Genomic DNA, 57671 nt, shown 5'->3' with positions numbered 1-57671 from the left:
GCCGGAGGCTCCGCCGGTTGAGCGGAGTAAAGCCGCGTAGTTGTTCGTCTGCGGGCGCGTTGTGGCTGGGCGCGCAGTTCCCCGCGCCCCTGAAAAGCAGGGGGTTGCCTGGCCCCCGGTTGAGCTGCTCAGCGGATCACGACGATGCTCTGCCCGATCGTCGCGAACTCCCACATGGCCGCGCCGTCGGCGATCGATTCGCGGATGCCGCCTGACTTCGTCGTCGGGTCGGGGGCGTCCGTCGCGCCGCTGACCGCCGCGCTGAAGCCGATGGCGACGTTGTCCGCGTTGGTGAAGCGGACGACGTGCTGGATGGGGGTGCCGTCGGTGCCGGTGATGGCGTTCGAGCGGGAGGTGACCGGATAGGTGCCTGTGGGTGGGTCCACCGTGCCGGGGGTGACCTTGAACGTGCGGTTGACCTTGTTGTTCTTGGCGACCAGCCACACCCGGTCGTCGTCCACCGAGTACACGACCCGTTCGCCCGTGCCGGAGCCGGCGGGCAGCGCGGTGGGGTTCTTCTTGTCGCGTGGGGCCTTCTTGGCGGCCACCGCCGCGGGGGAGGTGCTGGCGTGGGCCGTGCTCCCCAGTCCGGCCGGGACCGTCGCCGACGCCTGGTAGGCGAGGAATCCGACCGTGGCGACCGCCGCCACGGTGAGCCCGGCCACGATTCCCGAGCTGCTGCCGGCCATCAGCGCCCACCTCCGCGTCTCATACGTCTACGTCCTGTGACGGTGCCCCGTACGGTCCCGTACGTCCCGTAAGTCCGGTGACCCTAGGTGACCGTAGCAGCCGGGGCCGGGCCGACCGGGGCGGCCGTGCTCGCGGCGCCGGAGCCGTAGGCTGTTTGCGTGCTCTTGCTCGCTCTCGATACCGCCACCCCCGCCGTCACCGTCGCCCTGCACGACGGCGAGGCCGTCATCGCCTCGTCGAGTCAGGTGGACGCGCGCCGCCACGGTGAGCTGCTGCTCCCGGCCGTCGACCACGTGCTCGCCGGCGCGGGGCTCACGCTCGACGCCGTCACGGGAATCGTCGTCGGCATCGGCCCCGGCCCCTACACCGGGCTGCGCGTCGGCCTGATGACCGCCGACACCTTCGGGCTCGCGCTCGGCGTGCCCGTGCACGGTGTGTGCACGCTGGACGGCCTCGCCTACGCCGCCGACCTCGACGGCCCCTTCGTCGTCGCCACGGACGCGCGGCGCAAGGAGGTCTACTGGGCGCGTTACGCCGACTCCCGGACCCGCGTCACCGACCCGGCCGTGGACCGGCCCGCCGACATCGCCGAGCAGGTCGCCGGACTGCCCGCCGTCGGCGCCGGTGCGCTGCTCTACCCGGACACCTTCCCGTCCGCCCACGAGCCGGAGCACGTGTCCGCCGCCGCGCTCGCCTCGCTGGCCGCCGAGAGACTCGCGGCGGGCGTCGAACTCCCCGCGCCCCGGCCGCTGTACCTGCGCCGTCCCGACGCCCAGGTGCCCAAGAACTACAAGGTGGTCACCCCCAAGTGACCGAATCCCCGAACCCTCGGCTGCGCGAGATGCGCTGGTGGGACATCGACCCCGTGCTGGAGCTGGAGAAGGACCTCTTCCCCGAGGACGCCTGGTCCCGGGGCATGTTCTGGTCCGAACTGGCACACGCGCGGGGCGCCGAGGCGACCCGCCGATACCTGGTCGCCGAGGTGACCGGTGCCGAGTACGAGGGCGGTGTCCGGCTCATCGGCTACGCGGGCCTCGCCACCACCGGAGACCAGGCCGACATCCAGACCATCGCCGTCGCCCGCGACCACTGGGGCACCGGCCTCGGCTCCACCCTGCTGACCGAACTCCTCACCGCGGCAAGCGAGTTCGAGTGTGCCGAGGTCATGCTCGAATGCCGCGTCGACAACGTCCGCGCGCAGAAGCTGTACGAGCGCTTCGGCTTCGCCCCGATCGGATTCCGGCGCGGCTACTACCAGCCGGGCAACGTCGACGCCCTGGTGATGCGCCTGACCACAGATCCCGACAGCAGCTCCGCTGCGGGGTCGCCTTCCGTACAAGGAACCGAGATCCATGACTGACTCACGCGACGAGCCTCTCGTCCTGGGCATCGAGACCTCCTGCGACGAGACCGGCGTCGGCATCGTCCGCGGCACCACCCTGCTGGCGGACGCGGTCGCGTCCAGCGTCGACGAGCACGCCCGCTTCGGCGGGGTCGTACCGGAGGTGGCGTCCCGCGCCCACCTGGAGGCGATGGTCCCGACGATCCAGCGCGCGCTGAAGGACGCGGGCGTGAGCGCCCGTGACCTCGACGGCATCGCGGTCACGGCGGGGCCGGGACTCGCGGGTGCCCTGCTCGTCGGCGTCTCCGCCGCCAAGGCCTACGCCTACGCCCTCGGCAAGCCCCTCTACGGCGTGAACCACCTCGCCTCGCACATCTGCGTGGACCAGCTGGAACACGGCCCGCTGCCGGAACCGACCATGGCGCTGCTGGTGTCCGGCGGTCACTCCTCGCTGTTGCTGTCCTCGGACATCACCTCGGACGTACGGCCGCTGGGCGCGACCATCGACGACGCGGCGGGCGAGGCCTTCGACAAGATCGCGCGGGTCCTGAACCTCGGCTTCCCGGGCGGCCCGGTCATCGACCGGTACGCGAAGGAGGGCGACCCCACGGCGATCACGTTCCCGCGCGGACTGACCGGGCCGCGCGACCCGGCGTACGACTTCTCCTTCTCCGGGCTGAAGACGTCCGTGGCCCGCTGGATCGAGGCGAAGCGGGCGGCGGGCGAGGACGTGCCGGTGCGCGATGTGTCGGCGTCCTTCCAGGAGGCCGTCGTCGACGTCCTGACCCGCAAGGCCGTACGCGCCTGCAAGGACGAGGGCGTCGACCACCTGATGATCGGCGGCGGGGTGGCGGCCAACTCCCGCCTGCGCGCACTGGCGGCGGAACGCTGCGAGGCCGCCGGCATCCGTCTTCGCGTCCCGCGCCCCAAGCTGTGCACGGACAACGGCGCGATGGTCGCCGCGCTGGGTGCGGAGATGGTCGCCCGGAACCGGGTCCCCTCGGACTGGGACCTGTCCGCTGACTCGTCCCTCCCGGTGACCGACCCGCACGTCCCGGGGCATCACCACCACGACCACGTGCACGAGGTCAGCAAGGAGAACCTGTACTCGTGACGACGGTCGCGTTGATGTGGGAGGCCCGGGCGGTCCCGGGGCGGGGCGCTGAACTGCTCGCCTGGGCACGGGAGCAGCGGCTCCCGGCCGAGCCCCTGCGCCGGGAGTTCCTGCGCGGACCCCAGGACCGGGTTCTCGTCATCACGTGGTGGGACGCGGAGTACGATACCGAGTTGCCCGAACTCCCCGAGCCGGACGGGGAGTTGGCCATGCGGGCGGTGCATCGGTGGCGGTTCGAGTCGGTGGGCGAGTAACAAGGGTTCTGCCCCCGGCGCCGCCCTCGCACATCACCCAACAGACCGTCGGGAGGCTCTTCTTGAAGCGTGTGGTCCTGTCCTTCGGTTTCATGGCCGTGGCCATGACGATCACATCCCTCATCACCGAGCACACGCTGCCGCCGCTGCTGGAGGTCGTGACGTTCCTGGTCGTGGCGTTCGCGCTGCTCGGCGTGACGGCACTGATACAGGCGGCCCGGGGCAAGGCCAGAGGGTAGCGCCCGAGGACGGCCGGCGGCGTCACTCGCCGAGGCCGACCTCGCACCGCAACCGCCGCTCCGCCCCGACCACCCGCACGGGACCCGTCAGCGTCAGCCGTGTCGTGTGGCGTACCTCCGCGCTGGAAACCCCCAACCTCAGCTCCAGTACGCCCGGCTCGACCACCCGGCGCCCCGAGCGGTCCGTGAACGCCGACAGGTCCGAATGGAAGTGGAAGGTCATCCGCGTCGCCTCGCCGGGTCCCAACTCCAGGCGCTGGTAACCGATCAGGCGGACGTCCGGCCGGGTCACCGAGGCGACCGGGTCGTGGAGGTAGAGCTGGACGATCTCCGTGCCGGTGCGGTCGCCGGTGTTGCGGACGGTGAGGGGCAGGTCGTAGGAGCCGTCCGTGCCGATCTCCAACTCCCTTGATTCGGCGGGCTCCCACGCGAACGTCGTGTACGAGCGGCCGTGGCCGAAGGCGTAGAGCGGGGTCGGGTCCAGGCTGCTGACCTCGTCGGCCAGGCCCAGCGGGGGTTGCAGGTACGTCCATGGCTGGCCGCCGGGCATGTGCGGGACGCTCACCGGGAGGCGGCCGGACGGGTTGACGCGGCCCGACAGCACTCCCGCCACCGCCGGGCCGCCTTCCTCCCCCGGGAAGAACGCCTGGACCACCGCGCCCAGTCGGCCGTGCCAGCGGCCCAGCGCGTAGGGGCGGCCGGTCAGCAGGACCAGGACCACCGGGACGCCCGTCGACACCAGGGCGTCCAGCAAGTCGGCTTGCACACCAGGCAGTTGGAGGTCCGCCACGTCGCAGCCCTCGCCCGACGTGCCGCGTCCGAACAGGCCCGCGCGGTCGCCGAGCACCGCCACGCACACGTCCGCCTCCGCCGTCCGCGCCACCGCCTCCTCGAAACCGGAGGTGTCCGGGCCGGAGACGTCACACCCCTCCGCGAACGTCACCTTGGCGTCCGGGAGTTCGGCCCGCAGCGACTCCAGCACCGTGGGGATCTCGATGCCCATCGGTACCTCGGGGTGGTGCGTACCCACGTGGGACGGGAAGGAGTAGCACCCGAGCATGGCCAGAGCGTCCGCCGCCCGCGGGCCGACCACGGCGATGCGCGCGTCCGGTGTCAGCGGCAGCAGGCCGTCCGGGTTGTCCAGCAACACCACTGACTCCTCCGCCAGTTGGCGGGCCAGGGCGCGGTTCGCCGTCGAGTCGAGGTCGATCCGCCCGGTCGGCTCCGGGGACCAGTCCTCGTCTAGGAGCCCCAACTCGGCCTTCTGCAACAGCACTCGGCGCACCGCCCGGTCGACCAGCGACTCCGCAATCTCCCCCGCCCGCACCGCCTCCACCAGCGGTTTCCCGTAGCACTTCAGGGTCGGGAGCTCTACGTCGATGCCCGCCTCCAGCGCCGCACGGGCCGCCTGTGCCGGGCTGGCCGCCACCCGGTGGAGCGTTTCCAGGAAGCCGATGCCGAAGTAGTCGGCGACCACGGTGCCGGTGAACTGCCAGTCGTCACGCAGGAGTTCGGTCAGCAGGCGGGGGTCTGCCGACGCCGGTACGCCGTCCGTCTCGTTGTACGCCGCCATCACCGAGCGCGCCCCGCCCTCCCGCAGCGCCATCTCGAACGGCGGCAGGGTCACGTCCGCGAACTCCCGTACCCCGGCCCGCACCGGAGCCAGGTTCCGCGCGCCCACCGAGGACGCGTACCCGGCGAAGTGCTTCAGCGTCGCGACGACCCCGGCCGACTCCAGGCCTCGCACATAAGCCGTACCGATGGTCCCCACCAGATACGGGTCCTCGCCGATCGTCTCCTCCACCCGGCCCCAGCGCGGATCCCGTACGACGTCCAGGACCGGGGCGAGACCCTGATGGACGCCGGCCGCGCGCAGGTCCGCGCCGATGTGCCGGGCCATCTCCTCGACCAGCCCCGGGTCGAAGCTCGCGCCCCACGCCAACGGCACCGGATACGCCGTCGCACCCCACGCGGTGAACCCCGCCAGGCACTCCTCGTGGGCCACCGCCGGGATGCCGAAACGCCCCGCCGCCGCGATCCGGCGCTGCGCCCGGGCCAGCGCCTGCGCGCCCAACTCCGGGTCCACCGGCGCCGTACCGAAGGAACGGGTGAGCTGGCCGAGACCCAGGGTGATCAGCTCGTCCCAGTCGTACTCCGAGGTCATCTCCCGCTGGAGCGGAGCGACTCCGTCGCCGTCCGTGGCGGCGCCCACCCACACGCCGTAGAGCTGGGCGGTCTTCTCCTCCAGGGTCATCCGGGCGAGCAGGTCGTCGACGCGGGCGGCGGCGGGCAGGGCGGGGTCGCGCCAGGGGGCGGTGGTCATGAAACTCCTGTCAGAGAACGGGGGTTCGGCTGCCGGGGGTCAGCCGAGATCATTTGCCGCCTACGCCCATCAGGCCGCCGACCAGGGCGCGCCGGGCCACCAGGTAGACGGCGAAGATCGGGATGCCGGAGAGGACGACCGAGGCGAGCAGCGCCGGGATGTTCACGCCGAACTGGCTGACGTAGTTGAAGAGTCCGAGCGTGAGGACCCTCGGCCCGTCGGACTGGGTGAAGATCAGCGGGAAGAGGAAACCGTTCCAGGCCTGCAGCGCCGCGTAGATGACGACCGTGCTGATACCGCCCTTGGTCATCGGGATGACCAGCTGGAACAGCATCCGCGTCGCCGACGCGCCGTCGAGCGCCATCGCCTCGTACAGGTCCTCCGAGATGTCCCGCAGGGTGCCGGTCAGGATCAGCACGGAGACCGGCATCGCGAACGCCGCCGTCGGGAGGATGACCGCCAACAGGCTGTCGTACAGGTCGAGTTTGGCGATCATCAGGTACAGGGGGACTACGACGGCCTGCGCCGGGATCGCCACTCCCATCAGGAACAGGCGGAAGGCGCCGCTCGACCAGACCGTGCGCGTGCGTACGGCCACGTAGGCGAGCGGCACACACAGCACGAGCACGATCCCTACGACCGCCGCCGCGACCAGTGCCGTGTTCGCGAGGAAGTGACCGAAGCCGTTGTGCAGGACGGTGTTGTAGTTGGCGAAGGTCGGATCGGTGGGCGGCTTCAGGGCGTTGTTGCCCAGGGCCTTGTCCTGGCGGGTGAGGGACGCCGAGATCATCGCGTAGATCGGCACGATGACGACGGCGAGCCAGAGGAGCGAGCCGAGCCCGGCGACGGGGTTGGGGCGTTTGGTCCAGTGCCGGCGCCGACGGGTGTGCGGAGGCTCCACCGGTTCCCCCGCCGTCTTCACCGGACGCGGCAACGTGTCATGTGACACTCCGTCACATCCCTTCGCGGGTACTGCGCATGGCGCCGAAACCGGTGAGCCTGACAAGGACGAGGGAGAGCGCGGTGGCGATGACGACCAGGAAGGTCGCGATCGCGCTCGCGTAGCCGAAGTCGTAGCTCTTGAAGCCGGCTTCGTACATCAGGTACGGCAGGATCGCCGTGTCCGTGCCGGGGCCGCCCTGGGTGAGGATCAGCACGGTCTCGAAGTAGGTGAGCGAGCCGACGATCATCAGCACGCTGGATGTCGTCGCCGTGTTGCGGAGTTGGGGCAACGTGATCGAGAAGAACTGCCGGTAGCGCCCGGCGCCGTCAATTGCCGCCGCCTGGTAGAGCACTTCGGGGATCTGGCGTGCCCCGCCCTGATAGATCAGCGTGTGGAAGGGAATGAACTGCCACCCCCCGACAAACACGATCGCGAGAAACGCCCCACTCGTCGACCCGAGCGTGTCCTGATGAATGACACCGAAGTTCGGGTCGAGCAGCGCGTAGAAGAGCAGGGCGATCGCCGTCGAGGAGAGCAGAAACGGCACGAAGAAGATCGCGGAGAGGATCGCCCGGTTGCGCTGCCGCCCGGCCGCCCAAACGCCGAGGAGGAGAGACACGACGGTTTGGAAGGCCCAGCTGGTTACCGTCAACAGGACGGTAACGGTGAGGGATTGGGTCAGCCGATCGTCGTGCAGCAACTTCTCCCAGTTGGCAAGCCCGACGGGCTTCGGATCCCCGAGCCCGTTCCACTTGGTGAAGGAGAGGTACACGGCGAGCACCATGGGGGCGATGGCGAAGAAGGCAAAAAACAAAACCCCGGGCACAGCCCACACGCCGTGAGGTGAAGCGCCCCGATAGGGGCGCGGGGAACTGCGCGACCTCACTTCAACCCCTTCAGCGCCGAAACGAACTCAGCCGGCGAACTCTTCCCCACAAACAGCTTGTTGATCTCGGTCAGCATCGGCGTAGACACATCCGGATCCACCGCCTGATCCCAGCTCAACGTGAACGCCGGCGCCTGCTGCACCATTTGGTACTGGAACTTCGCGAACTCCGGGTTGGGCGAGGAGTCCAGCAACTTCTCCGCGTTGGACGTGGTCGGAATATCCCCGTTGGCGACCAGGTCCTTCGCATACGCCTCCGACGCACAGTCACGAAGGAACGCGATCGCCGCATCCTTGTTACCCGTACGGGCGTTCACCGACCAGTAGTTGGTGGGGTTCCCGACCACGTTCCGGATATCACCAGCCCCGCCCTCGTACTTGGGGAAGGCGAACCACCCCAGGTTCGTCTTGGCGAAGTCGGGAAACTTCCCGAGCTGCGTCGAGTACTCCCACGACCCCATCAGATGCATCGCCGCCTTGCCCTTGGCGAACACCGCAGGCGCGCCCCCATTGACGTACGACACAGAGCTGAACCCCTTCCCGAACGCCCCGTCGTCGATGAGCTGCTTGACGGTCTCGGCGGCCTTGAGAACGGCAGGGTCCCCCCAACCGGACGCGTCCCCGTTCTTGATCTTGTCGAAGACCTCGGGCCCGCCGATCCGGTCGACCAGGTACTCCAGCCACATCAACTCGGGCCAGATATCGGCACCCCCGAGCGCGAACGGGGTGATGCCCGCGGCCTTGAGCTTCTTGTTGATGTCGAGCAACCCGGCCCAGGTGGTGGGCGGTTGGAGCTTGTGCGCGGCGAAGACGGTCTTGTTGTAGAAGAGGATCACCGGCTGCATACCGCGCATCGGTATGCCGTAGTTCTTGCCCTTGAGCGCGCCCGCCGCGAGCACCGACGGCAGGAAGCCGTCCTTGAGGACCGGGTCGGACTTGATGGTGTCGGTGAGGTCGACCAGCTGGTTGGCCTCCTGGTACGCCTTGATCGAGCCGCCGCCCCAGTTGAAGAAGACGTCCGGCGCGTTCGGTGAGCCCATCGCGGTGCGCAGCTTGGCCGGGTAGTCGGTGCCGGGCACCTTCTCCAGCTTGATCTTGCCCTTGGCCTTCTTCGCCGCCGCCGACGCGTTGAACCGGGTGACGGCCTTGACCTGCACCTTCGCCGCGTCGTCGCCGTAGGTGAAGGCGGTCACCGTGCCGCTGCCGCCGGTGCTGCCGCTGGAGCCGCAGGCCGTGAGCCCGGTGGTGAGCAGGGTGGTGGCACCGGCGCCGAGCACCCAGCGCCTGCTGAACGTACGCCCGCCGTTGGACGTGTTGGGCTCCATGGACAGCACCTCTCGTGCGAATGTTTCGAGCCGTTATACGAATGTTCCGGGAACGTAAGGCGCGCCGGGGGGTTCGTCAAGAGGTCGCGCAGGGATACGATCGCCGCCATGACAGCCCCGGATTCCGCCGAAACCCAGACAGCGGGTCGGCCGACCCAGACCGCCACGCTCGCCGAGATCGCCCGCGAGGCCGGAGTGTCGGCTCCGACTGTTTCGAAGGTCCTCAACGGCCGCGCCGACGTCGCCCCCGCGACCCGCACCCGCGTCGAGGACCTGCTCCGCGTCTACGGCTACCGGCGCCGCCGCGCCGAGGCGACCCGCTCCCCGCTGATCGACCTGGTCTTCCACGAGCTGGAGAGCGCCTGGGCGATGGAGGTCATCCGGGGCGTGGAGAACGTGGCGCGGGACTCCGGGCTGAGCGTGGTCCTGAGTGAGAGCGCGGGACGGCTCACCCCCGGCCGGACCTGGGCCGACCAGGTCGCCGCGCGTCGCCCGCACGGCGTGATCCTCGTCCTCTCCGGGCTCGACGAGTCGCAGCGCGCGCTGCTCACCAGCCGTTCCATCCCGTTCGTGGTGATGGACCCGGCCGGCGACCCGGGTGCGGACGTGCCGTCGATCGGTGCGACGAACTGGCAGGGCGGGCTCGCCGCCACCCGGCACCTGGTCGAACTCGGCCACACCCGGATCGGCGCGATCAGCGGACCGTCCCGGATGATGTGCAGCCGCGCCCGGGTCGACGGATACCGGGCCGCGCTGGAGACTGCCGGGCTGCCGGTCGACCCCTCGCTGATCACCACCGGCGACTTCCACCACGAGGCCGGCTACCGGCTGGGGCTTGAGCTGCTGCGCCGGCCCGACCGGCCCACCGCCGTCTTCGCCGGCAACGACCTCCAGGCGCTCGGCCTGTACGAGGCCGCGCGCGAACTCGGGCTGCGCATCCCGGAGGACCTGAGCGTGGTCGGCTTCGACGATCTGCCGGTCGCCCGTTGGGTCGGCCCACCGCTGACGACCGTACGACAGCCTCTCACCGAGATGGCCGAGGCGGCGGCCAAGCTGGTGCTCGACCTCGGGCGCGAGCAGGAGACCTCGGCGGCGCGGCGGGTGGAGCTGGCGACGAGCCTGGTGGTGCGGAGCAGTACGGCACCGCCCGCCGGGTGACCCCGGTGGCCGGAAGGTGACGTATTGACGAGTGGGGTGCGTCGCCCCACACTCCTCCGAAGCCAATCGGTTGCACAACCGAAACTTTCGGAGGCACCCGCAATGAGATCTCTGAGAACCGGCTTGTCCCTGGCGGCCCTGTTCACCGGCGCCGTCATGCTCTTCGCGGCACCCGCCGCGCACGCCGCCGACACCCCGCTGCGCGACCTCGCCGCCGCGAAGGGCAAAGTCGTCGGCACCGCGGTCACCGGCTCCAAGCTCACCGGCACGTACGGCGCCATCGCAGGCGGCCAGTTCAGCTCGCTCACCCCCGGCAACGCCATGAAGTGGGAGACGGTCGAGCCGACGCAGGGCAGCTTCAACTGGTCGGAGGCGGACCAGATCGTCGCCTTCGCGCAGGCCCACAACCAGCAGGTGCGCGGCCACACCCTGGTCTGGCACAGCCAGAACCCGAGCTGGCTGACCAACGGCACCTGGACGTCGGCCCAGTTGAGCAGCCTGCTGCAGAACCACATCAGTACCGAAGTCGGCCGCTACAAGGGCGAGATCACCGCCTGGGACGTGGTGAACGAACCCTTCAACGAGGACGGCACGTACCGCTCGACGCTCTGGTACAACGGCCTCGGCGCCAACTACATAGCGCAGGCGCTGACTTGGGCGCACGCGGCGGACCCGGCCGCCAAGCTGTACATCAACGACTACAACGTCGAGGGCGTCAACGCGAAGTCCACAGCCCTCTACAACCTGGTCAAGTCCCTGAAGGCGGCGGGCGTCCCGATCGACGGGGTCGGCCTCCAGGCCCACCTCATCCTCGGCCAGGTCCCGGCCACCCTCCAGCAGAACATCCAGCGCTTCGCCGACCTGGGCGTGGACGTGGCGATCACCGAGCTGGACGTACGGATGGCACTCCCGGCGGACAGCGCCAAACTCGCCCAGCAGAAGGCCGACTTCAAGAGCGTCATGGCCGCCTGCGTCGCCGTGACGCGCTGTGTGAACGTCACCGTGTGGGGCTTCACCGACTCCGACTCCTGGGTCGACAGCACGTTCCCGGGCTACGGTGCGGCGACCCCGTACGACGCCGACTACGCACCGAAACCGGCGTACTACGGCCTCTCGGAGGCGCTCGGCGGCACGACCACCACCCCGCCGCCGACCGGGGCGTGCTCGGCGACGTACGGCGTGACGAGCCAGTGGAACACCGGGTTCACGGGGCAGGTGACGATCGCCTGCTCCGGGGCCTCGCTGTCGTCCTGGAAGGCGAGCTGGACGTACGGAGCCGGCCAGCAGATCACGCAGGCCTGGAACGCGACCTGCACCCAGTCGGGCACGGCGGTGAGTTGTGCGAACGCGAGCTACAACGGGACTGTCCCGGACGGTGGTTCGGTGACGTTCGGCTTCAACGCGTCGTGGAGCGGGAGCAATCCGATGCCGGTGGTGACCCTGGGATGAGGGAGGCGGGGGGAGTGAAGCGGGGCTGAGAACCGTGAGATTTTCCGCAGAAAACCGTACCGGGACGCTTCCCCTAACTTTCTCCTAATAATTCGGACTTACGTTCCTCTCCGTGACGGACACAGAGAACGTTGACGAGGACAGACGCGTGGGCCGGCGGTCGAGAGTGCTGAAGATCGCCGGCCTCACTCTGGCCGGTGCCCTCGTCCTGGGTGTCGCCACGGCCGGCTGGGCCTACTGGCACCTCAACAGCAACATCAAGAGCGTCGACATCGACAGCGCGCTCGGCACCGACCGCCCCGCGAAGGCGGTCACCACACCGTCGGCCGCCGTGTCCGCGTCCGCCACCCCGGTGCCGACCGGCTCCCTGAACATCCTGGTCCTCGGCTCCGACTCGCGCAGCGGCAAGGAGAACCAGGCGCTCGGCGGCGGCAGCAGCTCCGGCGCCCGCTCCGACACCGCGATGGTCGTCCACATCGACGCGGGCCGTAAGAAGGCCACGATCGTCAGCATCCCGCGCGACACCCTCGTCACCCGCCCGTCCTGCCCGCTGTCGTCGGGGGGTTCCACGTCGGTGGCGTACAACGCGATGTTCAACACCGCGTACTCGGTGGGCGGCCCGGTGTGCGCGGTCAAAACGGTCGAGTCGATCACGGACGTCCGTATGGACCACTACATAGAGATCGACTTCGCGGGCTTCGCGAAGCTGGTCAACGCGCTGGGCGGCGTCACGGTGACGACCACGCAGGACATCGACGACGACGACAGCCACCTGCACCTGAAGAAGGGCACGCACCACCTCAACGGCAAGCAGGCCCTGGCCCTCGCTCGCACCAGGCACGGCATAGGCGACGGCAGCGACCTCGGCCGAATAGGCCTCCAACAGATGCTGGTGAAGGCCCTGTTGACCCAGATCTCCACCCACGACCTCCTCACCGACCCCACCAAGCTCTACGAGGTCACCGACGCGGTCACCGACAGCCTCACCACCGACACCGGCCTCGACTCCCTGAGCGAACTGATCAGCCTCGGCCAGAGTCTGAAGGGCCTGTCGGCGGACGCGGTGACGACGGTGACGATGCCGAACGTCACGGCGCCGTCCGATCCGAACCGGGTGGTGGCGAAGGAGCCGGCGGCGAGCGATCTGTGGGAGTCGCTGCGCTGAGGGATCGGATGAGAGGTACCTGACCTGCGAAAACAGGTGGGCGGAAAAAATCTTCGAGGTTTTCCGGCGAGTGTGTCGATCCGCCCGCCCCTCGTTCGACGCATGGTTGAAAGGCCGGGAAGAGCCCGGCCGGAGAACGCCAGAGAACGAACCGAGGAGTCACCATGCCCCGCTACCTCTCCCTCGTGCAGATCGACGAGAAGACCGCCCCCGCCGAGGGCCCCAGCGCCGAGCTGATGCAGCGCATGGGCGAGCTGATCGAGGAGATCACCAAGGCCGGCGTCATGCTCGACACCGCCGGCCTCACCCCGACCGCGCAGGGCGCCCGCGTGCACTGGGAGGGCGGCAAGATCTCCGTGACCGACGGGCCGTTCACCGAGTCCAAGGAGGTCGTCGGCGGCTACGCGCTCATGCAGTGCAAGGACATGGCCGAGGCGATCGAGTGGACGAAGCGGTTCCTGAAGGTGCACGAGGAGTTCTGGACGGTCACGTGCGAGGTGCGGGAGATCGCTGAGGGCTGAGCCCCTCCCGCCCTGCGGGCCTTCCTTGGCTTGAGAGCACCAGAGGTGTTCGATGGTGGGTTGTGGAACCGGAAGCACAACCCACCTCGCCCGTGACCGCTCCGGAAACCGCTCTGGAGACCGTCTTCCGCATCGAGTCCCCGCGCATCATCGCCGCCGTCGCCCGCCTGGTCCGCGACGTCGGCATCGCCGAGGAACTCGCGCAGGACGCGCTGGTCGCAGCGCTGGAGCAGTGGCCGCGGGACGGTGTGCCCGACAACCCGGGCGCCTGGCTCATGGCGACGGCCAGGCACCGCGCCGTCGACCTGATCCGGCGCCGGGAGAACTACGCCCGCAAGCTCCAGGAGATCGGCCGCACCCTGGAGACGACGGCCCCGCCCGAGGAACCCCCGGCCCCCGACGACATCGACGACGACCTCCTGCGCCTGGTCTTCACGACCTGCCACCCGGTGCTGTCCCCGGAGGCCCGCACCGCCCTGACCCTCCGCCTCCTCGGCGGCCTGACCACCCCCGAGATCGCCCGCGCCTTCCTCGTCCCCGAGCCGACGATCGCCCAGCGCATCGTCCGCGCCAAACGCACCCTCGCCACCAAGAACGTCGCCTTCGAGGTCCCCTACGGCCCCGACCGCGAGGCCCGCCTGGGCTCGGTCCTGGACGTCATCTACCTCATCTTCAACGAGGGTTACGCGGCGACGGCGGGCGACGACTGGCTCCGCCCGAGCCTCTGCGAGGACGCGCTCCGCCTGGCCCGTCTCCTGGCCGGCCTGATGCCGAAGGAGCCCGAAGTGCACGCCCTGGCCTCCCTGTTGGAGTTCCAGGCCTCCCGCTCAGCCGCCCGCACCGCCCCGAACGGCGACCCCGTCCTCCTCAAGGACCAGAACCGCCGCCGCTGGAACCGCCTCCTCATCGCCCGCGGCATCACCGCCCTCGGCCGTGCCGACGCCGTCTCCACCGGCGCCCCCGGCCCCTACGCCCTCCAGGCCGCCATCGCCGCCTGCCACGCCCACGCGTACACCTACGACGAGACGGACTGGCCGACGATCGCGACCCTGTACGGCCTCCTCGCCGCCCGATCCCCGTCCCCGGTGGTCGAGTTGAACCGCGCGGTCGCCGTCTCGATGGCACAGGGCCCGGCCCCGGCACTGGAGATCGTCGACACCCTCGCCTCCGAACCGGCCCTGCGCGACTACCACTTGCTCCCGAGCGTCCGCGGCGACCTGCTCCTCCGCCTGGGCCGTACGACGGAGGCGAAGACGGAGTTCACCCGGGCGGCTTCGTTGGCCCGCAACGAACGCGAACGCCAACTCCTGCTGCGCCGGGCGGCGGAGGCATCGTAGGACGACGTTGTGGAGGCGCGGTGTCGGAATCCGACGGGCCGTCACATGCGCGGCGGGCGCGGAGGTTTGAGCCGACCGCACACTGTCGGCGGACAGGGCCTCGCGCTGGCAGGGATCCTCGACGCGTCCCGTGCCTCCCGCCGAGTCCTCCCCGGCAGCACGCTCCGCAGCGCCGTCAGACAGGCCGTCCGATCAACATCGCCGGCGCCCCCGCCACCCGAGTAAGAAACACCGTCGCCGAGTTGGGCCCCTGAGGCTTCACCTTCCGCCGCAGTTCCTCCGGCTCGACAGCCGACCCCCGCTTCTTCACGGTGAGGACGCCCACCTCGCGCTCCCGCAGCAACGCCTTCAACTTCTTGACGCCGAAGGGGAGTTGATCGGTGATCTCGTAAGCGGAGGCGTACGCGGTCGGCCGTAGCTCATCCGCCGTCACATACGCGATGGTCTCGTCGACGAGCCCACCACCCACCTCCTCCGCGACCTCGGCGACGAGGTGGGCGCGGATGACCGCGCCGTCGGGTTCGTACAAGTACCGCCCCACGGAACGCACTTCAGGGTCGGGCAACCCGCGCCCGTGCAGAACTCGCGGTCCAGGCAGCAGAGTTGCCCGTACCGCCCCCGGCCGCACTCCCGTCCCGAACCACAGCACCGCCTCCTTCACGTCACCCCCGTCCGAGACCCACTCCGCCTCGGCCTCCGCCGGGATCGCCTCGTGCGGTACCCCGGGTGCGATCTTCAGCGCGGCGAGCGGGGCCGTCGTAGCGGCGCCGATGGCCCAGGACAACGGCGGGGAGTAGGCCTCGGGGTCGAAGATGCGGCCGCGTCCGCCGCGCCGCGCGGGGTCGACGAACACGGCGTCGTACGCGGACGTGTCGACGTCCGTCACGTCCGCTTCCCGTACCTCGATCAGCTCGGCCAGGCCCAGTGCCTCCGCGTTGGCCCGCGCCACGGCCACGGTCAGCGGGTCGCGGTCCACGGCCAGGACCCGTACCCCCGCCCGTGCCAGCGCGATCGCGTCGCCGCCGATGCCGCAGCAGAGATCGGCGACGGAGGTCACGCCCAGGTCCAGGAGGCGGGCGGCGCGGTACGTGGCGACGCTTGCCCGGGTGGACTGTTCGAAGCCGTTCGGGGTGAAGAACATCCGGTCGGCGTCCTCGGGCGTGAACTTCGCCGCTGCCGCGCGTTGGCGCAGCCGGGCCTGGCCGAGGGCCGCCGAGACGAGGTCGGCGGGGTGGTCGCGGCGCAGGCGGGTGGCGACGGCGAGTTCCTTGGCCGGGTCGGTGCCGCGGACCTCGTCGAGGAGGGCGCGGCCCTCGGGGGTGAGCAGGGCGGCGAAGGCGCGTACGGGGTCGTTCACCGGGTCATTGTGGGCCAGTCGGTGGACGGTGTGCCTCCGGTGGCGGTGTGTTGGCGGTGTCGGCGCGGGATCGGGGCCGGGGGCTGAAAAGATCCGACCCCATGCGAGTAGTCGTACAAAATGACATCAATCGGGCGTGTGGGGACCGAGAAGATCAGGGAACCCGGAGTGGTCGGGGAACCCGGGGCGATCGGGGTCGGAAGGCGGGAGTCGCCCGTGGCGCGCTCGCCGCCCTCGCGCTCGCCGCTCTTGTCTCCGGTTGCGGCCAGCCCGGCTCGGGTGGGGCCGTCCACCCGGCGCAGGGCGCGCAGCCGCTGCACGCGCCCCCGGCCCGCGCGCTGGACTCCTACGCGAGCAAGTTGCGTGCCGCGTACGCCGCGCGGGTTGCCGCGGCCAAGCGCTGGGGGCTGGCGAAGGTGCCGCTCCAGGCGCCGCCGGCACCCGCGCATAAGCCGGAGATCACCGCGCGCAAGGGCTTCGAGGTGGACGACCAGGAGGAGTTGAACCTCCCGCCGGTCTTCACCACCATCCCCACGAAGCAGAAGATCGTCTTCCTCACCATCGACGACGGCGAGAACAAGGACCCCGCGTTCCTGCGGATGATGAGCGACCTGAAGATCCCGTACACGGCCTTCCTCAGCAACTACCTGGTGAAGGACGACTACGGCTACTTCCGGAAGATGCAGGCCCAGGGCCACACGGTCAACAACCACACCCTCACGCACCCGTACCTGCCGGGCCTGTCCTACGCCGAGCAGAAGCGCGAGATCTGCGGCATGCAGGACATCATGAAGAAGCAGTTCGGCAAGGCCCCGACCGTGTTCCGGCCGCCGTACGGGAACTACAACCACGACACCCTCGTCGCCGCGAAGTCCTGTGGCATCAAGTACGCCCCGATCTGGGACGAGGAGGTGTTCGTCGACCACTGGGAGTACCGCGAGGACGACCGGTCCCTGCACCCCGGCGACATCGTCCTGACGCACTTCCGGGGCCGTGAGGACTGGAACGGCACGATGGTCGACGACATGCGCCGCTTCCTGGGCAAGGTCACGGCCGAGGGGTACGCGGTGGCCCGCCTGGAGGACTACCTGTGAGGCGGGCGGGCCGTCTGCGGGTACCGGTGGCCGTCGCGTCGGCGGCCGCTCTGCTGTTCCTCACCGGTTGCGCCCAGTCCGTCGACCCCATCGAACGGCTCGGCAAGAAGGCCGCCCAACGCGTCCACCCGCACGGCCCGTCCCACGAACAGCCGTACCGCCACTGGGGTCTGACGGCCCCACTGGCCCCCGCCCCGAAACCGTCCCCCCACCCCGCCGCGCGCTCGGCGGGCCCGGGCCTCCCACCGGTCGTGGACCACGTCCGCACCCGTGACCGGGTCGTCTTCCTGACCTACGACCATGACGCGAGCGCCCGCCGGGACCCGAGGTTCACCGACCTGATCCGCGAACTGCGCCTCCCGGTCACGGAGTTCCGCACACCCCCGAAGCCCGCCCGCTTCACCGGCCTGCCCTACGCCACCCAGCGCGCCCAGATCTGCGGCCACCGCCCCCGCCCCCGCTCCCGCCTGCTCCGGCCCCCCGAGGGCACGTACGACACGACGACCCGCCGTGCCGCGGCCGACTGCGGCATCTCCGCCCTGGTCCTCTGGCGGGCCTCCACCACGACCGGCACCCTGACCTACGCCCGCGGCGACCACCGGCTCACCCCCGGAGACATCGTCCAGGTCGGCCCGGCCGACAGCACGGCCCGCCTGCTGCGCGGAATCCAGGAGTCGGGGCTGACGGTGGGGAGCTTGGAGGACTACCTCTGAGTGCCACTTGAGCGCCGGTCGGCAAAATCAGCCCGTCCGGCGTTTGAGGACGAGGCCGTTCAGGCCGAAGCGGGGTCTGGGGGCGCAGCCCCCAGGGACAGCGGCGGCAAGCACAGGCCCGCCAGGCAGCTCAGGGCGACGGCAAAATTCCGGTGCGGCGCCGCGGGCATTGGCACTCCGCTTGACCGAGTGCTAATCGCAGTCATAGTCTCAGACCTGGCACTCCCCCCTGGAGAGTGCCAATAGCGACGGGCAGGTCCGGCACCCGCGACGACGGATCGACCTGGTCGCCACCTCAGACAGTTAACCCCGTGAGATCTCCGAAGGGGGAGGTCGGATCGTGACGACCGCCAGCTCCAAGGTTGCCATCAAGCCGCTCGAGGACCGCATTGTGGTCCAGGCGCTCGAAGCCGAGCAGACCACGGCTTCTGGCCTGGTCATTCCGGACACCGCGAAGGAGAAGCCCCAGGAGGGCGTCGTCCTCGCCGTGGGCCCGGGTCGCTTCGAGAACGGCGAGCGCCTGCCGCTCGACGTCCAGACCGGCGACATCGTGCTGTACAGCAAGTACGGCGGCACCGAAGTGAAGTACCAGGGCGAGGAGTACCTCGTCCTCTCGGCCCGCGACGTGCTCGCGGTCATCGAGAAGTAGTTCACCCGGTACCACCCGGATGTACTGAGCTTCACCGATACACCCAGTTTTGCAGTGAGCTGCGCCCCTGGCCCCCGCGACCTTATGAAGCCGGGCGTCAGGGGCGTAGTTCGTTTCACCCACGTTTTCCGAGAGGGCTGAACCGCTCCCATGGCGAAGATCCTGAAGTTCGACGAGGACGCCCGTCGCGCCCTTGAGCGCGGCGTCAACAAGCTTGCCGACACGGTGAAGGTGACGATCGGCCCCAAGGGCCGCAACGTCGTCATCGACAAGAAGTTCGGCGCCCCCACCATCACCAACGACGGTGTCACCATCGCCCGCGAGGTCGAGCTGGAGGACCCGTACGAGAACCTCGGTGCCCAGCTGGTGAAGGAGGTGGCGACCAAGACCAACGACATCGCGGGTGACGGCACCACCACCGCCACCGTGCTCGCCCAGGCGCTCGTGCGCGAGGGCCTGCGCAACGTCGCCGCGGGTGCCTCCCCGGCCGCCCTGAAGAAGGGCATCGACGCCGCCGTCAAGGCCGTCTCCGACGAGCTGCTCGCCACCGCGCGGCCCATCGACGACAAGGCCGACATCGCCGCCGTCGCCGGTCTGTCCGCGCAGGACAGCCAGGTCGGCGAGCTCATCGCCGAGGCGATGGACAAGGTCGGCAAGGACGGTGTCATCACCGTCGAGGAGTCCAACACCTTCGGTCTGGAGCTGGACTTCACCGAGGGCATGGCCTTCGACAAGGGCTACCTGTCGCCGTACTTCGTGACGGACCAGGAGCGCATGGAAGCGGTCCTCGAAGACCCGTACATCCTCATCCACCAGGGCAAGATCAGCTCCATCCAGGACCTGCTGCCGCTGCTGGAGAAGGTCATCCAGGCCAACGCCTCCAAGCCGCTGCTGATCATCGCCGAGGACGTCGAGGGCGAGGCCCTGTCGACCCTGGTCGTGAACAAGATCCGCGGCACGTTCAACGCGGTCGCGGTCAAGGCCCCCGGCTTCGGCGACCGCCGCAAGGCGATGCTCGGCGACCTCGCCACCCTCACCGGCGGTCAGGTCATCGCCGAGGAGGTCGGCCTCAAGCTCGACCAGGTCGGCCTGGACGTGCTGGGCTCCGCCCGCCGCGTGACGGTCACCAAGGACGACACGACCGTCGTCGACGGTGGCGGTGACGCCTCCGAGGTCGCGGGCCGCGTCAACCAGATCAAGGCCGAGATCGAGAACACCGACTCCGACTGGGACCGCGAGAAGCTCCAGGAGCGCCTCGCGAAGCTGGCCGGCGGCGTGTGCGTGATCAAGGTTGGCGCCGCCACCGAGGTGGAGCTGAAGGAGAAGAAGCACCGTCTGGAGGACGCCATCTCCGCGACCCGCGCCGCGGTCGAGGAGGGCATCGTCTCCGGTGGTGGCTCCGCTCTGGTGCACGCCGCCAAGGTCCTGGAGGGCAACCTCGACAAGACCGGCGACGAGGCCACCGGTGTCGCGGTCGTGCGCCGCGCGGTCGTCGAGCCGCTGCGCTGGATCGCCGAGAACGCCGGCCTGGAGGGCTACGTCATCACCTCCAAGGTCGCCGAGCTCGAAAAGGGCCAGGGCTTCAACGCCGCGACCGGCGAGTACGGCGACCTGGTCAAGGCCGGCGTCATCGACCCGGTCAAGGTCACCCGCTCCGCCCTGGAGAACGCCGCCTCCATCGCCTCCCTCCTCCTCACGACCGAGACCCTGGTCGTCGAGAAGAAGGAAGAAGAGGAGCCGGCCGCCGGTGGTCACAGCCACGGCCATTCCCACTGACGCGAGTCGGTGAACCCGTAGGACGTGTACGTCGAAGGCCCGGCGCCCCTCAGGGGGAGCCGGGCCTTCGCGTTGCCGTCTCTTCCGTCACCTTCGTCGTCGAGGCCGCCGTCACCGTGGCGGCTGCCGTCACCGCGGCCCGTACTTCCGCCCGGTCTTCGAGGTGATCCCGCCCAGCACCGCCTGCGGAGTGATCTTCACCAGCCCCATCAGCGCCTTGTAGCGCGGGTCCGGGATCGACAGCGACTTGCCGCGCGCCAGATCCGCGAGCGCCGCCGCGACCAGCTTGTCCGCGTCCAGCCACATCCAGTTCGGGATGTTGTCCGTGCCCATCCCGGCCCGCTCGTGGAACTCGGTCCGCACGAACCCGGGCGCCAGCGCCATCAGCCGTACGCCACTGCCGGCCAGGTCCTTGGCCGCGCCCTGCGTGAACTGCACGACCCACGCCTTCGACGCGCCGTACGTCCCGCGCGGTACGAAGGCGGCGACCGACGCCACGTTGACGACCCCGCCGCGCCCGCGCTCCCGCATCGCCTCGGTCGCCGCGCTGGTCAGCCGCAGCACCGCCTCGCAGTGCACCTTGAGCATCTTCAGCTCGTCGGCCATGGACACGTCGAGGTAGCGGCCCTTGTTGCCGAAGCCCGCGTTGTTGACCAGCAGGTCGACGGGGTTCTTGCGGTCGGCGAGGCGGGCGGCCACCGTGTCGATGCCCTTGTCCGTGGCCAGGTCGGCGGTCAGCACCTCCGCCTCGATGCCGTGCCGGTCGTGCAGTTCGGTCGCCTGCTCCCCGAGCCGCGCGGTGTTCCGCGCCACCAGCACGAGGTTGTGTCCGTCCGCCGCGAGCCGCCGCGCGAACGCGGCACCGATCCCCGCGGTCGATCCCGTAATCAATGCCGTTGTCATGGCGCAAGATTAGTGACCCGGAGCAAGCCGGTCCGATCTCTGCACAGGCCCTCCCGATCCGTGACGAACACGTGTCGAACAACGTGCCGAACAGGCCGTGACGGCAGGTCAGCCGGGGTACTCCGCGACATATTTCCGGGCCTGCGCCAGCGACTCCGGATGCAGCGCCTCGCCCGCCGGGAGCAACTGCGGCAACAGCTCCCGCTCGGTCGTCACGGCACGGAACTGCAGGGCCACCGTCACGTCGTGATCGGGCCGGTGCACGATCTCGATCGCATCCCCCGCCCGGATCTCACCGGGCTCGATCACCCGCAGATAGGCCCCCGGCGCACCCTTCACGGTGAACCGTTTCACCCACCCGCGCTCGCCCAGATGGTCCTGGAAGGTACGGCACGGTATCCGCCCGCAGGTGACCTCCAGGACCACCTCGGGACCGATCCGCCAGCGCTCGCCGATCCGCGCGCCGGACACGTCGAGCCCCAGGGTCGTCAGGTTCTCCCCGAAGGAACCGCTGGTCAGCGGGCGCCCCAACTCCCGCTCCCAGTCGTCGAGATCCTCGCGCGCGACTGCGTACACCGCCTGGTCGTCGCCCCCGTGGTGCCGCCGGTGACACACCGCGTCCCCGGCCAGCCCGCTCCCGGCGACGCCCTTCGGGCCGGGTGCGCTCACCCGTACCGGCGCGTCGCTCGGCCGCTTGTCGATGCCGGTCACCCCGTCGGGCTGGTCCGTGTACGGCACGGCCGTGGCCCGGCCCAGATTCAGCGAGAGAAGCTTCATGACGGCACGGTAGACGAGAGCGCCCCAAAGGTGCGGCGCATTATTCGTCGCCGTACCCAAGAGGCCCTTATGCTCGGCGCATGATCGAGGCCCGTCATCTCCGTGTGCTGCGCGCCGTCGCCGCCACCGGCTCCTTCTCGGCGGCCGGGCGTGAACTGGGCTGCACCCAGCCCGCCGTGAGCCAGCAGATGAAGGCCCTGGAGACCTCGGTCGGCACCCCGCTGCTGATCCGCACCAGCCGCGAGATGCGGCTGACCCAGGCGGGCGAGGCCCTGGTCCGGCACGGCGCCGGCATCCTCGCCGGCCTGACGGCTGCCGAGGAGGAGGTCGCCGCGATCGCGGGCCTGCGCGCCGGCCGGGTCCGCCTGGTCTCCTTCCCCAGCGGCAGCTCGACGCTCGTCCCCACCGCACTGGCCGCCCTGCGCGCCGCGCACCCCGGCACCCGTGTCTCCCTGGAGGAGGCCGAGCCGCCGAACTCCGTCGAGCTCCTCCGGGAGGGCGACTGCGACATCGCGCTCGCCTTCCGCTACGAGGCGGCGGCGGGCGCGGAGGACTGGTCCGACCTGGTGGTACGACCGTTGCTCCGTGACCGCCTGGTCGCCCTGGTCCCGGAAAAACACCGGCACGCGCGCGCGGGGTCGGTCGCCATCGGCGAACTCGCCGACGACCCCTGGATCGCCGGCTGCCCGCGCTGCCGGGGCCAGTTGGTCGAGGTCTGCGAGAGGGCCGGCTTCACCCCGCGCATCGACTTCGCGACCGACGACTATCCGGCAGTCGTCGGCCTGGTGAGCGCGGGGCTGGGCGTCGCCGTCCTGCCCCAACTCGCCATCGAGTCCGTACGGCCCCGGGGTGCGCGGACGGTGACGCTGGAACCGGCGGTGCGGCGGGAGATCGTCGCGCTGACGCTGCCCGACCTGGCGCGGGTACCGGCGGTGGCGGCGACCCTGGACCAGCTGGCGCGGGCGGCCCGGGAAAAATAGGCCCGCGAAAAATAGGGGGGCACGCGTGCGCGTACCCCTGGTGGAGAGCTGAGCGTGCCCCCTGGTGGAGGGCTAGTTGGAGAAACGTTCCTTCAGTTGTTCGAAGCCATGTCCCCGGCGGCCGAAGCCGACACCAGCCGGTTGCGGGCACGCCCCATGAGCTCTTCGCGCTCGTCCTCGGTCAGGCCGCCCCAGACGCCGTACGGCTCGCGCACCGCCAGCGCGTGCGCCGCGCACTGTGCGCGGACCGGGCACCTCATGCAGACCTCTTTGGCCGAGTTCTCACGAGCGCTTCGTGCCGCACCGCGCTCGCCCTCGGGATGAAAGAAGAGCGAGCTGTCGACCCCTCGGCAGGCAGCCAGGAGCTGCCAGTCCCACAGGTCCGCGTTCGGTCCGGGAAGGCGGGAGAAATCTGCCATTGCGTGACCCCTTGTAGCCGTTATGGGCGGATACGGTGTCCACGACCGTACAACTACGATCTAAGGAGATGAAAATATGACTCATTGCGAATCTAGCCTCAGACACCAGCAAAAGGGAAGAAATAGGGCTGAATGGGGCACCGGTTGTGATGAAAGCTTGTGGGTCGGCCGCGCACGCCTCCACCGTGTCCGCACCCTCACGTAGAGTGCCGAAGATGGCACACGGCCCCGTAACTCTTTCGAGTGACCGTCGTTGAGAGTGCGAGGCGGTTGAAAACATCAAGCGCTCGGGCAGGCGTCCGAGACGGTCGACCGCACAGGTGACGATTTCGTACCAGCCTGGAGGCTCAAGGTGACGCGCATCAGTTGCGGAGGGCGGCCATGACATCCGTCCTCGTCTGTGACGACTCCCCGCTTGCCCGAGAGGCGCTCCGCCGCGCGGTCGCGACCGTGCCCGGTGTCGAGCGCGTGACGACGGCGGCCAACGGCGAGGAAGTCCTCCGCCGCTGGGGTGCCGACCGCTCGGACCTCATCCTGATGGACGTACGCATGCCCGGACTCGGCGGTGTCGAGACCGTGCGGCGGCTGCTGTCCGCCGACCCGGGCGCACGCATCATCATGCTCACCGTCGCCGAAGACCTGGACGGCGTGGCCCTCGCGGTCGCGGCCGGCGCCCGCGGCTATCTGCACAAGGACGCCTCGCGCGCCGAACTGCGGGCCACGGTCACCCAGGCCCTCGCCGACCCGACCTGGCGACTGGCCCCGCGCCGGCTGCGGTCCGCCGAGATGGGCGCCGCACCGACGCTCACCGCGCGCGAGATCCAGGTCCTCGAAGGGATGAGCCACGGCCGCTCCAACGCGGAGATCGGCCGTGAGCTGTTCCTCTCCGAGGACACCGTCAAAACACACGCACGGCGCCTCTTCAAGAAACTCGGCGCCTCCGACCGGGCACACGCCGTGGCGCTCGGTTTCCGGTGGGGCCTGGTCCGTTAGGACCAGGTCAGTGGGTTGCAGCGGGGGTACGACAATCCCCGCCTACCTCATGGTGGGCGGGGGCGGCAAAAGGGCCCGCCGGGTGCCCGCTGCTCGTTTCGCCGCGGATGCCGCATCCTTGAGGTGTGGAGTTCCTCGGGGACGAGTCGGTCGAGCGGGAGGGGAGGGCGCAGGAGATGACTTCCGGCGCACCTGCTCATAACGCTTCGGTGCACAACAACGGACGCGGTGCCACGGACCCTTCGGCCGCAAGGCACCATGGACCGATGCGTGACGACGAGGCGGCCAGAGCCCCAGGGGCGATTGGTGGACTCGTCCTTCGCGCGGTCGACGGAGACGAGCAGGCGACCCACGATCTGCTCGCCCACGTCCACCCACTGGCCCTGCGCTACTGCCGCACCCGGCTGTCCCGACTCCCGGGCGACGCACGGCACTTCGTGGAGGACCTCGCCCAGGAGGTCTGCGTCGCCGTCCTCCTCGCACTGCCCCGCTACAAGGACACCGGCCGCCCCTTCGAGGCCTTCGTCTTCGCCATCGCCGCCCACAAGGTCGCCGACCTCCAGCGCGCCGCGATGCGCCACCCCGGTTCCACGGCCGTCCCCTCCGACGAGATGCCGGAGCGCCCGGACGACTCGCTGGGCCCCGAGGAGCGCGCCCTGCTCAGCAGCGACGCCGAATGGGCCAAGAAACTCCTGGCCAACCTCCCGGAGAACCAGCGCGAACTGCTCCTGCTGCGCATCGCCGTCGGCCTCACCGCCGAGGAGACCGGCCAGATGTTGGGAATGTCACCCGGCGCGGTCCGGGTCGCCCAGCACCGGGCACTGAGCCGACTGCGGGCACTGGCCGAGCAGTAGGGCCTTCCGTAGCAGCGCCTTCGCTCGCGGTGCCTTCCTTGAACAGCCGGCCGACCGATCACGTACGAACATACGAAGCCCGGAGTCGGTCACAGCCGTGGAATCGTGGAATTCGGGGCCCCTGCTTCCCGTTAGCATGGACATCCGCACCGATCAAGGCCATTTGGGGAAGGTGTCATGACTGCCAACGTCGACGGAGTGCCCGCCAAATTCGCGACACTAGGGCTGACCTACGACGACGTGCTGCTGCTGCCGGGCGCGTCGGACGTGCTCCCGAACGCGGTCGACACCTCGTCCCGCATCTCGCGCAACGTCCGCGTCAACATCCCGCTGCTCTCCGCGGCGATGGACAAGGTGACCGAGTCCCGGATGGCGATCGCGATGGCCCGCCAGGGCGGTGTCGGTGTCCTGCACCGCAACCTCTCGGTCGAGGACCAGGTCAACCAGGTCGACCTCGTGAAGCGTTCCGAGTCCGGCATGGTCACCGACCCGATCACGGTGCACCCGGACGCCACGCTCGGCGAGGCCGACGCGCTGTGCGCCAAGTTCCGCATCAGCGGCGTCCCGGTGACCGACGGCAACGGCAAGCTGCTGGGCATCGTCACCAACCGCGACATGGCCTTCGAGACCGACCGCTCCCGTCAGGTGCGCGAGGTCATGACCCCGATGCCCCTGGTCACCGGCAAGGTCGGCATCTCCGGCGCGGACGCCATGCAGCTGCTGCGCCGCCACAAGATCGAGAAGCTGCCCCTCGTCGACGAGGCCGGCATCCTCAAGGGCCTCATCACGGTCAAGGACTTCGTCAAGGCCGAGCAGTACCCGAACGCCGCCAAGGACGCCGAGGGCCGCCTCATCGTCGGCGCCGCGGTGGGCGCCAGCCCCGAGGCGCTTGAGCGCGCCCAGGCCCTCGCCGAGGCCGGCGTGGACTTCCTGGTCGTCGACACCTCGCACGGCCACAACAGCAACGCCCTCAACTGGATGGCGAAGATCAAGTCCAGCGTCGGCGTCGACGTGATCGGCGGCAACGTAGCCACCCGAGACGGCGCCCAGGCCCTGATCGACGCCGGTGTCGACGGCATCAAGGTCGGTGTCGGTCCCGGGTCGATCTGTACGACCCGTGTCGTCGCCGGCATCGGCGTCCCGCAGGTCACCGCGATCTACGAAGCGTCCCTCGCCGCCCGCGCGGCCGGCGTCCCGCTCATCGGCGACGGCGGCCTGCAGTACTCCGGCGACATCGGCAAGGCGCTCGCCGCCGGTGCCGACACGGTGATGCTGGGCAGCCTCCTCGCGGGCTGCGAGGAGTCGCCGGGCGAGCTGCAGTTCATCAACGGCAAGCAGTTCAAGTCGTACCGCGGCATGGGCTCGCTCGGCGCGATGCAGTCCCGCGGCCAGGGCCGGTCGTACTCGAAGGACCGCTACTTCCAGGCCGAAGTCGCCTCCGACGACAAGCTCGTGCCCGAGGGCATCGAGGGCCAGGTGCCCTACCGCGGCCCGCTGGCCAACGTGCTGCACCAGCTCGTCGGCGGTCTGCGCCAGACCATGGGCTACGTGGGCGCGGCCACCATCGGGGAGATGGAGACCAAGGGCCGCTTCGTCCGGATCACGTCGGCGGGCCTCAAGGAGAGCCACCCGCACGACATCCAGATGACGGTCGAGGCACCGAACTACAGCCGCAGCAAGTAGTCGGCAGGCTTCCTCAAGGGCGGCCCCGGGGACACCGGGGCCGCCCTTGTCGTGCCCGTCGGCGATACTGGAAGACGCTGAGACGCAGAAGGAAAGGCCACACACGTGACTGAGATCGAGATCGGGCGCGGCAAGCGCGGCCGCCGGGCGTACGCCTTCGACGACATCGCCGTCGTCCCCAGCCGCCGTACGCGGGACCCGAAGGAGGTCTCGATCGCCTGGCAGATCGACGCCTACCGCTTCGAGCTGCCCTTCCTGGCCGCCCCCATGGACTCGGTCGTCTCCCCGGCCACCGCGATCCGCATCGGTGAGCTCGGCGGCCTCGGCGTGCTGAACCTCGAAGGCCTCTGGACGCGGTACGAGGACCCGCAGCCGCTCCTCGACGAGATCACCGAGCTGGACGTGGACGCCGCGACCCGCCGTCTCCAGGAGATCTACGCCGCTCCCATCAAGGAGGAGCTGATCGGGCAGCGCATCAAGGAGGTGCGCGACTCGGGCGTGGTCACCGCCGCCGCGCTCTCCCCGCAGCGCACGGCCCAGTTCTCCAAGGCCGTCGTCGACGCGGGCGTGGACATCTTCGTCATCCGCGGTACGACGGTCTCGGCGGAGCACGTGTCCGGTTCGCACGAGCCGCTGAACCTGAAGCAGTTCATCTACGAACTGGACGTCCCGGTGATCGTCGGCGGCTGCGCCACGTACACCGCGGCCCTGCACCTCATGCGCACCGGCGCGGCGGGCGTCCTCGTCGGCTTCGGCGGCGGCGCGGCGCACACCACGCGCAACGTCCTGGGCATCCAGGTCCCGATGGCCACCGCGGTCGCCGACGTCGCCGCCGCCCGCCGCGACTACATGGACGAGTCCGGCGGCCGGTACGTGCACGTCATCGCCGACGGCGGTGTCGGCTGGTCCGGTGACCTCCCCAAGGCGATCGCTTGCGGCGCGGACGCGGTCATGATGGGCTCCCCGCTCGCCCGCGCGACGGACGCGCCGGGCAAGGGCCACCACTGGGGCATGGAAGCGGTCAACGAGGAACTCCCGCGCGGCAAGAAGGTCGACCTCGGCACGGTCGGCACGATCGAGGAGATCCTCACCGGCCCGTCCCACATCCCCGACGGCTCGATGAACATCTTCGGGGCGCTGCGGCGGGCGATGGCGACGACCGGGTACAGCGAGCTGAAGGAGTTCCAGCGGGTCGAGGTCACGGTGGCCGACTCGCAGCACAAGCGGTAGGCGGTAGGCGGTTCTACGACGCGGCAGCCGTACGACGCTTTCAGGGGCCCGGGCCTGGGTGGTCCGGGCCCTTTTGCGTGCCCAAGTGGGGCTGGTGGGGCGCGCGTTGATGTTGGGGGGCGCACGGTTGCGTTCGGGGCGAAAGTTCGCTGGTGGGGCGTGTCGGGGCGGTAACGTCCGTGATCGGCGCCCCAGTTGTGTGGGGTGTCCCCTTCCATGGAAATCGTTCCGGACCCGGGCTCTCGGGGCCCGGCCCGAATTCCAGACGAACCGCCTACCGGGCCAATGGGCGGCCTCGTGGAAGGGGGCGCCCATGGGTCGCCACCGCAAGCCCACCCGCTGGGACCGGATCCGTCTTCGGATGGTGAAGCAACGGAGGAGGTGGATCTTGTGGATGTACGGCGGAAAGTGAGCGGCCACCCCCATAACACGTAGGGGTGGACACTCCGTTCACTTTTCAGGAGCTCACCGCAGGGCCTACTGCGGTGGGCTCCACCTTGTTGGTGGAAGGTGAGTGGCCACCCCCAGCACAAGTAGGGGTGGACACTCCGTTCACTTTTCAAGAGCCAACCGCAGTAGCCCGCTACGGCCGGTTCCACCTGTTTCTTACGGTACCGGCGCCGCGAGTCGCACGCCACCAGCCCCCGACGCACACCCCGCCTCAAGCGCCCCTCTGCACTACCCGCGCGCCGGGGTCAGAGCGCAGCCTTCTTGGCGCCCGAGAACGCGGCGAACGCGGCGATGGCGAAGAAGACGAAGGTGAGCGGGTCGGAGTCGGCCTTCCAGGCGTCCTGGACCACGCCGAAGTGGTCGAAGAACACCTTGCTGAAGTTCACGCCGTACTCGTCCGCGATGAGCATCGCGTCGCCGACCAGCTGGCCGAGGTAGACCGCGCCCAGGGCCAGCACGGCGCTGACCACGGGAAGCGCGGGATTGCGCCCGCCGAGCTTGCCCGCGGCCAGGCCGATCACGAAGCCGACGCCGACCGCCGCCCAGCCGATCTCGTGCTTGGTGGTGCCGATGACGAAGCCGTAGATCCCGGCGGCGACCAGCGCGGCGACGACGGCGGTCAGCAGGCCGAGCGCGATGTTGTTCTTCGGGGGAGCGGGCGGGGCGTACGGCGCGTTCGGGGCCGGAGGCGGCGGTACGGCGCCGGGCTGCTGGGCGTACGGGTTGCCGTCGACCGGCTGCGGCTGCGCGGGCGCCTGCGGCTGGGCCTGCGCCTCGGGCTGCGGCTGTGGCTGCTGTGGTGGCGTGGCTGACTGGCTCATGACAGAGATCCCCCCACGGGATGCGAAGACAGGAAAAGCGAAACGGAGTCGCGTGCGCGCGGATATGCGACAACTGTGCGACGAGTGTGGGGAGATTAGCAGGTCGACGTAACCCTGTGACCAGTCGTTTTCGTGCTCGGAGCCTGTGTGCCTTCGTGCTCAGAGCCGGTGTGCCGCGCCCGTCGGTGTCGCCCCGCGCGTGTCCAGCAGCAACTGGGCCTTCACGGACAGGCCTTGGAGGTCGTACGTCCGGTGCTGCTGGAGCAGGATCGTCAGGTCGGCGTCGGCCGCCGCCTCGTAGAGGGAGTCCGCGCGGGGGACCGGGCGGTCCAGGACGCTCCAGGACGGGATGTGGGGGTCGTGGTAGCTGACGGAGGCGCCGAGTTCCATCAGGCGGATCGCGATCTCCTGGGCGGGGGTGCCCTGTTGGTCGGCGAGGTCGGCCTTGTAGGTGACGCCGAGCAGCAACACCCGTGCTCCGCGCGCGGACTTGCCGTGTTCGTTGAGGAGCGTGGCGGCGCGCTGGATGACGTAGCGGGGCATCTGGTTGTTGACCTGCTGGGCGAGTTCGACCATGCGCAGGGGGCGGGGGCCGTGGCCGGTGAGGTCCTGGGGGACGGCGTGGCCGCCGACGCCGGGGCCGGGGCGGAAGGCCTGGTAGCCGAACGGCTTGGTCTCGGCGCAGCGGATGACGTCCCACAGGTCGACGCCCAAGTCGTGGCACAGGACGGCCATTTCATTGACGAGGGCGATGTTGACGTGCCGGAAGTTGGTCTCCAGTAGCTGCACGGTCTCCGCTTCACGCAGGCCACGCGCGCGTACCACCTTGTCGGTGAGACGGCTGTAGAAGGCGGCGGCCGACTCGGTGCAGGCCGGGGTGAGGCCGCCGATCACCTTCGGGGTGTTGGCCGGGGTGAAGTCGCGGTTGCCGGGGTCGATGCGGCTGGGGGAGTAGGCGAGGTGGAAGTCGCGTCCCGCGCGGAGGCCCGATCCCTCTTCGAGGAGGGGGCGCAGGAAGTTCTCGGTGGTGCCGGGGTGCACCGGTGACTCCAGGATCACCGTGGTGTGCGGGCGCAGGTGGGCGGCGAGCGCGCGGGCGGCCGTCTCCACCTGACTGAGGTCGAGGCCGCCGTCGGCGTCCCGGGGGGTCGGCGCGCAGATCACGGCGGTGCGTACGCGGCCGAGCTCGGCGGGGTTGGTGGCCGGCCGGAAGCCTCCCGAGAGCATCCGGCGCAGTTCGGCGGGGCTGAGGGAGCCGGCCTCAGGACCGGTCTTGAAGCCGACCGTGGCGATACCGGCGGCGACAGCGGCCTGGGCCAGGGGCAGGCCGAGAGGACCGAGTCCGATGACGGCGAGATCTGCGGGCATGGCGTGGGCCGTCCTTCCCAGTAACCGAAGCGGGACAGATAACCGAAGTGGGACAGGTGCGCAAGCCCTGTGGACAGAACGAGCGAGCGCAATGTCAGACTAGGAGTAAATATGACCGTTATGCGGGATTGGATGGCTGTGTTTTTCGGCAGTCCTGTGATTGTTGTCCACAGGCTGGGGGCGAGTGGTGGCTGAAGTCGGGCAACCCGGTCAGAATTTGGGCAGGAGGGATACGAACCGGGCTTCGCCGAACGGGTGCGGCCGGCGCTACCGATAGCGGGAGGCAGCGGTGAGGACAGCGACACTGGGTCCGGCGCAGCGAGCCGAGGCACTGGCGGGAATGGCCGAGCGCGAACTGGATGTGCTCGTGGTGGGCGGAGGTGTGGTCGGCGCGGGCACCGCTCTCGACGCGGTCACGCGCGGCCTGTCCACGGGACTGGTCGAGGCGCGCGACTGGGCGTCCGGCACATCGAGCAGGTCGAGCAAGCTCATCCACGGAGGTCTGCGCTATCTGGAGATGCTCGACTTCGCCCTCGTCCGCGAGGCACTCAAGGAACGCGGACTGCTGCTGGAGCGGCTAGCCCCGCACCTGGTGAAGCCGGTGCCGTTCCTCTACCCGCTCCAGCACAAGGGCTGGGAGCGCCTCTACGCCGGCTCGGGCGTCGCGCTCTACGACGCGATGTCCATGGCCCGAGCCCACGGCCGGGGCCTGCCCACCCACCGCCACCTGAGCCGCCGTCACGCCCTGCGCGTGGCGCCCGCCTTGAAGAAGGACGCCCTGGTCGGCGCCCTGCAGTACTACGACGCGCAGATGGACGACGCCCGCTATGTGGCCACCCTGGTGCGCACGGCCTCGTCGTACGGCGCGAAAGTCGCCAACCGCGCGCGGGTGACCGGTTTCCTGCGCGAGGGCGAGCGCGTGGTCGGCGCCCGGGTGCAGGACGTCGAGGCGGGCGGCGAGTACGAGATCCGTGCCAAGCAGATCGTGAACGCCACGGGCGTGTGGACCGACGACACCCAGGCGATGGTCGGCGAGCGCGGCCAGTTCCACGTCCGGGCCTCCAAGGGCATCCACCTGGTCGTCCCCAAGGACCGCATCAACTCCTCCAGCGGGCTGATCCTGCGCACCGAGAAGTCCGTGCTGTTCGTCATCCCCTGGGGCCGGCACTGGATCGTCGGCACCACCGACACCGACTGGGACCTCGACAAGGCCCACCCGGCCGCGTCCAGCGCCGACATCGACTACCTCCTTGAGCACGTGAACTCGGTGCTCGCGGTGCCGCTGACCAGGGACGACGTCCAGGGTGTGTACGCGGGACTGCGGCCCCTGCTGGCCGGCGAGTCCGACGCCACGAGCAAGTTGTCGCGCGAGCACACCGTCGCGCATCCGGTGCCGGGGCTCGTCGTCGTGGCGGGCGGCAAGTACACGACGTACCGCGTGATGGCCAAGGACGCCGTGGACGAGGCGGTGCACGGCCTCGACATGCGGGTCGCCGAGTGCGTCACCGAGGACGTGCCGCTGCTCGGCGCGGAGGGATACCGGGCGCTGTGGAACGCGCGGGCACGGATCGCCTCCAAGACCGGCATCCACGTGGTGCGCGTGGAGCACCTGCTGAACCGTTTCGGGTCGATGGCGGAGGAGGTCCTCGACCTCATCGAGAAGGACCCCACGCTCGGCGAGCCCCTCCAGTTCGCCGACGACTATCTGCGCGCCGAGGTTGTCTACGCCGCCTCGCACGAGGGCGCACGGCACCTCGACGACGTCCTCACCCGCCGCACCCGCATCTCGATCGAGACCTTCGACCGGGGCACGCGCAGCGCCCGTGAGGCGGCCGAGTTGATGGCACCGGTGCTCGGCTGGGACAAGGACCAGATCGAGCGCGAGGTCGAGCACTACGAGAAGCGGGTGGAGGCCGAGCGGGAGTCGCAACGCCAGCCCGACGACCTGACGGCGGACGCGGCGCGGTTGGGGGCGCCGGACATCGCGCCGCTGTAGGGACCCGGAGTGCGGTCGGATTCGCCCGAAGTTCGCCGAGGCCACCGCCGGCTTCACTCGAACGAGTGTCGCGAACTGGGATCTTTGTCCGGAACCCGGCCGTTCTACGAGGTGCGGGGGCAGAACTCGGCGGCGAGCAGGGCCGGTTCGAGACCGGGGTCCGCTATCTCGCTCGTGTTCACACGGAAGGTGAGGACACGACGGCCGTCGACGGTGGCTGCGGTGCGCACGTAGCTGCCCGAGATACGGCCGTTGTGCCCCCACACCGTGATGCCGCACGGAAGCTTCACCGGGAACAGGCCCATGCCGTACGAGCCGTGTGCGGTACGGGTGTCGAGCATCTCGCGCAGCCAGTGCGGGGGCAGTAGCGCGCCGCCGAGCAGGGCCGAGTAGAAGCGGTCGAGGTCGGTGAGCGTGGTCACCAGCTCGCCCGCGGCGCCGGCCACCCGCGGGTCGAGATCGGTGACGTCGGAGCCGTCGGTCGCGTAGGCGCGGCCGTGCGGCGAGGGAAGAGTGGTGCGGGAGCCCGGGAAGGAGGTGCCCGTCAGACTCAGCGGAGCGATGATGCGGCGCTCGGCCTCGGTGGCGTACGAGTAGCCGGTGACCTGTCGGATCACCAGGCCGAGCAGCACGTAGTTGGTGTTCGAGTAGGAGAAGCGGCCTCGATCGGCCGGAGGGTGGGTGACTGCTGTACGGATGGCCTGAGTTGGGGAGACGGGGACCGTGCCCCCGGTGACCGCGGTGAAGTCGTACAGACCGCTGGTGTGGGTGAGCAGGGAACGGAGGGTCAGCGCGCGCCCGTCGTTGCCCGCTCCGTGTACCAGACCGGGCAGGTGCTGCTCCACGGTGTCGGACAGGGACAGCCGGTGTTCGGCGGCCAGTTGGAGGATCACCGTCGCGATGAAGGTCTTCGTGACGCTGCCGGCGCGGAAGTGGTCGGCGCGGCTGATGCCTGTTCCGGCCTGTGTGTACTCCGTCGTACCGAGTGCGTAGTCGGACTCGGCCTGGGCGATGTCCGTCCCGGTCGGTGCGGTGTCAACGCCCGTGCTGTCGTGGGCCAGTAGGGCCGCGGCGGGCGCCCTGCCCCGGGTGACCAGCAGTCTGACCAGGGCGTTCGTATCCGGTGCCGGGTGGGCCTGGGAGGCGGCCGTGGACAGGCAGAGGAGCGCCAGGGACACCGGGACGGCGAGCAGTGTCCGAGGTGTGGGCATCGTGATCCTCCGTTCTCACCGGTCATCCTGCCCGGCTTGGCTGTGTGACCTGCGGCGGATATGCGACCGGATGTGCCGCCGGTGCGCGGGGAGAGGCCCCCTGGGCGTTGGGCACTTGTTCGGTAGGGGACAATGGAGGCTCTGTCAGGGCGGGTTGCATGAGGGGACGCATGTCGGAGGCGGAGCGGGCGGGGACATCCCGTCAGGACAAGAGCGAACGTCTCCTCGCCGGGCGGTACCGGTTGGGAGCAGTGCTCGGCCGCGGAGGCATGGGCACGGTGTGGCGTGCCGAGGACGAAACCCTGGGCCGGACGGTCGCCGTCAAGGAGCTGCGGTTCCCGTCCAGCATCGACGAGGACGAGAAACGCCGGCTGATCACGCGGACTTTGCGCGAGGCCAAGGCCATCGCACGGATCCGCAACACCAGCGCGGTGACGGTCTACGACGTCGTCGACGAGGACGACCGGCCGTGGATCGTCATGGAGTTGGTCGAGGGCAAGTCGCTCGCCGAGGCCATCCGGGAGGACGGCCTGCTGGAGCCGCGGCGTGCCGCGGAGGTCGGGCTCGCGATACTCGACGTCCTGCGGTCCGCGCACCGCGAGGGCATCCTGCACCGCGACGTGAAGCCGTCGAACGTGCTGATCGCCGAGGACGGCCGGGTCGTGCTCACCGACTTCGGCATCGCGCAGGTCGAGGGCGACCCGTCGATCACCTCCACCGGCATGCTCGTCGGCGCGCCCTCCTACATCTCCCCGGAGCGGGCCCGCGGGCACAAGCCGGGTCCGGCGGCCGACCTGTGGTCGCTCGGCGGGTTGCTGTACGCGGCGGTCGAGGGCGCACCGCCGTACGACAAGGGTTCCGCGATCGCCACGCTCACCGCGGTGATGACGGAGCCGTTGGAGGAGCCGAAGAACGCCGGGCCGCTGAAGGACGTCATCTACGGCCTGCTGAACAAGGACCCGGCCCAGCGTCTCGACGACGCGGGTGCCCGGGCGATGCTCAACGCGGTGATCCACGCGCCCGAGCCGAAGGCCGAGCCGGAGCCGGCGTTGGACGCGACGAGGGTGGTTCCGTTGCCGGCGCAGCCGGGGCCCGCGGAGTCCGGCGGCAAGAAGAGCGGTGGCGGGAGCGGGAGTTCGGGTCCCTCGGCGGGGGCCGAGCGGTTGCGTGGGGCGTTGCGGTCCATGCGGAAGGCCGCGGCGGGTTCTGCGGGCGCCGGGGCGGCCACGACTTCGGCGGCCGCGGGTTCTGCTACGAGTCCGGGTGCGGGGGCGGGTCCGGCTACGGGTTCGGGTTCTGGGGCTGCTTCAACTCCCGTTGCTGGTAAGCCGGGTGGCTCGGGTGCGGGTGCGGCTGTCGGGGCTGGTTCGGCCGGCGTTGCCGGTACCTCGGGCAAGAGTGGCTCCGGTGCTGCTGGGAGCGCCGGCTCCGGTGGGGCGAAGAGCGCGGCTGCCAGCGGGAGTTCAGGGTCTGCCGCTGCCGGGCCTCGGACGCCTGGGGTGCCTTCGGCTCGGTCGGGAGGTGCTTCTGGTCCGGCGCCGCGTTCCGGGACGGCTGCCGGTTCGGGAACCGCGGCCGGCGCCGGCACTGGCGCTGCGGCTGGGTCCGGCGCTGTGGCCGGCTCGGCGGCGAAGGGTGGTGCGTCGGACTCGGGTACGCGTGACTCGGGCGCACGTGACTCGGGTGCTCGTGACCCCGGTACGCGTGAGCTGGGTGTGCAGTCGTCCGGGCTGCGGGAGATGGGACTGCGGGACTCCGGTACCCGGGACTCCGGTACTCGCGATCTGGGTGCCGCGACGCACGAGTCGAGCACTCGGTCGGCCAACTCGGGTTCGGGCGGGCGGAGTTCAGGGTGGCCCGTGATGACGCCGCCCGATCTGCCGCCGCGGCCGGTGCCGAGGGCGCCGCTCACGGACGTGGTGCCGAAGCGGACGTTGGTGATCATCGCGGTCGTCATCGTCCTCGCGGTGATCGGGGTCGTGCTGGCGTTCACGCTCGGTGGCGATGACGACGACTCCAAGGGGTCGAAGCACAGCAGCGGTGCCAAGGCGGACAGCAGTGTCAGTGCGAGTGCGAGTGCGAGCACCGGCACCAAGAAGGACAGCGGCGACACCGGGAGCACGGGCGGTGCGCAGACCGACTCCACGGCCACGGCATCGGCTTCGGGGAGTACGGCGAGTTCGGGTACGGGCGCGTCCGGCGGGAGCGGTGACGAGGCGGACGGCTCCTCGGGCGGCGCCGCGGTCGTGAAGACGTACAAGGGCAGCCAGGGTTTCTCGATAGGCCTGCCCGCCGGGTGGTCGTACCAGTCGACCGACTCCGCCGGAGTCCGGCTGGCCGGCCCCGACGGGCAGAAGCTGCTGATCGCCTGGACCAGTACGCCGAAGGGCAATCCGGTGGCGGACTGGCAGAACCAGGAGCAGTACATGACGCGCTCCGGGTACACGCGGATCCGAATAGAGAAGGTGGACTACCGGAGCTGGAACACGGCCGACTGGGAGTTCACCTATGAGGACGGTGGGACGAAGTACCGCACCATCGACCGCGGGTTCGTCGTCAACAGTCATCTCGGATATGCGCTCATGTACACCGCGAAGGCGGCCAATTGGGGTACTGAGCTTCGTAAGGACACCTGGACGACCCTGACGAAGACGTTCGAACCGAAGGCGTGAGGCGGGTGGGTCCGGGTTTGGCGCGCCAGATCCGTCAACCCCTCTTTGTGGGTTGCCTCCGGCACGTATCGTGAGTGGTTGAGGACCGTACGCATCCAGGTATGTGGGCGGAACGGGCCGCAAGGCGAACGGAATTGACCAACCGGGCGGCCGGGGGAGGCAACGTGGACGACTATGCGGGTCGGGTGCTGGCCGACCGCTACCGCCTGCCGCTGCCGCCCTCCGACGAGTACGAACTCACCGAGTCCCGGGCCTTCGACACCTACAGCGGGCAGGAAGTCCTGGTACGCCAGGTGCCGTTGCCGGAGGTCGTCGAGGCGGAGGTGCTCGGCGAGGACGGGCTGCCCGACGGGTTCACGGCGCGCGACCGCGGGGCGCGGCGGCCGGCTGCGGCGCGGACCGCGACGCGGCGGCCCTCCGATCCGGCGGTACGGCGTGCGGTCGAGGCCGCGCAGGCCGCGGCGCGGATCCCCGACCATCCCCGGCTGGACCAGGTCTTCGACGTGTTCGCCGAGGGCGGTTCGCTGTGGATAGTGAGCGAGCTGGTGTCCGCCCAGCCGTTGTCCGCACTGCTCGTCGAGAAGCCGTTGTCGCCGTACCGGGCGGCCGAGGTCGCCTCCGACGTGCTGATGGCGCTGCGGGTCCTGCACGCGCACGGCTGGGTCCACCGCAACATCACCGCGCGCACGGTGCTCGTCTGCGACGACGGCCGCGTCATGCTGACCGGCCTCGCGGTGGGCGCGGCCGAGGAGGCACTGTGCGGCTACGACCCGGTGCCGCCCGAGGATGGCGAGGACAGCGGAGGCGGTGGCGGAGCGGCACCGGTACCGGCGAGTTTCAGGGCTCAGGCCGGCTCCGTGCCGCGCGCGGGTTCTACGGCCCCGGGCGGCTCCCTGCCTCCGGCAGGCTCGACGGCGCCGGCCGTTCCCAGGGCTTCCGGCGGTTCTGCGGTCCCTGCGGTCTCAGGTAACTCCCGTGGCGGCGGCGCGATCGGCTTCGGCGGCGCGGCTGGCGGAACCGGCGCGGGTACGGCAGCCGTAAGCCCCGGTGCGGTGGACCCCGAGGCCGCCCGGCGGGCCGCGATCGAGGCGCGGGCCGCCGGAGGGCTGCCCGGAGTCGGCGCGGAGGGCGGTGGCGCGACCGCGTCCTCCGCCGCGCTGGCCCGCCGTGACGCGGAAGTCGGCGGTGACGTCCGGGCCGCGCGGGCCGGGGCGATCGCCGCGTACCGGGCGGGTGCGCGAGCCGCTGCCCGGGTCCAGGAGACCCAGCAGCCGGGGCGCCCGGCACTCCCCGGTGCCCGGCCCGCGGTCGAGGGCGAGCACGGCACCGCCCAGTCCAACGGTTCGGCCCAACTGCCGTACTCCGGCGGCAACGGCGTGGAGCAGCACCCGGCCGGCACCACACCCCCGGGCCAGATAGCCGACCCCTACGGCGTCCGCAACACCGCCTGGCACGGCGCCACACCGCGCCCCGGCACCGGCGGCCCGACCCCGGCCACACAGGGCGACCGACCGTACCCTCCGCAGGACGGCGGCGCCGGTGCACCGTCCCCCGGGGAAACAGGCACGTTCCCCGCCGCGACCGCTCCGGCCGGCGACGGAGAGTCCCGCCCCTATGGCGCGGGCCCCTCGGCGCACGGCCCGGACGCTCCGGCCTACGGCGCCCGTCCCTACGATGCGGACGTCCGGGCGCGCGAGGGAGAGGCCCGTCCCTATGGCGCGGGCGCCTCGGCGCACGGCCCGGACGCTCCGGCCTACGGCGCCCGTCCCTACGATGCGGACGTCCGGGCGCGCGAGGGAGAGGCCCGTCCCTACGGCGCGGGCGCCTCGGCGCACGGCCCGGGTGCCCCCGCTCGCGGTGTCGGCGCCCGCCCCCACGGTGCGGATCCCTCGGCCCACGGCCGCGATGCTGGTTCCCACGGCACGGATGCGTCGGCCTCCGGCGCGGACACCGCGTCCTACGGCACCGACCCCTCAGCCCCCCGCGCAGAACACTCCACCTACGGCGCCCTCACCCCCGCCGCCGGTCAGGCTGCCGCGCCCTCCACCGGTAATCCCCGCCTCGACGGTCCCGTTCCACCCGGAGCCGCCGCCTCCGGCAACTCCCCTCGCCCTCCTGCCCGTTGGGACGAGTTGGCCTCCGCCGGTGCGCCGGCTCGCCGGGGTCCCGCCACCGCGCTGGCCGCCGAGCGCGCGCGGCAGGTGCGGATGACGGTCGTGGGGCCGGTGACCGAGCGCTGGGCGCCCGAGCAGGCCGTACCGGTGCATGAGAACTGGCAGTTGGCCGCGCCGATCGGGCCCGCGACCGACCTGTGGGCGCTCGGGGCGCTGCTCTTCCGGGCCGTGCAGGGGCATGCACCCTATCCCGAAGAGGCGACCGCCGAGCTGGTGCAGCTCGTGTGTGCGGAGCCGCCTGCCTTCGCCGAGGAGTGCGGGCCGCTCAGGCCGGTCGTGGAGTCCCTGTTGCGGCAGGACCCCACCGAGCGGCTCGACTTCGAGGAACTGCGGGGCTGGCTGCGGTCGTTGGTGCGTTCGGCGCCCGAGCCCGAGGCCGGTACGCATGTCGTCGCCACCCCGCCGACCGACCCTCGGCGGCTGCCGATCGTGCGGCGGCGCGGCGAGTTGGTGCGCAGGCGGCGGGCCGGGCTGCCCGCGACCAGTCCGCACGGCCGGCACAAGCGGGCCAAGGAGGAGATCGGCGGGTCACCGCGGCGGTTGGGGCGGACCCTGCTGATCCTCATCTTCCTGTTGCTGGCTGGCGCGGTCGCGTACGCCATGCTCTTCATGCCCAGGTCCGGGGAGAACACCGGGGCAGGGCAAGGGGATCGGACCGGTGCCGCCGGGGAGGTCAGCACGGCGCCCACTCAGTCCTCGGCCGGGGCCAGCAGTCAGCCGCAGCCCGATCAGACCTCGCCCAGTGACCACAACAGCCCTTCCAACTCCGCCAGTTCGACCGAGACGCAGACGGACCCGAACGTCGCCGACGGGTTCGTGCTGCGCAAGGACCCCGAAGGGTTCCGGATCGCGGTGGCGAAAGGGTGGACCCGGACGCCCAAGAACGGGAGCGGTCAAGTCGTCTACTCCCACGGCGACTTCGAGCTGATCGTCGTAGCGGGACGGGACAGCGCCACGACGGACGGCAGCGACCCGATGGTCTACCAGCGGGACAAGGAGGCCGAGTTGCAGCCGTACCGCAACTCCAGCTGGGCCACCGCGACCGGGCTGCGGACCATCACGGTGGGCGGAAAGACCATGGCCGAGGGGCAGTTCACCTGGACGGACAGCCAGGGGGGCGACCTGTTCGTGCGCAACATGGCGTTCCTCATCGACGGGCGATACCACATCGTGCAGGTACGCGGCCCGGAGGCTCAACGCGACGAAGTGACAACGCTGTACGAGCAGGCGTCGTCGACCTACCAGTACACCGGGTGACCTGCGGAGGCGGCGCGCCGAGGCCCGCTGGTTCCCGTTCGGTCGCAGAAGCGACAACCGTCACAGTGCGGTCTCCGTGGTACCCCGCTGGTTCCCTGGACGAGGCCCTGTCCTTACGCTGACCCTGTCAAGAGCATTGCGGGGAAACGTGAATCAGATGCAGGGCCTGCTTCTCGCGGGGCGCTATCGGCTCGCCGAATCGATCGGCAGCGGCGGCATGGGCCGGGTGTGGCGTGCCCACGACGAGGTACTGCACCGGACCGTCGCCATCAAGGAGTTGACGGCCGCGCTCTACGTGTCCGAGAGCGACCAGCCGAGGCTGCTGGCGCGCACCCGCGCCGAGGCGCGCGCCGCCGCGCGGATCAACCACTCCGCCGTCGTCACCGTGCACGACGTACTCGAACACGACGGCCGCCCGTGGATCGTCATGGAACTCGTCGAGGGCAACTCCCTTGCCGACGAGGTCAAGGAGAAGGGCCGGATCGAGCCCGCCGAGGCCGCGCGCATCGGCGTATGGGTGCTGCGCGCCCTGCGCGCCGCGCACGCCGCCGGTGTCCTGCACCGTGACGTCAAGCCCGGCAACGTGCTGCTCGGGCAGGACGGGCGGGTGCTGCTCACCGACTTCGGCATCGCGCAGATCGAGGGCGACTCGACCATCACGCGCACGGGAGAGGTCGTAGGCTCTGTCGACTACCTCGCCCCCGAGCGCGTCCGCGGCGCCGACCCCGGACCGTCCTCCGACCTGTGGGCGCTGGGCGCCACGCTCTTCACGGCGGTCGAGGGCCGTTCGCCCTTCCGCCGCACCTCGCCGCTGTCCACCATGCAGGCCGTCGTCGAGGAGGAGGCCGGCGAACCGCGGTACGCCGGTGCGCTCGCGCCCGTCATCGCCGCGCTGCTGAACAAGGACCCCGCGCTGCGGCCCGACGCGGACCAGGCCGAGCAGATGCTCGCGGAGGCCGCCGAGGGGCGGCGGCCGCGGGCGGCGGAGGAGTGGCTGCCGACGCAGCAAGTGGGCTCGCGGCAGGGCGGGTTGGCGGCGGACTTCAACTCGGGCTCGGCGGCGACGCCGTACCCGTCGGCGACCGGCGGCCCGCATCCGTACCCGTCGGCGACCGGGCCGACCCACCACACGCCGCTCGTCGCCAGTACGACACTCGCGCCCGCGGCCGCTCCGCCGAAGCGGCGCCGGCTCCGTTCGGTCGCCCTGGTCGTCGTCGCCGCCGCGCTCGTCGGCGGCGGTGCGGCGCTGGGGCTGCAGAAGTGGCACCAGGACAGCCAGCAGGACGGCGGCCCGTCCGCCTCCGTCTCGCACAGCCCCACGGCGACCGGCGCCACGCCGTCGTCCCCGGCGCAGGGCTCCCTGCCCGCCAACTGGGAGGTCCACCACGACCCTTGGGGCTTCGACGTCTCCCTCCCCAAGGGCTGGAAGCGGAAGGTCTACGGCGACGCCGACGGCATCAAGCAGGTCGACTACACGCCCGACAACGGCAAGCACTTCGTCCGCATAGCCATCGACACCTCACCGGACTTCCCCACCGCGTACGACCACCAGCTGGACCTGGAAGTGCAGCTCCAGAAGCTGGTCGCCTACCAGCGGGTGACCCTGGAGGCGAACACCTACCGCGACCGTCCGGGCTCCCTGTGGGACTACACGTGGACCGCGCTGGCGAAGGACACCCCCTTCCCGGGACCCCGGCGCGCCATCGAGGAGACGTACATGTCCCGTGACGGCGTCGAGTACGCGATCTACATGTCGTCCCCCGCCGCCGACTGGGCCCGGACGAGCACGCAGTTCAAGACGGTCCTGCAGAGCTGGAGTCCCAACTCGGGCTGACCGCTTGCGGTTGCGTCATGATGGTGCGCATGGGGACCGAGGGGGACAACACCCGGGTGATCGCCGGGCGTTACCGACTGGAGAAGCGGCTCGGGCGCGGTGGCATGGGCGTCGTGTGGCGGGCGACCGACCAACTCCTGGGCCGGCAGGTCGCGGTGAAGGAGATCGCCCAGGACGACACCCTCTCCGAGGAGGAGGCCCGCCAGCAGCGCGACCGCACCCTGCGCGAGGCGCGGGCGGTCGCGCAGCTGCGGCACCCGCACATCATCGTCGTGCACGACGTCGTCGAGCAGGACGAACGGCCGTACATCGTCATGGAGTTGATCGACGGCGGCTCGCTCGCCGAGCGGATCTCCGCCCGCGGCCCCGTCGACGCCGCCGAGGCCGCGCGGATCGGGATCGCCCTCCTCGGCGCGCTGCGCACGGCGCACGCGGCGGGTGTCCTGCACCGGGACATCAAACCGGCCAACGTCCTGCTGCAGACCGCCACCGACGAGGCCGACTCCGAGCGGGTCGTGCTGACCGACTTCGGTATCGCCCAGGTCGCGGGCGCCACGACACTCACCGAGAGCGGCGCGTTCGTCGGCTCGCCCGAGTACACCGCGCCGGAACGGATGTCGGGTGTGCGGACCGGTCCCGCGTCCGACCTGTGGTCGCTGGGCGCGCTGCTGTGCACGGTGCTGAGCGGTGAATCGCCGTTCCGCCGCGACTCGTTGGGCGGCATCCTGCACGCGGTCGTCGTCGACGAGATCCGCCCGCCGGAGCAGGCCCGGCCGCTGCTGCCCGTCGTCCTGGGACTGCTCGAACGCGATCCGGAACGGCGGCTGGAGGCGGCGGAGGCGGAGCGGATGCTGCGGGCCTTCCTGGACACCGGGCGGACGCCCGAGGCGTCGACGGGGCGGCATCCGAAGGTGACATCCGGCCATGCGGTGAAGCCGGCACCCGGGTACACGCCGACCCAACGGGACGTTCCCCGAGGGAACTTGGTGCCTCCGCCGTCACCATCGCCGTCCCCGCCCACCCCTTCCTCCACGGCCGAGCAGGCTCCTCGGCGTTCCCCGCGGGGTGTGCTGGTGGCCGCGTTGCTGGTCGCGGCGATGGCGGGGGCCGGGGTGTCGGCGGCGGCGCTGTTGATGCGGGGGGACGACGGGGGCGGGGGTAACGGCGGTGCCCTGCCGGCGAGTTCGGCGCCGTTGACCTCCACGAGTGCCGGTACGCCGTCACCGTCCCCCACACCCACACCCTCAGCCACCGCCAACACCCCCACCGCGCCCTCCGGTTACCGCGTCGCCCACGACCCCGACGGCTTCTCCCTCGCCGTACCGGAGGACTTCGTGCGCGTGCCGCAGGGTGAGCGCATCTTCTACATGTCGCCGGGGGAGACCTTCCGGCTCGGCGTCAAGATGTCCGACCCCGAACAGGGCGGCCCGCTCGCGGTGATGAAGAGCGAGGCGGCCAACGGGGCGGACACGAACCCCGGTTACCACGACGGCAAGGTCACCGACACCACGCACTACGGACACCCCGCCGCGCTCTGGGAGTTCAGCTGGAACGGCTTCAGCACGGCGGAGGGACCCCGGCACACCTACGACATGTGCTGGGAGGAGAACGGCCGGATGTACGACGTGTGGGTGTCGGCGCCGGTCGGGAAGGTGCGGGAGGCGAAGGAGTACTTCGACGTCGCGCTGGACACGTTCGTACGCACATAAACGGGAGATAAGCCGCGGCCTCGGTCACGGCTCTGTGACCGGAAAGCGCCAGAGGTGGATGTGGTGGCGTCCGGCGAGATATGGATGGACGTATGAGCAGCAACGGGGGAGCCGGACACGGAGGCGACGAGCCGACGAGTTTCGCCCTGCAACCGCCGAACCCGCGCATGGCCGTGCCGACGCCGGTACCGCACCCGGACAACCCGTACGCGATGCCCGGCTCGTCGCCCGCCCCGCAGCCGGACCCCGGCACCGGACGGCTCATAGCCGGGCGGTACCGGTTGCTCGGCAAGCTCGGGCACGGCGGCATGGGCACGGTGTGGCGCGCCAAGGACGAGACGGTGGACCGCGAGGTCGCCGTGAAGGAGCCCCGCGTCCCGGACCACCTTCCCGAACGCGAACGCGCCAACGCCTTCGAGCGGATGCGCCGCGAGGCACGCGCGGCGGCACGGCTCGACCACCCGGCTGTCGTGAACGTGCATGACGTGGCCGTCGTCGACGGTCAGCCGTGGATCGTGATGGAGCTGGTGACCGGCCGCTCGCTGGGCGACGCGTTGCAGGAGGGCACCCTCGACGCGCGCGACGCGGCCCGGATCGGCCTCCAGGTGCTGGGCGCGCTGGAAGCGGCACACGCGGAGGGCGTCCTGCACCGCGATGTGAAGCCGGACAACGTCCTGCTGGGCCGCCACGACCGCGTCGTCCTGACCGACTTCGGCATCGCGCAGATCGAGGGCGAGACGAACCTGACGGACACCGGCGGGTTCGTCGGTTCGCCCGAATACATCGCGCCGGAACGGGTGTTGGGCCAGCGTCCCGGCCCCGCCTCCGACCTGTGGTCCCTCGGCGTGGTCCTGTACGCGGCGACGGAGGGCGTCTCGCCGTTCCGCCGCAGCAACACCCCCGCCACTCTCCAGTCGGTCCTCAACTCCGCGCCCGCGCCGCCGACTTCGGCCCCGGGCCCGCTCGCCGACCTCATCACCGCCCTCCTCGCCAAGGACGCGGCGAGCCGCCCGAACGCGTCCCAGGTGCGCGCCGCGCTGGAGTCGGTGGCCAACCCGCCGGCACCGGTCCCCACACAGGAGGTGCGGTACGTCGAACGCCCCGGATCCGGAAGGGGATTCCGTCCAGGTCGCAAGACGTGGTTCGGCCTCGGTGCGGTGGTCGTGGCAGCGGCGGTGACGGCGTACCTGCTGATCGGGAACCCGTTCGCCGGATCGCGGACGCTCCCGTCCGGCTGGAAGAAGCACCACGAGACGGACGTGGCGGCGACGCTCGCGGTTCCCGCCAAGTACAGGCGCGATGTGCCCGACCGTAAGACCGACAAGGGCCACTGGGTCACGTACACGGACCTGAGCGGGACCATCCAGATCGGCCTGCTCCTCGACCGGAAGTCCGAGGACGCCCTCCACGAGATCAAGGACTCGGCCGCCGCCCAGATGTACGACGACAACGGAGACTTCAAGGAGAGCGGCAGCTCCGAACTCGACATGGCGAGGGGCGGGAAGACCAGACCGAAGCCCACCGGGACCTATCGGGGCAGGCCCGCCGCCATGAACACGATCGCCTACGACACCGAGGACAGCCAGGAGGCCCTCCCCTGGGAGGTGCAGATCCTCTACTACAAGACCACCGCCGGCAACATGTACCGCCTCACGATCAGCTACCCCGGCGACGGCGACTTCACGGCCCGCGGCCGCGAGGTGGCGAAGGCGGCGATCGCGAACCTGGACGTCGACACGCTGTGAGCGGCGGTGCGCAAATGCGTTGTCAGTGGCGGTAGTTAAAGTCATCCTCCTCTCTACCGGACCTTGGGAGGAGCTTGATCGTGGGGACGTCCACTGGAGACGCACCGGGGTGACCGAAGCGCCGCAGGCTCCGGTCGTCTCGTCGCAGGAGTATCCGGACGAGAGCAACCTGCATGACGGGGTGGGCAGTTACGGCACCTTCGTCATCGACTCGGCGTCCGACGACGTGGTGTCGTACCGCTACGAGCTGTCGGGCGGCGTGCCGCAGACCCTCATGGCGGCCGAGCCCGGCGCCCCGGTCTCCCGGTGGGACCCGCACGGCCCCCACCGGGACGGACTGTCTGGCCGGTGAGATCGGCGAGGTCCACACCTATGCCGGAGCACTGGATCAGACACGGCTCGCGATGCTGAGATCGGGCGGCACGGACGTCTGACCGGGCGCCGGGAGTCGGGGAGGTGGCGGTGCGGTCGCAGCGGGAGGACACGGCGGGTCAGGAAGACCCGGCGCTCCTGAGCGTGCGCGCGCTCAGCGATCGCGGTCTGCCGCAGGACGTGATCGACGTGCGCGCGGCCTGCCGCCACCACTCCGTGATCGAGCTGGAGCAGCTGGCGCTCGGGGCCGACGGCCCGGACTTCGACCTCTTCGGTCTGCGCGACCGGCTGGAGAGCGTCGTCTGGGTGAGCGACGAGGAGTTCGCGGCACACGGGCTCGACGCGGCGGAGATCGTGGAACTGCGGCACTGGGCCCTGGACTGGGAGTCCGACCTCGGCCTGCGGCTCGCGGAGGAGTACGACGACGGCCCGGACGGGGAGGGCGGGTAGCTACGAACTCCCAGCCGACACCCGGTACTTGCCCGGAGTCACCCCGAACTCCCGGCTGAACGCGTGCGACAGGGCGTACGGGCTGCCGTACCCTGCCTCCCGCGCCACCGCCGCCAACGAGGCATCCGTGTCCCGCAGTCGCGTCGCGGCCAACGTCAGCCGCCACCACGTCAGATACGCCATCGGCGCCCGCCCCACCAGCGCGGTGAACCGGCGGGCCAGCGTCGCCCGGGACACACCCGCCGCCGCGGCCAGCCGGTCGTTGGTCCAAGGGGCGGCCGGGTCCGAGTGCAGGGCCCGGAGCGCTGCCGTGGTCACCGGGTCGTTCAGCACCGACGGCCAACTGCCCGTCTCCGCCTCGGACATCCACGCCCGCACCATGTAGATGAGCAGGAGATCCAGCAGACTCGGGAGCGCCAGACAGGCCCCCGGCCGCCGTTCGCCGAGTTCGTTCGCCAACAGGTCCACGGCCGACCGCAGTTCGGGATGACGGCCGACCCGGTTCGGCAGATGGACCACCTCCGGCAGCTCCGCCATCAGCGGATGCGTCCGGCTCCGGTCCAGCCGGTACTTCCCGCACAGCAACTCGACCGCACGCCCGTCACCGGCCGGCCGCCGCATCTCCTCGAACGGCACCGCACGCGCCGTGTCCCCGGGCGAGTCCGCCAGCACGTGTCCCGCACCGTGCGGCAGCAGCACGACGTCCCCCGCGCCCAGCGGCACCGGCTCACCGCCCGTGTCGGGCACCAGCCAGCAGCCGCCCGCGAGCACGACATGGAACCCGGCACCCTCGTACGGCGCGAGCCGCGTGCACCAACTGCCGCTCACCCGAAGGCGGTTGGAGGAGGGCCGCCCGGTCCGTACGGCGGAGATCGCGTCGCTCACCACATCCATGGGACCAGGTTACGCCGGGGGAGCAGTGGTGAGATATCCGCGCATCGACATGAGTCATTCACGCATTGAGACGCTCATCTCGCCCTCCCTATGCTTGTCCTCATGACTGAGGACAACACACAGACCCTGACCATCGGTGACGTCGAAGTCGTCCGCGTCGTCGAGTGGGCGCGGCCCTACGCCCCCGCCCGCACCCTCGTCCCGGACCTGCCGCCGGAGGTGTGGCAGGAAAACCGCGAGACGCTCGCCCCCGACCATTGGGACCCCGAAACCGACCGCGCCGTCGTGGCCCTCCAGACCTGGGTGGTGCGCAGCGCCGGGCGGACCGTGCTCGTGGACACCGGAGTCGGCAACGGGCGGGAACGGCCCGGCAATCCGCTGTTCCACATGAGCCAGGGCGACCTCCCGGGGCGCCTGGCGCGGGCCGGTGTACGGCCGGAGGACGTCGACGTCGTCGTCAACACCCACATCCACGGCGACCACGTCGGCTGGAACACCCATGACGTGGACGGGAGTTGGGAGCCGCTGTTCCCCAACGCGTGCTACCTCCTCCCCGCTGCCGACGACTTCCACTTCGGGCCCGACAACAACTACGGCGGTGCGGTACGGCCCGACGACCGCCTGATCTACGAGGACAGCGTCGCGCCCGTGCACCGCGCCGGGTTGGCGACCCTGTGGGACGGCAGGTACCGCGTCGACGAGCAGCTGACGTTGGAGTCCGCGCCGGGACACACGCCCGGTTCGTCCGTCCTGCGGGTGGCCTCCGGCGGTGAACGGGCCGTGTTCGTCGGGGACTTGCTGCACAGCCCCGTCCAGATCCCGCACCCCGAGTGCAGCAGCTGCTTCTGCCTCGATCCCCGGCAGGCCGCGAGGAGCCGCCAGCGCGTGCTCGAACGGGCGGCGGACGAAGGGGAGTTGGTGATTCCGGCGCACTTCGGCGGTACCGGGGTCGCGGAGGTGCGGCGGATGGGCGACACGCTGGTACTCGGGAAGTAGGACGCGCGTCGACAAGGCCGTATCCGGCACGGTACTGATGGGGCATGAGCGAAGTCGGCGAACAGGTGCGCGACGGACGTCTGGTCGGTGGTCGCTACCGGCTGCTCGAACGGATCGGCTCCGGCGGCATGGGCACCGTATGGCGGGCGTTCGACGAACTCGTGGACCGCGAAGTCGCCGTCAAGCAACCGCGGTTGCCCGGCGACCCGGAGGACGAGGCGTTCCAGCGCGCCGCCCACCGGCTCTACCGCGAGGCCCGCGCGGCAGCCCGGGTCGACCATCCCTCCGCCGTCGCCATCCACGATGTCGTCATCGAGGACGAACTCCCGTGGATCGTCATGGAGTTGGTGCGCGGCGAGTCCCTCCACGAACGGCTCGGGCGCGGCCCCCTCGCCCCCGCCGACGCCGCCCGCATCGGCCGCGCCGTCCTCGGCGCCCTGTGCGCCGCCCACGCCGTCGGGATCGTGCACCGGGACGTCAAACCCGCCAATGTCCTGCTCGGCCCGCACGACCGCGTCGTCCTCACCGACTTCGGCATCGCGCACATCCAGGGCGAGGAATCCCTCACCGCCAGCGGGGAGTTCGTCGGCTCGCTCGAATTCATCGCCCCCGAGCGCATGTCGGGAACGGGCGCGGGACCGGCCTCCGACCTGTGGTCCCTGGGCGTCCTGCTGTACGCGGCCGTCGAAGGGGCATCTCCCTTTCGGCGTACGACTGTCGAGTCCACCCTTGGCGCGATCCTCGCCGGCGATCCGCCCGAACCGACCCGCGCGGGGCCTCTCGGACCGCTGGTCCTACGGCTGTTGGAGCGGGACCCGGAGGCGCGGCCGGGGGCGGAGGAGGTCGGCGCGGTACTGGACGCCGTGGCCGAGGGGAAGGACATACCGGAGCCGCCGATCGCCCTCCAGGACGCGGTGCCCGACGTGGAGGCCGTTGCAGCCGCGACCGCCGCCGACGCCGTAGCGCAAGCCGAGTCGGCCCCCGATCCCGCACCCACGCCCAAGCCCCGGCTCAAGTCCCGCCGCCCACGCCGCTCCCTTCTCATCGCGCTCGGGGTGCTCCTCCTGGCGGGTCTGGTTCTCGGCACGTTCGTCGAGAGTGTCCTCGACAAGGACTCCTGGACCGCTCACCGGAGGGAAGGCATGGGCGCGGTCCTCTCCCTCCCGTCCCAGTACCGGCTTCTCCAGGCGCGGGCGACATCCGGCAGCCGTACCGTCACCTACGGCACCGGCGCCCTCCGCGTCCGCCTCACCGAATGGGACAAGGCCGTTGGCGCGCCCCTCGCCGAAGCCCGGTCCTGGGCCGAAGCCACGTCCGACCCCCAGTACACCCGCACCAGCTTCCGCGGGAACAAGGACGCGATCCTGGCCGACACCACCTACGAACAGTCCGGCGTCCCCACGCGCGCCATGGCCCTGATCGTCCGCACCGCAGACCACCGCATGTACCAGCTGCGCGTGGACATGCCCAAGGGCACCCCGGACGAGAAGAAGGGCACCGCGCTCTTCAAGGGCGCCCGCGACCGGCTCGCGCTCACGGAAAAGTGATCCGGTGGCGGTCCGGTGGCGATCCGGGGGTGATCATCCCCGTACAACGCCCTGATCAGCGTGTTCGTTGCCAGTGATCGCTGGCGTCGTGTGAGTACTCGGTGAATCCCGATTACCGACGGGTACCCAAACCCTCCGCACCGGCATACCCTGCCGCACATGACGGACTCGCAGGCCCCGGAAAAGACCGGTACGGAAACGACGACCGGCACGAACCCCCTCGCGCCGGCCCCCACAGGCGCCCGTACCGCCGCCGATGTGGTCACCCCGGAGCTGGTCGCCCAGCTCACGAAGGGTGTGGTCGGCTCCGGCCGGACCGCCAACCACTCGCCGTTCACCGGTGAGAAGCTCGCCGATCTGCCCGAGTCCACGCCCGAGGACGTGGCGAAGGCCTTCGACGCGGCCCGTGCCGCCCAGGCCCTGTGGGCACAGACGCCGGTACGGCAGCGCGCGGCGGTCCTGCTCCGTTTCCACGACCTGGTGCTCGCCCGGCAGGCCGAGGTCCTCGATCTGATCCAGCTGGAGACCGGCAAGGCGCGGCTGCACGCGCACGAGGAGGTGCAGGCCGTCGCCGTCGCGGCCCGCCACTACGGCCGCAGGGCCCCCGCCTACCTCAAGCCGAAGCGGCACACCGGCGCCGTCCCGACCCTCACCAAGGTCACCGAACTCCGCCACCCGCGCGGGGTAGTTGGGCAGATCGCCCCCTGGAACTACCCGTTCGAACTCTCCGTCGGCGACGCGCTCCCGGCCTTCGCGGCGGGCAACGCGGTGGTCATGAAGCCGGACACGGAAACGTGCCTCACCGCCCTCTGGGCCCGCGACCTCCTCATCGAGGCGGGCCTGCCGGCCGACGTCTTCCAGGTCGTCCTCGGCGAGGGCCCGGTCGTCGGCCCCGAGGTCGTCAAGCACGCCGACTACGTCTCCTTCACCGGCTCGACCCGCACAGGCCGCGAGGTCGCGCAGGGCGCCGCCGCCCGCCTGATCGGCGTCTCCCTCGAACTCGGCGGCAAGAACGCCATGGTGGTCCTGGAGGACGCCGACATCGAGAAGGCGGCGGCGGGCGCGGTCCGCGCCTGCTTCTCCTCCGCCGGTCAACTCTGCGTCTCCATCGAGCGGTTGTACGTCCACGAGTCGATCGCCGACACCTTCCTGGAACGCTTCGCCGCCCGCACCAAGGCGATGCGCCTCGGCACGTCCCTCGCGTACGGCGCGGACATGGGATCGCTCGCGGGGGAACGGCAGTTGGAGTCGGTGACCCGGCACGTGGAGGAGGCGGTCGCCAAGGGCGCGAAGGTACTGGCAGGCGGAGTGGCCCGCCCGGACATCGGCCCGTACTTCTTCGAGCCCACCATCCTCGACGGCGTCGAGGCCCCCATGGCCGTCTGCGCCGAGGAGACCTTCGGCCCGGTCGTCTCCGTCTACCGCTTCAAGACGGAGGACGAGGTGGTGAAGGAGGCCAACTCCACCCCGTACGGCCTCAATTCCTCCGTCTGGACGAAGAACGGCAGCCGCGGCCGCGCCGTCGCCGCCCGCCTCCACACCGGCACGGTCAACGTCAACGAGGGCTATGCCTCCGCCTACGGCAGCGTCCAGTCCCCCATGGGCGGCATGAAGGACTCCGGCCTCGGCCGCCGCCACGGCTCCGAAGGCATCCTCAAGTACACCGAGGCCCAGACGATCGCCCAGCAGCGGTTGCTGCCGATGGCGCCTTCACTGGGAATGACGGATGAGGGCTACGCCCAGTTCATGAGCCGCAGTCTCCGGGCGATGAAGGCATTCAGGCTCAGGTGAGCTGCTTTTAAGGGGCGCGGGGAACTGCGCGACCAGCCACAGACGGCCCGCACGCGAAACTCAAAGAGGAGAACCCGTGCCCCAGGACACCTACGACTACGACGTCATAGTCGTCGGCTCAGGCTTCGGCGGTTCAGTAACCGCCCTGCGCCTCACGGAAAAGGGTTACAACGTAGGGGTGTTGGAAGCAGGCCGCCGCTTCACCCCGACGACGCTCCCCAAAAACTCCTGGGACCTCAAGAACTACCTCTGGGCCCCCAAGCTCAACATGTACGGCATCCAACGCATCCACCTCCTCGGCAACGTCATGGTCCTGGCCGGCGCAGGCGTAGGCGGCGGCTCCCTCAACTACGCCAACACCCTCTACGTCCCACCGAAGCCGTTCTTCGAAGACCCCCAGTGGCGCGACATCACCGACTGGGAAGAGGAGTTGACCCCGTACTACGACCAGGCCCGCCGCATGCTGGGCGTACGGCTCAACCCGACGATGACCCCGTCGGACGTCCACCTGAAGGCCGCCGCCCAGCGAATGGGCGTAGGAGACACCTTCCACATGGCCCCCGTCGGCGTCTTCTTCGGCGACGGCAAGGACGCCGAGGGAACAGCGAAGGCGCGCCCCGGCGAACCGGCCGCCGACCCGTACTTCGGCGGCGCGGGCCCGGACCGCAAGGCCTGCACCGAGTGCGGCGAGTGCATGACGGGCTGCCGCCACGGTGCCAAGAACACCCTGAACGAGAACTACCTCTACCTCGCCGAGAAGGCGGGCGCGAAGGTCCACCCGATGACGACGGTCGTGTCGGTCACGGACGACTCGCAGGGCGGCTACGCGATAGCCACCCTGCCCACGGACGCGAGGAAGTCGTCGGAGGGCCGTACCTTCAAGGCCCGCCGGGTCGTCCTCGCCGCCGGCACCTACGGCACCCAGACCCTCCTGCACCGCATGAAGGCGGGCGGGCAACTGCCGTACCTCTCCGAGAAGTTGGGCGAGCTGACCCGCACCAACTCCGAGGCGCTGGTCGGCGCGCAGACGAACAACCGCCGTTACCGCAAGGCGACCGGCACCCGGCAGGTCGACTTCACGCGCGGGGTCGCCATCACGTCCTCGATCCACCCCGACGAGAACACCCACATCGAACCGGTCCGCTACGGCAAGGGCTCCAACTCGATGGGCGGCCTCTCGATCCTCCAAGTCCCGTACGCGGAGGGCTCGTCGAGGGCGCTGGGCTGGCTGGCGAACGCGGCCAGGCACCCCCTCCTGGTCCTGCGTTCGCTCTCCAACCGCCGTTGGTCGGAGCGGACCATCATCGGCCTGGTGATGCAGTCGCTGGACAACTCCCTGACGACGTACCTGAAACCGGACGGCGTGGGGAAAGGCCTGCTGACGGCCCGTCAGGGTCACGGCGCCCCCAACCCCAAGCAGATAAAGGCGGCTTCGGAGGGCGCGGCGGCGATCGCCGCCGAGATCAACGGCTTCGCCGGCTCCAACGTCGGCGAACTCATGGGAACCCCGCTCACCGCCCACTTCCTCGGCGGCTGCCCCATCGGCGCCTCCCGCGAGACCGGCGTGATCGACCCGTACCACCGCCTCTACGGCCACGCCGGCATCTCGGTCGTCGACGGCTCGGCGGTCTCTGCGAACCTCGGCGTCAACCCGTCCCTCACCATCACGGCACAGGCCGAGCGCGCGATGTCGTACTGGCCCAACAAGGGCGAACCCGACCCGCGCCCGGAGCAGGGGCTGTCGTACGAACGACTGAAGCCGGTGGAGCCGCGTCAGCCGGCGGTCCCCGAGGGCGCGTTCGGCGCGCTGAAGCTGCCGTTCCTGGGGATGCCGACGGTGCCACCGAAGTCGTAGACGATCAGGGGCACTTGAGCGGCCGGTACAGACAGAAGGACCTGCGCCCCCCTCCGAGCGCAGGTCCTTCCTCGTGCGACGAGCTACGTGTTACGCGCTCGCCCCGCTCTTGCGCCGACGGACCATGACCACCGCGGCGGCACCCGCGACGACGGCGGCGCCGCCCACGAGGCCGATCACCGGGAGCGCGGAACTGGAGCCGGTCTCGGCGAGGTTGCCGGTCGGGAGGTCGGAGACCTCGCCCTGCGGCTTCTTCACCGAGGTGTCCTTGCCGCCGTCGCCCGGCGTGGCGGTGCCCGGGTCGGGGTTCGTGGAGCCCGCCTTGAGGACCTGGAAGTCGTACTCGGCCCAGCCCTCGGCGATGCAGTCCTGGCCCTTGACGTTGTCGAGGTAGGCGCCGGAACCGAAGGAGTAGGCGTCGCCGGCCGGGGCCTTCGCGCTGATGCTGACGCGCAGGTCGACCGACTTGCTCTTCCCCGACTTCAGCTCGTTGACGTAGAAGAAGTAGTCACCGGCCCACTCGTCGTTGCCGATGCGGTCCCAGGAGCCGGTCTCGGGGTTCTTGAACTCCAGGTCCACGTACGGGCTCAGGAACTTCGACTCGTCGATCTCGAAGTTCTCGACCTCGGCGTAGAAGGCGACGCCGTCGACCGTGGTCTTCGAGTCGTTGGTGACGGTCAGCTTGAAGCCGTGGAAGCCGTCGCCCGCGACGATCTTGCCCGGCAGGCCCTTGATGTCCGCGGACACCTTGGCGTCGGAGAAGTCCTCGTCCAGGTCCTCGCAGAACGGCACGTCCGGGTCGGTCGGCTCCCCGCTCGGCTCGGACGAGGTGGACGGCGTGGCCGACGTGGACGCGCTGTCGCTCGCCGAGGGCGAGGCCGAGTCGCTCGGCAGGGTGCTGCCGGACGGCGAAGCGGAGTCGGAGTCGGACGGCGTCGGGGAGACCGAGTCGGACGGCGTCGCGGAGACGGACTCGCTCGCACTGTCGCTCGGGGTCGGCGACGCGGAGTCCTCCGCGAACGCGGCGGGCGCGGAGAGCAGGGCGAGGGGAGCGATGACGGCCGTCGCGGCCGCCGCGGCCATGGCACGGCGCAGCTTCATGAAGTCCTCAAGAAGTCCGGTGTGCTGCGGCAGCGCAGCACGCTGGGCGGAGGGCGCCGCGTGTGGGGCGCGGGTGTGGCCCTTGGTTATGCAGGTGAGACCCGGGAAACCTGAGAACGGTTGTGCCCATCCTCACAGGATTTTTATGTGGGCTGTGTCACACCCAAGTTCTTCTTGTGAACAGGCTTTCGGAACGTCTAGAACTTGGGGACGTGTCTGACAAGCCTGCCGAGGAACCGTCCTCGATCCCGGAGATCCCCGACGATGTCTGGGAACAGTTCGCCCGCGACACGGAGCGCGACATCCGCGCCTCCGCCCCGAAGGAACCGTCCGCCCGCGCCCGTGAGGTGACCGAGCGGCTGAAGAAGGACGACAGCAGGGCGAAGAGGAAGGGCAAGGGCAAGCGCCAGGAGCCCGAGGGCTGGCGGACCGGTCCCGCCTGGCAGGAGATGAACGGGCGGGCCCGGCGCAGGCGCCGCGCGTGGGCCGTTCTCGGCGTCCCGCTCGCGATAGCCGTCGCCGTGGTCGCGATGAAACCGTCGCTCATCCCCGGCGACCCCTTCGGCGGCAAGGCGGACTCGGACCCCGCGGCGGTGGCCCCGCTCGCGCCGGAGACGGCCGCCCCGACGGCCGCGCCCTCCGCCGTCGACCCCGAAACCCCCACCCTGGACCGGCCGTTCGCCGGTTCACCCGCCCTGAACTGGGCCGACGGCGCGGTCGGCATCGTCCTGCCGAAGGCGAAGGCCGTGGGCGTGTTCTCCAAGGACCGGGTCCAACTCGCCCTGAAACAGGCCGAGATGTTCCTCGTCGACGCCAACCTCGACCCGAAGACGATCGCCGGCGCCCGCCCGGCCGCCGCGCTCGCGGTGCTCGACCCGAAGCAACCGGACATGCTCACCCGGCTGAACACGTCCCTGAGCACCCCGGCCAAGGCCCACGACCCGCTGCTGATGTTCAGCCGCTTCGACCCCAAGCAGGTACGGCTCGTCGGCGACGTCGTGAAGACCCGCGGCCGGATCACCTTCAAGAAGGGCGAGCACTCCGGCGTCGAGATCCACGCCGACTACACCTTCGTCTACCCGGTCGTCCGCACCGACGGCTCCACCGAGGTCACCCGCACCATCGTCCGCCGCGTGCTCGACCTCCAACTCCTCGACCCCGCCCGCTACCAGGTCACCGCCGGCCGGCTCAGCGTCCTCAACTACGACGCGGACTTCGGCAACACGGCCTGCCAGGTCTACGACGGCTACTTCCACCCCGACTTCCCCTCGGCCGAGCCCACGGGAGCGGCACCGACCGGCCCGACGACGGACCCGTACGACCGGAGCAAGGCGCTCGGCGCGGGCGAGGACGAGACGTGCGGGACGGTGTCACGTACCTGACGGCCGTGAGCCGACCGGCTGTGTGCTGACCGGCCGTGAGCTGAACGCCTGTGAGCTGAACGGCTGTGTGCTGATGGGCAGTTGAGGGCAAGCGAAGGGCCCCGCGGGACGGAGCCGCGGGGCCCTTCTCCGTCAGCACCGACGTCAGGGCAGCGCCGGTGCCTGGGAGCGGCGCCGGGGGGTTGCGCCGCTTGTCTCAAGTGCCCTGGGTCGGCGCCCCGGCGCACACGGGGCGCACGCTTGGTCTCGACCTTTGGCAGGGGGACTGTGCACTGCAATGCGGTTGTCTGCTTGGGGACTTGGGGCTCGGAGAAGCCTCAGGGCCCTCTACGCATCGTGCTGGATGGATGCGGCCTCCGCAACCGTTCGATCCGGCTTTGTGCATTTTTGCAGTTTCCGCCGGGCGGCCCCGGGCGTCCCCGGAGCCGACCGTTCTCTTGGGTGACCGGGCTGCTGTCCCCTGCCGTCCGGTCACGACCCTGGAGCGAGGTCCCACGACGCACGGCACGATCCGTACGTCTCATCGCCCCAGCCGAGCCACGCGTGGTTCTTTCGGGCCCGCCCCTGGCTGGCGCGGACACCACCCCCAACGAAGCGGTTCGCGAGGCGGTCACGCGCCGTACGGGTGAGAGCGGCCCCGAACTCAGATACGACCGGCCTCAGATGCGACCCCGGGACAGTTCGAGCAACGTCATCGCGAGGGCCGTTCCCGGCTTGCCGAGCGCGTCGCTGTAGTGGCGGAGGATCTCGTTCTCCCGGCTCAGGCTCACCCGCCGCCCACCGGAGGCGATCCGCGTCTCCTGGACGACGGCGGACACGGCGACCCGTTCCTGGATCAGCCCGATGATCCGGTCGTCGAGCGCGTCGATGCGCTCGCGTGCGTCGGTGATCGTCTGCTCGGGCGTGGTGATGGTCATGCGGGGCTCCTTGTCGGATGCGGACGCGGTACCCCGGGGCGACAGATCCGGGAAAACAACAGGCGCCCCGGACCTGTCGGCCCGGGGCGCCTGGAAAGTCGCTCGTCAGTAACTCAAGCAGCTCGACCATGGCAGCCGGCGGGCCGGTTGCCATAGGTAAAGAGGAAGGTCGGGTGCGTGAGCATGGGGCGAGTATGGCACAGGCCCGGGAGTCTGGGGGCGGAGCCCCCGGGGACGACCAGGTGCCCACCCGAGCCTCGTCACACACGCACGACCAGGTGCCCCACCCGAGCCCCGTTAGAATCGATGACCAGAACCCCGCCCAACCGCCGGAAGGCTACCGTGTCAGCGATCCCCGCCCCCGACACCGTCCTGGTCGTCGACTTCGGCGCGCAGTACGCCCAGCTCATCGCCCGCCGCGTCCGCGAGGCCCGGGTCTACAGCGAGATCGTGCCGAGCACCATGCCGGTAGCGGAGATGCTCGCCAAGAACCCGGCGGCGATCATCCTCTCCGGCGGCCCCTCGTCGGTGTACGCGGAGGGCGCCCCCCGCCTGGACCGCGAACTCTTCGACGCCGGCGTCCCCGTCTTCGGCATGTGCTACGGCTTCCAGCTCATGGCCACGACCCTCGGCGGCACCGTCGACAACACCGGCGCCCGCGAGTACGGCCGTACGGAACTGCACGTCTCCAAGGCGTCCTCCACCCTTTTCGAGGGCACCCCGGACGAGCAGTCGGTGTGGATGTCCCACGGCGACGCCTGCTCCGCCGCCCCCGAGGGCTTCACCGTCACCGCGTCCACGGACGTCGTCCCGGTCGCCGCCTTCGAGAACGACGAGAAGAAGCTCTACGGCGTCCAGTACCACCCCGAGGTCATGCACTCCACGCACGGCCAGCAGGTCCTGGAGCACTTCCTGTACCGGGGCGCGGGCCTCACTCCGGACTGGACCACCGGCA

Annotated in this window: 48 protein-coding genes (1 of these 48 running past the window's edge); 33 read left to right on the top strand and 15 right to left on the bottom strand. The window is 70.4% G+C overall.

Translation table 11 applies throughout. From position 1 onward, the window contains the following. Positions 1-128: 128 nt before the first annotated feature. Positions 129-689 carry a hypothetical protein gene (locus ACGFY9_RS31545; protein ID WP_393759795.1) on the bottom strand — a complete coding sequence of 187 codons (561 nt, stop codon included), beginning with the start codon at positions 687-689 and terminating at the stop codon, positions 129-131. Positions 690-848: 159 nt separating this feature from the next. Here ACGFY9_RS31545 and tsaB point away from each other — a divergent pair, with 159 nt between their 5' ends. From tsaB to ACGFY9_RS31520, 5 genes are all read left to right on the top strand, one after another. Continuing rightward, positions 849-1502 carry a tRNA (adenosine(37)-N6)-threonylcarbamoyltransferase complex dimerization subunit type 1 TsaB gene (tsaB, locus tag ACGFY9_RS31540; RefSeq protein WP_393759793.1) on the top strand — a complete coding sequence of 218 codons (654 nt, stop codon included), beginning with the start codon at positions 849-851 and terminating at the stop codon, positions 1500-1502. A 29-nt stretch (positions 1503-1531) separates the two neighbouring features. Next, positions 1532-2050: a ribosomal protein S18-alanine N-acetyltransferase gene (rimI, locus tag ACGFY9_RS31535; protein ID WP_393760026.1), complete on the top strand. Its 519-nt coding sequence runs from the start codon at positions 1532-1534 to the stop codon at positions 2048-2050. Next, positions 2043-3146, top strand: a complete 1104-nt coding sequence (gene tsaD, locus ACGFY9_RS31530) for a tRNA (adenosine(37)-N6)-threonylcarbamoyltransferase complex transferase subunit TsaD (protein ID WP_393759791.1) — start codon at positions 2043-2045, stop codon at positions 3144-3146. Before rimI ends, tsaD begins: the two co-directional genes overlap by 8 nt. Positions 3147-3160: 14 nt before the next feature. Beyond that, positions 3161-3400 carry a hypothetical protein gene (locus ACGFY9_RS31525; RefSeq protein ID WP_393760024.1) on the top strand — a complete coding sequence of 80 codons (240 nt, stop codon included), beginning with the start codon at positions 3161-3163 and terminating at the stop codon, positions 3398-3400. Between the two features lie 62 nt (positions 3401-3462). Next, entirely contained in the window at positions 3463-3639 is a 177-nt protein-coding gene (locus tag ACGFY9_RS31520; RefSeq protein WP_393759789.1) for a hypothetical protein, read from the top strand. A 22-nt stretch (positions 3640-3661) separates the two neighbouring features. On the opposite strand, the gene ACGFY9_RS31515 is transcribed toward ACGFY9_RS31520, so the two are convergent. From ACGFY9_RS31515 to ACGFY9_RS31500, 4 genes are read right to left on the bottom strand one after another with little or no spacing between them, the layout of a single operon-like run. Further along, positions 3662-5962, bottom strand: a complete 2301-nt coding sequence (locus ACGFY9_RS31515; RefSeq protein ID WP_393759787.1) for a glycoside hydrolase family 3 N-terminal domain-containing protein — start codon at positions 5960-5962, stop codon at positions 3662-3664. 49 nt (positions 5963-6011) lie between these two features. Continuing rightward, on the bottom strand, positions 6012-6884 hold the full coding sequence (locus tag ACGFY9_RS31510) for a carbohydrate ABC transporter permease (RefSeq protein ID WP_393760022.1): 873 nt from the start codon (positions 6882-6884) through the stop codon (positions 6012-6014). Between the two features lie 31 nt (positions 6885-6915). Then, a complete protein-coding gene (locus ACGFY9_RS31505; protein WP_393759785.1) occupies positions 6916-7791 on the bottom strand; it encodes a carbohydrate ABC transporter permease in 876 nt (291 codons plus the stop codon). Further along, the gene (locus ACGFY9_RS31500; protein WP_393759783.1) at positions 7788-9116 is read right to left on the bottom strand and encodes an ABC transporter substrate-binding protein; all 1329 of its coding nucleotides are present in this window, start codon (positions 9114-9116) and stop codon (positions 7788-7790) included. Before ACGFY9_RS31500 ends, ACGFY9_RS31505 begins: the two co-directional genes overlap by 4 nt. 108 nt (positions 9117-9224) lie before the next feature. Between ACGFY9_RS31500 and ACGFY9_RS31495 the strand changes: the two genes are divergently transcribed. The 5 genes from ACGFY9_RS31495 to ACGFY9_RS31475 all read left to right on the top strand — a co-directional run bounded on the left by ACGFY9_RS31495 (position 9225) and on the right by ACGFY9_RS31475 (position 14746). Continuing rightward, entirely contained in the window at positions 9225-10274 is a 1050-nt protein-coding gene (locus ACGFY9_RS31495) for a LacI family DNA-binding transcriptional regulator (RefSeq protein ID WP_393759781.1), read from the top strand. A gap of 102 nt (positions 10275-10376) precedes the next feature. Continuing rightward, positions 10377-11723, top strand: coding sequence for an endo-1,4-beta-xylanase (locus ACGFY9_RS31490; protein ID WP_393759779.1), 1347 nt, complete (start codon positions 10377-10379; stop codon positions 11721-11723). A 112-nt stretch (positions 11724-11835) separates the two neighbouring features. Then, a complete protein-coding gene (locus ACGFY9_RS31485) occupies positions 11836-12888 on the top strand; it encodes an LCP family protein (RefSeq protein WP_393759777.1) in 1053 nt (350 codons plus the stop codon). A 164-nt stretch (positions 12889-13052) separates the two neighbouring features. After that, complete coding sequence (locus ACGFY9_RS31480) at positions 13053-13409, top strand: YciI family protein (protein WP_019055574.1); 357 nt, start codon at positions 13053-13055, stop codon at positions 13407-13409. A 62-nt stretch (positions 13410-13471) separates the two neighbouring features. Next, positions 13472-14746: an RNA polymerase sigma factor gene (locus ACGFY9_RS31475; RefSeq protein ID WP_393759775.1), complete on the top strand. Its 1275-nt coding sequence runs from the start codon at positions 13472-13474 to the stop codon at positions 14744-14746. 175 nt (positions 14747-14921) lie between these two features. Here ACGFY9_RS31475 and ACGFY9_RS31470 read toward each other — a convergent pair whose 3' ends face one another. Further along, positions 14922-16103: a methyltransferase domain-containing protein gene (locus ACGFY9_RS31470; RefSeq protein WP_393759773.1), complete on the bottom strand. Its 1182-nt coding sequence runs from the start codon at positions 16101-16103 to the stop codon at positions 14922-14924. A 101-nt stretch (positions 16104-16204) separates the two neighbouring features. Between ACGFY9_RS31470 and ACGFY9_RS31465 the strand changes: the two genes are divergently transcribed. From ACGFY9_RS31465 to groL, 4 genes are all read left to right on the top strand, one after another. Beyond that, on the top strand, positions 16205-17197 hold the full coding sequence (locus ACGFY9_RS31465) for a polysaccharide deacetylase family protein (RefSeq protein WP_393759771.1): 993 nt from the start codon (positions 16205-16207) through the stop codon (positions 17195-17197). After that, the gene (locus tag ACGFY9_RS31460) at positions 17194-17910 is read left to right on the top strand and encodes a hypothetical protein (protein ID WP_393759769.1); all 717 of its coding nucleotides are present in this window, start codon (positions 17194-17196) and stop codon (positions 17908-17910) included. Before ACGFY9_RS31465 ends, ACGFY9_RS31460 begins: the two co-directional genes overlap by 4 nt. Before the next feature lie 340 nt (positions 17911-18250). Next, the gene (gene groES, locus ACGFY9_RS31455; RefSeq protein ID WP_019055579.1) at positions 18251-18559 is read left to right on the top strand and encodes a co-chaperone GroES; all 309 of its coding nucleotides are present in this window, start codon (positions 18251-18253) and stop codon (positions 18557-18559) included. 150 nt (positions 18560-18709) lie between these two features. Beyond that, on the top strand, positions 18710-20335 hold the full coding sequence (groL, locus tag ACGFY9_RS31450) for a chaperonin GroEL (protein WP_393759767.1): 1626 nt from the start codon (positions 18710-18712) through the stop codon (positions 20333-20335). 129 nt (positions 20336-20464) lie between these two features. Here groL and ACGFY9_RS31445 read toward each other — a convergent pair whose 3' ends face one another. Beyond that, positions 20465-21238 (bottom strand): SDR family NAD(P)-dependent oxidoreductase, encoded by a 774-nt coding sequence (locus ACGFY9_RS31445; RefSeq protein ID WP_393759765.1) that lies wholly within the window; start codon positions 21236-21238, stop codon positions 20465-20467. A gap of 108 nt (positions 21239-21346) precedes the next feature. Further along, positions 21347-22015 (bottom strand): MOSC domain-containing protein, encoded by a 669-nt coding sequence (locus ACGFY9_RS31440; protein ID WP_393759763.1) that lies wholly within the window; start codon positions 22013-22015, stop codon positions 21347-21349. Positions 22016-22095: 80 nt separating this feature from the next. Between ACGFY9_RS31440 and ACGFY9_RS31435 the strand changes: the two genes are divergently transcribed. Beyond that, entirely contained in the window at positions 22096-22995 is a 900-nt protein-coding gene (locus ACGFY9_RS31435; RefSeq protein WP_393759761.1) for a LysR family transcriptional regulator, read from the top strand. A 92-nt stretch (positions 22996-23087) separates the two neighbouring features. On the opposite strand, the gene ACGFY9_RS31430 is transcribed toward ACGFY9_RS31435, so the two are convergent. Then, a complete protein-coding gene (locus ACGFY9_RS31430; RefSeq protein WP_019055584.1) occupies positions 23088-23414 on the bottom strand; it encodes a WhiB family transcriptional regulator in 327 nt (108 codons plus the stop codon). A gap of 381 nt (positions 23415-23795) precedes the next feature. On the opposite strand from ACGFY9_RS31430, the gene ACGFY9_RS31425 reads away from it, so the two are divergent. The 4 genes from ACGFY9_RS31425 (at position 23796) to ACGFY9_RS31410 (ending at position 28174) form a co-directional block, all read left to right on the top strand. Next, positions 23796-24407, top strand: coding sequence for a response regulator transcription factor (locus ACGFY9_RS31425; protein ID WP_003948568.1), 612 nt, complete (start codon positions 23796-23798; stop codon positions 24405-24407). 266 nt (positions 24408-24673) lie between these two features. Continuing rightward, complete coding sequence (locus ACGFY9_RS31420; RefSeq protein WP_328680015.1) at positions 24674-25261, top strand: sigma-70 family RNA polymerase sigma factor; 588 nt, start codon at positions 24674-24676, stop codon at positions 25259-25261. 177 nt (positions 25262-25438) lie between these two features. Then, positions 25439-26944: an IMP dehydrogenase gene (gene guaB, locus ACGFY9_RS31415; RefSeq protein ID WP_393759758.1), complete on the top strand. Its 1506-nt coding sequence runs from the start codon at positions 25439-25441 to the stop codon at positions 26942-26944. Positions 26945-27049: 105 nt separating this feature from the next. After that, a complete protein-coding gene (locus ACGFY9_RS31410; RefSeq protein WP_033280066.1) occupies positions 27050-28174 on the top strand; it encodes a GuaB3 family IMP dehydrogenase-related protein in 1125 nt (374 codons plus the stop codon). A gap of 695 nt (positions 28175-28869) precedes the next feature. Here ACGFY9_RS31410 and ACGFY9_RS31405 read toward each other — a convergent pair. Together ACGFY9_RS31405 and ACGFY9_RS31400 are read right to left on the bottom strand one after the other, a co-directional pair. Next, positions 28870-29445 carry a hypothetical protein gene (locus tag ACGFY9_RS31405; RefSeq protein ID WP_393759756.1) on the bottom strand — a complete coding sequence of 192 codons (576 nt, stop codon included), beginning with the start codon at positions 29443-29445 and terminating at the stop codon, positions 28870-28872. Between the two features lie 159 nt (positions 29446-29604). Beyond that, positions 29605-30813 (bottom strand): nucleotide sugar dehydrogenase, encoded by a 1209-nt coding sequence (locus ACGFY9_RS31400; protein WP_393759754.1) that lies wholly within the window; start codon positions 30811-30813, stop codon positions 29605-29607. Positions 30814-31102: 289 nt separating this feature from the next. Here ACGFY9_RS31400 and ACGFY9_RS31395 point away from each other — a divergent pair, with 289 nt between their 5' ends. Continuing rightward, positions 31103-32809, top strand: a complete 1707-nt coding sequence (locus ACGFY9_RS31395; RefSeq protein WP_393759752.1) for a glycerol-3-phosphate dehydrogenase/oxidase — start codon at positions 31103-31105, stop codon at positions 32807-32809. Positions 32810-32913: 104 nt separating this feature from the next. On the opposite strand, the gene ACGFY9_RS31390 is transcribed toward ACGFY9_RS31395, so the two are convergent. Next, the gene (locus tag ACGFY9_RS31390) at positions 32914-34020 is read right to left on the bottom strand and encodes a serine hydrolase domain-containing protein (protein ID WP_393759750.1); all 1107 of its coding nucleotides are present in this window, start codon (positions 34018-34020) and stop codon (positions 32914-32916) included. A 170-nt stretch (positions 34021-34190) separates the two neighbouring features. On the opposite strand from ACGFY9_RS31390, the gene ACGFY9_RS31385 reads away from it, so the two are divergent. The 7 genes from ACGFY9_RS31385 to ACGFY9_RS31355 all read left to right on the top strand — a co-directional run bounded on the left by ACGFY9_RS31385 (position 34191) and on the right by ACGFY9_RS31355 (position 46233). Further along, positions 34191-36692 carry a serine/threonine-protein kinase gene (locus ACGFY9_RS31385; protein WP_393760020.1) on the top strand — a complete coding sequence of 834 codons (2502 nt, stop codon included), beginning with the start codon at positions 34191-34193 and terminating at the stop codon, positions 36690-36692. 164 nt (positions 36693-36856) lie between these two features. Next, positions 36857-40123, top strand: a complete 3267-nt coding sequence (locus tag ACGFY9_RS31380; RefSeq protein ID WP_393759748.1) for a protein kinase — start codon at positions 36857-36859, stop codon at positions 40121-40123. 157 nt (positions 40124-40280) lie between these two features. Then, positions 40281-41957 carry a serine/threonine-protein kinase gene (locus ACGFY9_RS31375; RefSeq protein ID WP_393759746.1) on the top strand — a complete coding sequence of 559 codons (1677 nt, stop codon included), beginning with the start codon at positions 40281-40283 and terminating at the stop codon, positions 41955-41957. Positions 41958-41986: 29 nt separating this feature from the next. Continuing rightward, positions 41987-43666 carry a serine/threonine-protein kinase gene (locus ACGFY9_RS31370; RefSeq protein WP_393759744.1) on the top strand — a complete coding sequence of 560 codons (1680 nt, stop codon included), beginning with the start codon at positions 41987-41989 and terminating at the stop codon, positions 43664-43666. Between the two features lie 92 nt (positions 43667-43758). After that, a complete protein-coding gene (locus tag ACGFY9_RS31365) occupies positions 43759-45411 on the top strand; it encodes a serine/threonine-protein kinase (RefSeq protein WP_393759742.1) in 1653 nt (550 codons plus the stop codon). 109 nt (positions 45412-45520) lie between these two features. Further along, on the top strand, positions 45521-45763 hold the full coding sequence (locus tag ACGFY9_RS31360; RefSeq protein WP_393759740.1) for a hypothetical protein: 243 nt from the start codon (positions 45521-45523) through the stop codon (positions 45761-45763). Positions 45764-45873: 110 nt separating this feature from the next. Beyond that, on the top strand, positions 45874-46233 hold the full coding sequence (locus tag ACGFY9_RS31355; protein ID WP_393759738.1) for a hypothetical protein: 360 nt from the start codon (positions 45874-45876) through the stop codon (positions 46231-46233). On the opposite strand, the gene ACGFY9_RS31350 is transcribed toward ACGFY9_RS31355, so the two are convergent. Further along, on the bottom strand, positions 46234-47127 hold the full coding sequence (locus ACGFY9_RS31350; protein WP_393759737.1) for an AraC family transcriptional regulator: 894 nt from the start codon (positions 47125-47127) through the stop codon (positions 46234-46236). Between the two features lie 102 nt (positions 47128-47229). On the opposite strand from ACGFY9_RS31350, the gene ACGFY9_RS31345 reads away from it, so the two are divergent. The 4 genes from ACGFY9_RS31345 to ACGFY9_RS31330 all read left to right on the top strand — a co-directional run bounded on the left by ACGFY9_RS31345 (position 47230) and on the right by ACGFY9_RS31330 (position 53316). After that, positions 47230-48123: an MBL fold metallo-hydrolase gene (locus ACGFY9_RS31345; protein WP_393759735.1), complete on the top strand. Its 894-nt coding sequence runs from the start codon at positions 47230-47232 to the stop codon at positions 48121-48123. Positions 48124-48167: 44 nt separating this feature from the next. Continuing rightward, positions 48168-49670 (top strand): serine/threonine-protein kinase, encoded by a 1503-nt coding sequence (locus ACGFY9_RS31340; protein WP_393759733.1) that lies wholly within the window; start codon positions 48168-48170, stop codon positions 49668-49670. 159 nt (positions 49671-49829) lie between these two features. Continuing rightward, complete coding sequence (locus ACGFY9_RS31335) at positions 49830-51461, top strand: succinic semialdehyde dehydrogenase (protein ID WP_393759731.1); 1632 nt, start codon at positions 49830-49832, stop codon at positions 51459-51461. 76 nt (positions 51462-51537) lie between these two features. Further along, the gene (locus ACGFY9_RS31330; protein ID WP_393759729.1) at positions 51538-53316 is read left to right on the top strand and encodes a GMC oxidoreductase; all 1779 of its coding nucleotides are present in this window, start codon (positions 51538-51540) and stop codon (positions 53314-53316) included. Between the two features lie 90 nt (positions 53317-53406). On the opposite strand, the gene ACGFY9_RS31325 is transcribed toward ACGFY9_RS31330, so the two are convergent. Beyond that, entirely contained in the window at positions 53407-54417 is a 1011-nt protein-coding gene (locus ACGFY9_RS31325; protein WP_393759727.1) for an LAETG motif-containing sortase-dependent surface protein, read from the bottom strand. 212 nt (positions 54418-54629) lie between these two features. Between ACGFY9_RS31325 and ACGFY9_RS31320 the strand changes: the two genes are divergently transcribed. Further along, positions 54630-55799 carry a hypothetical protein gene (locus ACGFY9_RS31320; RefSeq protein ID WP_393759725.1) on the top strand — a complete coding sequence of 390 codons (1170 nt, stop codon included), beginning with the start codon at positions 54630-54632 and terminating at the stop codon, positions 55797-55799. A gap of 659 nt (positions 55800-56458) precedes the next feature. Here ACGFY9_RS31320 and ACGFY9_RS31315 read toward each other — a convergent pair. After that, complete coding sequence (locus ACGFY9_RS31315) at positions 56459-56716, bottom strand: chorismate mutase (protein WP_393759723.1); 258 nt, start codon at positions 56714-56716, stop codon at positions 56459-56461. Positions 56717-57022: 306 nt separating this feature from the next. Between ACGFY9_RS31315 and guaA the strand changes: the two genes are divergently transcribed. Then, positions 57023-57671, top strand: the 5' portion of a protein-coding gene (guaA, locus tag ACGFY9_RS31310) for a glutamine-hydrolyzing GMP synthase (protein WP_393759721.1). It continues 956 nt past the right edge of the window; 649 of the gene's 1605 nt are visible here — the first part of the coding sequence; the start codon lies at positions 57023-57025; the stop codon falls past the right edge of the window.

The organism is Streptomyces sp. NPDC048504 (assembly GCF_043200035.1).
Taxonomy (GTDB): domain Bacteria; phylum Actinomycetota; class Actinomycetes; order Streptomycetales; family Streptomycetaceae; genus Streptomyces.
Note: the sequence above shows the minus strand (reverse complement) of the source record. Positions and strands in the feature narration are given on the sequence as shown.

Excerpts from the sequence above, each read along its gene's own strand:
- ACGFY9_RS31445 (WP_393759765.1), bottom strand. The coding sequence starts at position 21,238 with ATGACAACGGCATTGATTACGGGATCGACCGCGGGGATCGGTGCCGCG.
- ACGFY9_RS31390 (WP_393759750.1), bottom strand. The coding sequence starts at position 34,020 with ATGCCCACACCTCGGACACTGCTCGCCGTCCCGGTGTCCCTGGCGCTC.
- ACGFY9_RS31430 (WP_019055584.1), bottom strand. The coding sequence starts at position 23,414 with ATGGCAGATTTCTCCCGCCTTCCCGGACCGAACGCGGACCTGTGGGAC.
- ACGFY9_RS31490 (WP_393759779.1), top strand. The coding sequence starts at position 10,377 with ATGAGATCTCTGAGAACCGGCTTGTCCCTGGCGGCCCTGTTCACCGGC.
- ACGFY9_RS31365 (WP_393759742.1), top strand. The coding sequence starts at position 43,759 with ATGAGCAGCAACGGGGGAGCCGGACACGGAGGCGACGAGCCGACGAGT.
- ACGFY9_RS31325 (WP_393759727.1), bottom strand. The coding sequence starts at position 54,417 with ATGAAGCTGCGCCGTGCCATGGCCGCGGCGGCCGCGACGGCCGTCATC.
- ACGFY9_RS31465 (WP_393759771.1), top strand. The coding sequence starts at position 16,205 with ATGCGAGTAGTCGTACAAAATGACATCAATCGGGCGTGTGGGGACCGA.
- ACGFY9_RS31350 (WP_393759737.1), bottom strand. The coding sequence starts at position 47,127 with ATGGATGTGGTGAGCGACGCGATCTCCGCCGTACGGACCGGGCGGCCC.
- ACGFY9_RS31545 (WP_393759795.1), bottom strand. The coding sequence starts at position 689 with ATGGCCGGCAGCAGCTCGGGAATCGTGGCCGGGCTCACCGTGGCGGCG.
- ACGFY9_RS31515 (WP_393759787.1), bottom strand. The coding sequence starts at position 5,962 with ATGACCACCGCCCCCTGGCGCGACCCCGCCCTGCCCGCCGCCGCCCGC.
- ACGFY9_RS31315 (WP_393759723.1), bottom strand. The coding sequence starts at position 56,716 with ATGACCATCACCACGCCCGAGCAGACGATCACCGACGCACGCGAGCGC.
- rimI (WP_393760026.1), top strand. The coding sequence starts at position 1,532 with ATGCGCTGGTGGGACATCGACCCCGTGCTGGAGCTGGAGAAGGACCTC.
- ACGFY9_RS31480 (WP_019055574.1), top strand. The coding sequence starts at position 13,053 with ATGCCCCGCTACCTCTCCCTCGTGCAGATCGACGAGAAGACCGCCCCC.
- ACGFY9_RS31385 (WP_393760020.1), top strand. The coding sequence starts at position 34,191 with ATGTCGGAGGCGGAGCGGGCGGGGACATCCCGTCAGGACAAGAGCGAA.
- ACGFY9_RS31405 (WP_393759756.1), bottom strand. The coding sequence starts at position 29,445 with ATGAGCCAGTCAGCCACGCCACCACAGCAGCCACAGCCGCAGCCCGAG.
- ACGFY9_RS31495 (WP_393759781.1), top strand. The coding sequence starts at position 9,225 with ATGACAGCCCCGGATTCCGCCGAAACCCAGACAGCGGGTCGGCCGACC.
- ACGFY9_RS31340 (WP_393759733.1), top strand. The coding sequence starts at position 48,168 with ATGAGCGAAGTCGGCGAACAGGTGCGCGACGGACGTCTGGTCGGTGGT.
- ACGFY9_RS31525 (WP_393760024.1), top strand. The coding sequence starts at position 3,161 with ATGTGGGAGGCCCGGGCGGTCCCGGGGCGGGGCGCTGAACTGCTCGCC.
- ACGFY9_RS31425 (WP_003948568.1), top strand. The coding sequence starts at position 23,796 with ATGACATCCGTCCTCGTCTGTGACGACTCCCCGCTTGCCCGAGAGGCG.
- ACGFY9_RS31420 (WP_328680015.1), top strand. The coding sequence starts at position 24,674 with ATGCGTGACGACGAGGCGGCCAGAGCCCCAGGGGCGATTGGTGGACTC.
- ACGFY9_RS31370 (WP_393759744.1), top strand. The coding sequence starts at position 41,987 with ATGGGGACCGAGGGGGACAACACCCGGGTGATCGCCGGGCGTTACCGA.
- ACGFY9_RS31375 (WP_393759746.1), top strand. The coding sequence starts at position 40,281 with ATGCAGGGCCTGCTTCTCGCGGGGCGCTATCGGCTCGCCGAATCGATC.
- groL (WP_393759767.1), top strand. The coding sequence starts at position 18,710 with ATGGCGAAGATCCTGAAGTTCGACGAGGACGCCCGTCGCGCCCTTGAG.
- ACGFY9_RS31345 (WP_393759735.1), top strand. The coding sequence starts at position 47,230 with ATGACTGAGGACAACACACAGACCCTGACCATCGGTGACGTCGAAGTC.
- ACGFY9_RS31435 (WP_393759761.1), top strand. The coding sequence starts at position 22,096 with ATGATCGAGGCCCGTCATCTCCGTGTGCTGCGCGCCGTCGCCGCCACC.
- ACGFY9_RS31500 (WP_393759783.1), bottom strand. The coding sequence starts at position 9,116 with ATGGAGCCCAACACGTCCAACGGCGGGCGTACGTTCAGCAGGCGCTGG.
- guaB (WP_393759758.1), top strand. The coding sequence starts at position 25,439 with ATGACTGCCAACGTCGACGGAGTGCCCGCCAAATTCGCGACACTAGGG.
- tsaD (WP_393759791.1), top strand. The coding sequence starts at position 2,043 with ATGACTGACTCACGCGACGAGCCTCTCGTCCTGGGCATCGAGACCTCC.
- ACGFY9_RS31400 (WP_393759754.1), bottom strand. The coding sequence starts at position 30,813 with ATGCCCGCAGATCTCGCCGTCATCGGACTCGGTCCTCTCGGCCTGCCC.
- ACGFY9_RS31440 (WP_393759763.1), bottom strand. The coding sequence starts at position 22,015 with ATGAAGCTTCTCTCGCTGAATCTGGGCCGGGCCACGGCCGTGCCGTAC.
- ACGFY9_RS31335 (WP_393759731.1), top strand. The coding sequence starts at position 49,830 with ATGACGGACTCGCAGGCCCCGGAAAAGACCGGTACGGAAACGACGACC.